The 56,567-nt window shown below is 55.7% G+C and carries 52 protein-coding genes, 1 other RNA gene and 1 pseudogene (2 of these 54 only partly in view); 24 read left to right on the top strand and 30 right to left on the bottom strand.

Features of this window, described 5'->3' with window-relative positions:
- Positions 1-1,379, bottom strand: the 5' portion of a protein-coding gene (locus ACJTMZ_RS16760) for a DUF1996 domain-containing protein (protein ID WP_252010527.1). The gene continues 28 nt to the left of window position 1, outside the view; 1,379 of the gene's 1,407 nt are visible here — the first part of the coding sequence; the start codon lies at positions 1,377-1,379; its stop codon lies beyond the left edge, outside the window.
- Positions 1,380-1,523: 144 nt separating this feature from the next.
- Positions 1,524-1,691: a hypothetical protein gene (locus ACJTMZ_RS16755; RefSeq protein WP_032619795.1), complete on the bottom strand. Its 168-nt coding sequence runs from the start codon at positions 1,689-1,691 to the stop codon at positions 1,524-1,526.
- A 245-nt stretch (positions 1,692-1,936) separates the two neighbouring features.
- Here ACJTMZ_RS16755 and ACJTMZ_RS16750 point away from each other — a divergent pair, with 245 nt between their 5' ends.
- From ACJTMZ_RS16750 to ACJTMZ_RS16735, 4 genes are read left to right on the top strand one after another with little or no spacing between them, the layout of a single operon-like run.
- Positions 1,937-2,767 (top strand): ABC transporter substrate-binding protein, encoded by an 831-nt coding sequence (locus tag ACJTMZ_RS16750; protein WP_015570697.1) that lies wholly within the window; start codon positions 1,937-1,939, stop codon positions 2,765-2,767.
- A gap of 1 nt (position 2,768) precedes the next feature.
- Positions 2,769-3,584: an amino acid ABC transporter ATP-binding protein gene (locus ACJTMZ_RS16745; RefSeq protein ID WP_015570698.1), complete on the top strand. Its 816-nt coding sequence runs from the start codon at positions 2,769-2,771 to the stop codon at positions 3,582-3,584.
- Positions 3,584-4,330: an amino acid ABC transporter permease gene (locus ACJTMZ_RS16740; RefSeq protein WP_015570699.1), complete on the top strand. Its 747-nt coding sequence runs from the start codon at positions 3,584-3,586 to the stop codon at positions 4,328-4,330. The genes ACJTMZ_RS16745 and ACJTMZ_RS16740 overlap by 1 nt, the downstream gene beginning before the upstream one ends.
- Entirely contained in the window at positions 4,314-5,000 is a 687-nt protein-coding gene (locus ACJTMZ_RS16735) for an amino acid ABC transporter permease (RefSeq protein WP_015570700.1), read from the top strand. The genes ACJTMZ_RS16740 and ACJTMZ_RS16735 overlap by 17 nt, the downstream gene beginning before the upstream one ends.
- On the opposite strand, the gene fumD is transcribed toward ACJTMZ_RS16735, so the two are convergent.
- From fumD to ACJTMZ_RS16715, 4 genes are all read right to left on the bottom strand, one after another.
- Positions 4,981-5,190, bottom strand: a complete 210-nt coding sequence (gene fumD / locus ACJTMZ_RS16730) for a fumarate hydratase FumD (protein WP_003857676.1) — start codon at positions 5,188-5,190, stop codon at positions 4,981-4,983. The two genes, ACJTMZ_RS16735 and fumD, sit on opposite strands and share 20 nt — an antisense overlap.
- 108 nt (positions 5,191-5,298) lie before the next feature.
- Positions 5,299-6,111 carry a MetQ/NlpA family ABC transporter substrate-binding protein gene (locus ACJTMZ_RS16725; RefSeq protein ID WP_003857677.1) on the bottom strand — a complete coding sequence of 271 codons (813 nt, stop codon included), beginning with the start codon at positions 6,109-6,111 and terminating at the stop codon, positions 5,299-5,301.
- Between the two features lie 23 nt (positions 6,112-6,134).
- On the bottom strand, positions 6,135-6,803 hold the full coding sequence (locus tag ACJTMZ_RS16720; protein ID WP_017384621.1) for a methionine ABC transporter permease: 669 nt from the start codon (positions 6,801-6,803) through the stop codon (positions 6,135-6,137).
- Entirely contained in the window at positions 6,796-7,818 is a 1,023-nt protein-coding gene (locus tag ACJTMZ_RS16715) for a methionine ABC transporter ATP-binding protein (RefSeq protein ID WP_017384622.1), read from the bottom strand. The genes ACJTMZ_RS16720 and ACJTMZ_RS16715 overlap by 8 nt, the downstream gene beginning before the upstream one ends.
- Positions 7,819-8,217: 399 nt before the next feature.
- On the opposite strand from ACJTMZ_RS16715, the gene ACJTMZ_RS16710 reads away from it, so the two are divergent.
- The 4 genes from ACJTMZ_RS16710 to lpp all read left to right on the top strand — a co-directional run bounded on the left by ACJTMZ_RS16710 (position 8,218) and on the right by lpp (position 13,093).
- On the top strand, positions 8,218-9,588 hold the full coding sequence (locus tag ACJTMZ_RS16710) for a cystathionine beta-synthase (protein ID WP_017693563.1): 1,371 nt from the start codon (positions 8,218-8,220) through the stop codon (positions 9,586-9,588).
- A 12-nt stretch (positions 9,589-9,600) separates the two neighbouring features.
- A complete protein-coding gene (locus ACJTMZ_RS16705) occupies positions 9,601-10,746 on the top strand; it encodes an aminotransferase class I/II-fold pyridoxal phosphate-dependent enzyme (RefSeq protein ID WP_252010526.1) in 1,146 nt (381 codons plus the stop codon).
- Between the two features lie 376 nt (positions 10,747-11,122).
- The gene (gene pykF / locus ACJTMZ_RS16700) at positions 11,123-12,544 is read left to right on the top strand and encodes a pyruvate kinase PykF (RefSeq protein ID WP_015570703.1); all 1,422 of its coding nucleotides are present in this window, start codon (positions 11,123-11,125) and stop codon (positions 12,542-12,544) included.
- A gap of 312 nt (positions 12,545-12,856) precedes the next feature.
- Positions 12,857-13,093, top strand: coding sequence for a murein lipoprotein Lpp (gene lpp / locus ACJTMZ_RS16695; RefSeq protein WP_001082307.1), 237 nt, complete (start codon positions 12,857-12,859; stop codon positions 13,091-13,093).
- A 60-nt stretch (positions 13,094-13,153) separates the two neighbouring features.
- On the opposite strand, the gene ACJTMZ_RS16690 is transcribed toward lpp, so the two are convergent.
- The 9 genes from ACJTMZ_RS16690 to ACJTMZ_RS16650 form a co-directional block, all read right to left on the bottom strand.
- Entirely contained in the window at positions 13,154-14,167 is a 1,014-nt protein-coding gene (locus ACJTMZ_RS16690; RefSeq protein ID WP_017693565.1) for a L,D-transpeptidase family protein, read from the bottom strand.
- Between the two features lie 97 nt (positions 14,168-14,264).
- Positions 14,265-14,681, bottom strand: coding sequence for a cysteine desulfuration protein SufE (gene sufE, locus ACJTMZ_RS16685; RefSeq protein ID WP_015570705.1), 417 nt, complete (start codon positions 14,679-14,681; stop codon positions 14,265-14,267).
- Positions 14,682-14,695: 14 nt separating this feature from the next.
- Positions 14,696-15,916: a cysteine desulfurase SufS gene (gene sufS, locus ACJTMZ_RS16680; RefSeq protein ID WP_032619799.1), complete on the bottom strand. Its 1,221-nt coding sequence runs from the start codon at positions 15,914-15,916 to the stop codon at positions 14,696-14,698.
- On the bottom strand, positions 15,913-17,184 hold the full coding sequence (gene sufD / locus ACJTMZ_RS16675) for a Fe-S cluster assembly protein SufD (protein WP_015570707.1): 1,272 nt from the start codon (positions 17,182-17,184) through the stop codon (positions 15,913-15,915). Before sufD ends, sufS begins: the two co-directional genes overlap by 4 nt.
- Entirely contained in the window at positions 17,159-17,905 is a 747-nt protein-coding gene (sufC, locus tag ACJTMZ_RS16670) for a Fe-S cluster assembly ATPase SufC (protein WP_003857736.1), read from the bottom strand. Before sufC ends, sufD begins: the two co-directional genes overlap by 26 nt.
- A gap of 9 nt (positions 17,906-17,914) precedes the next feature.
- Entirely contained in the window at positions 17,915-19,405 is a 1,491-nt protein-coding gene (gene sufB, locus ACJTMZ_RS16665; protein WP_408626947.1) for a Fe-S cluster assembly protein SufB, read from the bottom strand.
- A gap of 8 nt (positions 19,406-19,413) precedes the next feature.
- Entirely contained in the window at positions 19,414-19,782 is a 369-nt protein-coding gene (sufA, locus tag ACJTMZ_RS16660) for a Fe-S cluster assembly scaffold SufA (RefSeq protein ID WP_003857741.1), read from the bottom strand.
- 321 nt (positions 19,783-20,103) lie between these two features.
- Positions 20,104-20,832 (bottom strand): MerR family transcriptional regulator, encoded by a 729-nt coding sequence (locus ACJTMZ_RS16655; RefSeq protein ID WP_015570709.1) that lies wholly within the window; start codon positions 20,830-20,832, stop codon positions 20,104-20,106.
- A gap of 188 nt (positions 20,833-21,020) precedes the next feature.
- On the bottom strand, positions 21,021-22,241 hold the full coding sequence (locus ACJTMZ_RS16650) for a diguanylate phosphodiesterase (RefSeq protein WP_015570710.1): 1,221 nt from the start codon (positions 22,239-22,241) through the stop codon (positions 21,021-21,023).
- Positions 22,242-22,580: 339 nt separating this feature from the next.
- On the opposite strand from ACJTMZ_RS16650, the gene ycgZ reads away from it, so the two are divergent.
- From ycgZ to fdhF, 4 genes are all read left to right on the top strand, one after another.
- The gene (gene ycgZ / locus ACJTMZ_RS16645) at positions 22,581-22,820 is read left to right on the top strand and encodes a regulatory protein YcgZ (protein WP_017384632.1); all 240 of its coding nucleotides are present in this window, start codon (positions 22,581-22,583) and stop codon (positions 22,818-22,820) included.
- 4 nt (positions 22,821-22,824) lie between these two features.
- Positions 22,825-23,145 (top strand): hypothetical protein, encoded by a 321-nt coding sequence (locus ACJTMZ_RS16640; protein ID WP_015570712.1) that lies wholly within the window; start codon positions 22,825-22,827, stop codon positions 23,143-23,145.
- 29 nt (positions 23,146-23,174) lie between these two features.
- Positions 23,175-23,453 carry a biofilm/acid-resistance regulator YmgB/AriR gene (locus ACJTMZ_RS16635; protein ID WP_003857748.1) on the top strand — a complete coding sequence of 93 codons (279 nt, stop codon included), beginning with the start codon at positions 23,175-23,177 and terminating at the stop codon, positions 23,451-23,453.
- Positions 23,454-23,641: 188 nt separating this feature from the next.
- The gene (fdhF, locus tag ACJTMZ_RS16630) at positions 23,642-25,792 is read left to right on the top strand and encodes a formate dehydrogenase subunit alpha (RefSeq protein WP_023296363.1); all 2,151 of its coding nucleotides are present in this window, start codon (positions 23,642-23,644) and stop codon (positions 25,790-25,792) included.
- A 52-nt stretch (positions 25,793-25,844) separates the two neighbouring features.
- Here fdhF and ACJTMZ_RS16625 read toward each other — a convergent pair whose 3' ends face one another.
- The 6 genes and pseudogenes from ACJTMZ_RS16625 to ACJTMZ_RS16600 all read right to left on the bottom strand — a co-directional run bounded on the left by ACJTMZ_RS16625 (position 25,845) and on the right by ACJTMZ_RS16600 (position 31,848).
- Positions 25,845-26,498, bottom strand: a complete 654-nt coding sequence (locus tag ACJTMZ_RS16625; RefSeq protein ID WP_015570713.1) for a LuxR C-terminal-related transcriptional regulator — start codon at positions 26,496-26,498, stop codon at positions 25,845-25,847.
- A gap of 41 nt (positions 26,499-26,539) precedes the next feature.
- Positions 26,540-27,052, bottom strand: coding sequence for a fimbrial protein (locus ACJTMZ_RS16620; protein WP_047365641.1), 513 nt, complete (start codon positions 27,050-27,052; stop codon positions 26,540-26,542).
- An 11-nt stretch (positions 27,053-27,063) separates the two neighbouring features.
- Complete coding sequence (locus tag ACJTMZ_RS16615; RefSeq protein WP_015570714.1) at positions 27,064-28,011, bottom strand: fimbrial protein; 948 nt, start codon at positions 28,009-28,011, stop codon at positions 27,064-27,066.
- Position 28,012: 1 nt separating this feature from the next.
- Positions 28,013-30,556 (bottom strand): fimbria/pilus outer membrane usher protein, encoded by a 2,544-nt coding sequence (locus tag ACJTMZ_RS16610; protein WP_408626946.1) that lies wholly within the window; start codon positions 30,554-30,556, stop codon positions 28,013-28,015.
- 27 nt (positions 30,557-30,583) lie between these two features.
- Positions 30,584-31,261, bottom strand: a pseudogene (locus tag ACJTMZ_RS16605) (molecular chaperone).
- Positions 31,262-31,317: 56 nt separating this feature from the next.
- Positions 31,318-31,848 (bottom strand): fimbrial protein, encoded by a 531-nt coding sequence (locus ACJTMZ_RS16600; RefSeq protein ID WP_015570717.1) that lies wholly within the window; start codon positions 31,846-31,848, stop codon positions 31,318-31,320.
- 354 nt (positions 31,849-32,202) lie between these two features.
- Here ACJTMZ_RS16600 and ACJTMZ_RS16595 point away from each other — a divergent pair, with 354 nt between their 5' ends.
- Both ACJTMZ_RS16595 and ACJTMZ_RS16590 read left to right on the top strand, forming a co-directional pair.
- A complete protein-coding gene (locus ACJTMZ_RS16595) occupies positions 32,203-32,862 on the top strand; it encodes a winged helix-turn-helix transcriptional regulator (protein ID WP_015570718.1) in 660 nt (219 codons plus the stop codon).
- Positions 32,863-32,939: 77 nt separating this feature from the next.
- Positions 32,940-33,569, top strand: a complete 630-nt coding sequence (locus tag ACJTMZ_RS16590; protein ID WP_015570719.1) for a helix-turn-helix domain-containing protein — start codon at positions 32,940-32,942, stop codon at positions 33,567-33,569.
- A gap of 46 nt (positions 33,570-33,615) precedes the next feature.
- Here the strand turns inward: ACJTMZ_RS16590 and ACJTMZ_RS16585 are convergent, their stop codons facing one another.
- The 3 genes from ACJTMZ_RS16585 to ACJTMZ_RS16575 all read right to left on the bottom strand — a co-directional run bounded on the left by ACJTMZ_RS16585 (position 33,616) and on the right by ACJTMZ_RS16575 (position 37,359).
- A complete protein-coding gene (locus ACJTMZ_RS16585) occupies positions 33,616-33,810 on the bottom strand; it encodes a YdiH family protein (protein WP_003857766.1) in 195 nt (64 codons plus the stop codon).
- 85 nt (positions 33,811-33,895) lie between these two features.
- A complete protein-coding gene (gene menI, locus ACJTMZ_RS16580) occupies positions 33,896-34,306 on the bottom strand; it encodes a 1,4-dihydroxy-2-naphthoyl-CoA hydrolase (protein ID WP_015570720.1) in 411 nt (136 codons plus the stop codon).
- Entirely contained in the window at positions 34,303-37,359 is a 3,057-nt protein-coding gene (locus ACJTMZ_RS16575) for an FAD-binding and (Fe-S)-binding domain-containing protein (protein WP_032103720.1), read from the bottom strand. Before ACJTMZ_RS16575 ends, menI begins: the two co-directional genes overlap by 4 nt.
- Positions 37,360-37,558: 199 nt before the next feature.
- On the opposite strand from ACJTMZ_RS16575, the gene ydiK reads away from it, so the two are divergent.
- Both ydiK and rprA read left to right on the top strand, forming a co-directional pair.
- The gene (gene ydiK, locus ACJTMZ_RS16570; protein ID WP_015570721.1) at positions 37,559-38,674 is read left to right on the top strand and encodes an AI-2E family transporter YdiK; all 1,116 of its coding nucleotides are present in this window, start codon (positions 37,559-37,561) and stop codon (positions 38,672-38,674) included.
- A 208-nt stretch (positions 38,675-38,882) separates the two neighbouring features.
- Positions 38,883-38,990: antisense sRNA RprA (gene rprA / locus ACJTMZ_RS16565), an RNA gene on the top strand.
- Between the two features lie 5 nt (positions 38,991-38,995).
- On the opposite strand, the gene ACJTMZ_RS16560 is transcribed toward rprA, so the two are convergent.
- From ACJTMZ_RS16560 to ppsA, 3 genes are all read right to left on the bottom strand, one after another.
- Positions 38,996-41,371, bottom strand: a complete 2,376-nt coding sequence (locus tag ACJTMZ_RS16560) for a glycoside hydrolase family 3 N-terminal domain-containing protein (protein ID WP_163294436.1) — start codon at positions 41,369-41,371, stop codon at positions 38,996-38,998.
- 3 nt (positions 41,372-41,374) lie between these two features.
- Positions 41,375-42,775, bottom strand: coding sequence for an MFS transporter (locus tag ACJTMZ_RS16555; protein WP_032648070.1), 1,401 nt, complete (start codon positions 42,773-42,775; stop codon positions 41,375-41,377).
- A 234-nt stretch (positions 42,776-43,009) separates the two neighbouring features.
- Entirely contained in the window at positions 43,010-45,388 is a 2,379-nt protein-coding gene (ppsA, locus tag ACJTMZ_RS16550; protein WP_023296353.1) for a phosphoenolpyruvate synthase, read from the bottom strand.
- 335 nt (positions 45,389-45,723) lie between these two features.
- Here ppsA and ppsR point away from each other — a divergent pair, with 335 nt between their 5' ends.
- From ppsR to ACJTMZ_RS16510, 8 genes are all read left to right on the top strand, one after another.
- A complete protein-coding gene (gene ppsR / locus ACJTMZ_RS16545) occupies positions 45,724-46,557 on the top strand; it encodes a posphoenolpyruvate synthetase regulatory kinase/phosphorylase PpsR (protein ID WP_017384644.1) in 834 nt (277 codons plus the stop codon).
- A 150-nt stretch (positions 46,558-46,707) separates the two neighbouring features.
- The gene (gene aroH / locus ACJTMZ_RS16540; RefSeq protein ID WP_032670070.1) at positions 46,708-47,754 is read left to right on the top strand and encodes a 3-deoxy-7-phosphoheptulonate synthase AroH; all 1,047 of its coding nucleotides are present in this window, start codon (positions 46,708-46,710) and stop codon (positions 47,752-47,754) included.
- Positions 47,755-47,963: 209 nt separating this feature from the next.
- A complete protein-coding gene (gene hemP / locus ACJTMZ_RS16535; protein WP_015570723.1) occupies positions 47,964-48,152 on the top strand; it encodes a hemin uptake protein HemP in 189 nt (62 codons plus the stop codon).
- A gap of 76 nt (positions 48,153-48,228) precedes the next feature.
- The gene (locus ACJTMZ_RS16530) at positions 48,229-50,211 is read left to right on the top strand and encodes a TonB-dependent hemoglobin/transferrin/lactoferrin family receptor (protein ID WP_017693583.1); all 1,983 of its coding nucleotides are present in this window, start codon (positions 48,229-48,231) and stop codon (positions 50,209-50,211) included.
- A 35-nt stretch (positions 50,212-50,246) separates the two neighbouring features.
- Positions 50,247-51,275, top strand: coding sequence for a hematinate-forming heme oxygenase ChuS (gene chuS / locus ACJTMZ_RS16525; RefSeq protein ID WP_023296351.1), 1,029 nt, complete (start codon positions 50,247-50,249; stop codon positions 51,273-51,275).
- Positions 51,272-52,090 (top strand): hemin ABC transporter substrate-binding protein, encoded by an 819-nt coding sequence (locus tag ACJTMZ_RS16520; protein ID WP_032670073.1) that lies wholly within the window; start codon positions 51,272-51,274, stop codon positions 52,088-52,090. The genes chuS and ACJTMZ_RS16520 overlap by 4 nt, the downstream gene beginning before the upstream one ends.
- The gene (locus ACJTMZ_RS16515; RefSeq protein ID WP_032104822.1) at positions 52,090-53,082 is read left to right on the top strand and encodes an iron ABC transporter permease; all 993 of its coding nucleotides are present in this window, start codon (positions 52,090-52,092) and stop codon (positions 53,080-53,082) included. Before ACJTMZ_RS16520 ends, ACJTMZ_RS16515 begins: the two co-directional genes overlap by 1 nt.
- Positions 53,075-53,854: a heme ABC transporter ATP-binding protein gene (locus ACJTMZ_RS16510; RefSeq protein ID WP_015570728.1), complete on the top strand. Its 780-nt coding sequence runs from the start codon at positions 53,075-53,077 to the stop codon at positions 53,852-53,854. Before ACJTMZ_RS16515 ends, ACJTMZ_RS16510 begins: the two co-directional genes overlap by 8 nt.
- On the opposite strand, the gene selO is transcribed toward ACJTMZ_RS16510, so the two are convergent.
- From selO to ACJTMZ_RS16495, 3 genes are all read right to left on the bottom strand, one after another.
- On the bottom strand, positions 53,851-55,293 hold the full coding sequence (gene selO / locus ACJTMZ_RS16505; protein ID WP_408626945.1) for a protein adenylyltransferase SelO: 1,443 nt from the start codon (positions 55,291-55,293) through the stop codon (positions 53,851-53,853). The genes ACJTMZ_RS16510 and selO overlap by 4 nt on opposite strands.
- Positions 55,294-55,354: 61 nt before the next feature.
- On the bottom strand, positions 55,355-56,068 hold the full coding sequence (locus tag ACJTMZ_RS16500) for an EAL domain-containing protein (RefSeq protein ID WP_023303526.1): 714 nt from the start codon (positions 56,066-56,068) through the stop codon (positions 55,355-55,357).
- A gap of 292 nt (positions 56,069-56,360) precedes the next feature.
- Positions 56,361-56,567: the 3' portion of an NlpC/P60 family protein gene (locus ACJTMZ_RS16495; protein WP_015570730.1), read on the bottom strand. 258 nt of this gene lie beyond the right edge of the window; the window shows 207 of its 465 coding nt (coding positions 259-465); its start codon lies beyond the right edge, outside the window; its stop codon occupies positions 56,361-56,363.

Here is a 56,567-nt window from a genome sequence, read left to right as displayed (position 1 = left end):
GTCAGCATCAGGATCAGGCTTTGGGGAGATGACCCCGTCTCAAACTGATAGTGATTTCCCTGACGATCGCCGCCGATATACCACGAAATGTCGGTTTTCCCTTCTGCCAGCGCCTTGCGCACCGCTTTATCCACGTCCACCATCCGGTATTCGCGGGAGTGGTTCAGGTACAGCACCGCATCCGAGCGATAGTTGCAGGACGGTCGTGACTGCCAGCTCACGGTGGCCGGTTCCCAGTCGTTACTCGCCGGATAGAAGAAGATTTGATCCGCGCCGTCAGTTTCCACTTTCCCGCCATAAATTCTCACGCGGTATTTAAACTGGGCAGGATCCTGTCCGACAGGCAGCGGAGGGATGTTGAACTTCACCAGCGACAATGTTTCGCTGTTTTTCGTGCGTCCACCGTTCTTCCAGTTATCCTGCACCAGTAAGACCTGGGGATCGGGCTGTGAAAGTGCCGGTTCCATGCTGCTGAGCCAGACGTTAGCCTTCGCTTTTGAATAACCATACGGCACGGCGGTGCCGCAATCCATTCCCCGGTTCATGCACAGGTCGGTCATAAATCGCGCGGCATCTTCCGTCCAGCCGTTCATGAAGTCAGCATGCGCCGTATACAGGCTCCCCCACCGCTCTTCACGCTCACTGCCATGCATGATGGGGTCGAGGGAAAGCTGGACTTTGCTGATATCCAGAGAGCTAATTGTCGGAAGCACGTACGCAATATTCATGTTCACCGTCGGGATCTTCACCGGGAAGGCGGACGGACACTGTCCTTTCGTATCGTAGGTGGCGTTAGCCAGGCCGTGGGCGGGCTTCAGGTTGACCCCGTCCCAGCAGTTCGGGAACTGAATGCCGATATTAAACTGCACGGCATCCTTCGCCTTGCGTAAGCCGCAGACTTCACCCGTTCTGGTGGTGTAGCCCTTGCCATTGGCGCATAAAAAGGTGATATGCGTATTTGGCGCGGTGCCATGATGATCGCCCGCCAGCAGCGACAGCCCCGGCGGAAACGAATGAAGCGGCCAGGCGTCAACGTTCGATGCCTGATAATAGGTTTTTTGATAGGCGGGTTTGACCACCGTTCCGTCCGGCAATTTTAGCGACGGAGCCCAGTAGGCCGAGCTGTCTGCTTTGTTATCGCAGGTGGTCTTTTCCTGGGTACGCAGAGATTCACGGCTGGAGTAAGCATCCGCGTGCACGTTACCAAAAAAATCGTGCAGCATAGCCTCATTGGGCATGCCGAACATCATAATGGCATCATCGCCGAGGGTGTGGGAATAACTGCATACAACATGCGCCTGTGGACCAGCGTGTACCGCCTGCATGGTAAGCAGAAGTGCAGAGGCAGAAAGCGCGGGGGTTAATACTGTCCGTTTCATTATTATCTCCATCTGTGAAAGGAGATAGTGGTAACAAAACGGCCATCATTTACCGAGGATTTGCCTGGGTATTTTTCCCTTCATCCTCGCTTTACAGACACCACGCACAGCTCATTCCAGTACATTTCGCGCGTCCGGCGCAGTTCAGCGTGACGTTTTATCATGGAACCACTCCGGGTCGATGTTGGCTACGTCCACGCCATACAGGCTGGCGACAGGTAGTATTGACTCAAGAACACGTTGCGCGCTGTTCTCCGCATTCATTGGTCGGGGCGCAAATAACCGCCGTAACGTGCTTATCCATTTTTTCATCGTCATTACCCTTCTCGCTTAACCTGTCCTCAGTTAAACACCCAAATTGCGCCCGGGGGAAATATCAAAATCCACTGTCGATGTGCAGGATCTGCAAATAGCGCCCCGCCGTCTGCTCTCTTCTTTAACACCTTGTTCACTCATGCTTTTTTTCTCATAGCAAAGAACGATTTCTTATTTGGCGATAGCTTTCCCTTATGGGAGCGTAACGGGGTAAAACAAAAACAACGGGATGGCGTATGACTATGGCTGCAAAAATGAAAGGGTTTAAAAAACGGGCGCAGGTTCTGGGATTAGTGGCAGCCTGGGGCCTGGTTTCAGCGCAGGCGCAGGCCGATCGGCTGGCGGATATCAAGGCAGCAGGCGTGGTGAAAGTGGCCACGTTTGATGCCAATCCACCCTTTGGCTCGATTGATGCCAAAACGCATGAGATAGTGGGTTACGACGTGGACTTCGCCAAAGCGCTGGCGAAATCGCTTGGCGTAAAGCTTGAACTGGTCGCCACCAATCCGGCTAACCGTATACCGCTGCTACAGTCCGGAAAAGCGGATCTCATCGTGGCGGATATCACCATCACTCCGGAACGCGCACAGGTCATTGATTTCTCGACGCCTTACTTTGTCACCGGCCAGCAGTTCCTGGTTCCGGCAAAATCACCGGACAAGCTTGATGACTATAGCCGGGCACGCATTGGCGCCGTAAAAGGTACGACGGGTGAACAGGCGCTGCACCAGCGTTTTCCGCAGTCCCGCGTCCTCTCTTATGATGATATTCCGCTGGCGCTGACGGCACTGCGCAATGGCAACGTGCAGGCCATTACCCAGGACAGCACCATTCTGGCCGGTCTGCTGGCGCAGGCGCCGGATAAAGCCGACTTCAAAATCCTGCCCGACCTGCTCAGTAAAGAAGAGATTGGCGTGGGGGTGAAAAAGGGTGAAACGGCGCTGCTGAGAGCCGTTAACGATGAGCTGGTAACCCTGGAGAAAAACGGCCAGGCGGCAAAAATCTATGACGTCTGGTTCGGTCCAGACACCCCAGCTCCACAGCCTCGTAACTTTAAAATAGAAGCCCGGTAATATGCTCTCAGGTTTATTTTCACGCTCCGCGGCCAATGCCGCGGATTTTTCACGTCTGGAACAGGCCAGCGTTGAGTTTCGCCATGTGGACAAACGCTACGGCGACCATCCGGTTTTAACCGACATTAACCTCACCATCATGCCGGGTGAAGTGGTTGCCATTCTCGGCCCTTCGGGTTCCGGAAAATCGACCCTGATTCGGCTTATCAACCAGCTTGAGAGCCTGAGCGGCGGGGAGATTCTGATCGACCACAAGCCGACCGGACAGCTTTCCGGCAGCAGGCTACGTCAGTTACGCAGCCGCGTCGGGTTTGTGTTCCAGCAGTTCAATCTCTATGCCCACCTTACCGCCAGTCAGAACATCACCCTGGCACTGGAGCACGTTCACGGCTGGAAACCCCTGCCCGCCCAGGAGCGCGCGCTGGCGCTGCTGGAGAAGGTCGGCATGCTGGAGAAGGCGCACCGCTTCCCCGCTGAACTTTCCGGCGGACAGCAGCAGCGCGTGGCGATTGCCCGTGCTCTGGCCTCGTCGCCGCAAATCATTCTCTTTGACGAGCCGACGTCGGCACTCGACCCGGAAATGATTGGCGAAGTGCTGTTTGTGATGAAAACCCTCGCCCACAGCGGGATCACCATGATTGTCGTTACCCATGAGATGCAGTTCGCCCGGGAAATTGCCGATCGAATCGTCTTTATCGACGGCGGAAAAATTCTGGAAACCGCGCCCCCGGCGCAATTTTTCAATCAACCGTCGCATCCCCGTGCGAGGCGTTTCCTGCAAAAAGTGCTGGATCCGCTGCATCAGGAGCAACTGTAATGCCCGCTCTGGACTGGCAGGGGGTGCTGGCCGGACAGCCCCTGCACTGGATCCTCTCCGGATTTCTCACCACTCTGTGGGTGACGCTGGCGGGGATTATGCTGGCCAGCCTGCTCGCCTTGTTCTTTATGCTTTTGCGGCTTTCCGGGGGACGTTTCGGGACATTGATCGTCAGCGGCTGGGTATCGCTGTTTCGCAATACGCCGCTGCTGGTACAGCTGCTGTTCTGGTATTTCGCCGCCTGGAACGGGTTGCCGCAGGGGCTGCGTGACGCGGTGAACGCAGACCACAGTTGGTCCATTTTACCCGGTGACGTCTGGTGGTTTACGCCAGAGTTTTTATGCTCCGCCTGGGGGTTAGGCGTCTTTACCTCGGCGTTTTTAATTGAAGAAGTGGAATCGGGGCTGCGTTCCGTACCTGCCGGGCAACGGGAGGCGGCGCTCGCTCAGGGATTTTCCTCATGGCGTCTGTTTCGCTACATTCTTCTGCCTCAGGGGCTCGCTAACGCGTGGCAGCCGGTCGTCGGCCAGTACCTTAACCTGATGAAGCTCTCCTCGCTCGCGAGCGGGATTGGCTTCGCCGAACTGACCTACCAGGTCCGCCAGATAGAAAGTTACAACGCCCATGCACTGGAAGCCTTCACCGTCGGTACGGTGCTCTACTTGCTTACCGGGATGGTGACGGGAAGCGTGCTGGTGCGCCTCGGCCCCCATTCAGGGAGGAAATATCATGATCCCCGGATTTAACGTTATTGTCGAAAACCTGGATTATCTGCTTTGGGGACGTGCGGCTGCGGGAGAACCCGGCGGCGTACTGCTCTCACTGCTGATGGCCGCAGGCGCCGCCGCGCTTGCCCTGCCCGGCGGGATTGTGCTGGCTTGCGTCGCCTGGCGCTATCCCGGCGTGGTGCGCAGTGCGCTGTTTGCGTGGGCAGAGTTGATTCGCGGGATCCCCCTGATCTTCGTGATATTCTGGATGTGGTATCTGCTGCCACTGATAACCGGCAGGGATCTCCCGGGCGCGACGACCGTCACGCTGGCGCTGGCCTGGTTTACCGCGGCTGCGGTGATGCATTCGGTGTTAGCCGGACTGAGAGCCCTGCCGTCGGGCCAGAATGAGGCCGCGCTTTCTCAAGGGTTCAGTACGCAGCAAACGCTGTGGCGCGTGCTGCTGCCGCAGGCGCTGAGAAATATTCTGCCGTCGCTGGTGGGGATTTTTATCAGCCTGCTGAAGGATACGTCGCTGGCGTTTATCGTGAACGTTCCTGAACTGACCACGGTGGCGGGACAGATCAACAACCGGGTGCAAATTTACCCGGCGGCCATTTTTATCTTCACGGGTGTGATCTATTACCTGCTCTGCTGCTCGCTTGAGCTGCTCGCGAAGCGCTGGCGAGTTAGCCGGCCAGCGCTTTAACCACCGTTTCCATCGCTTTGGTGGTCAACTCACTGCGCTTAACGCGCTGGTTCGCCAGCGCGGTACGCAGAACGCCCGCAATGACAATATGTTTCGGCTCCTGCCCTAAATCACGCATTTCGAGAACGACCTTGCCTACCACCCGACACATCTCCTGGTACAGCGCTTCGTCTTTGGTCACATTGCCCATTGCCATCACTCCGTTGCCCTAAACCGTCAGCTTAAATCATTCGTCGGCTGGATACAAAAAAGAAGCCCGGCGTGTAGTTCGCCGGGCTTCGTCTGGAAAATCAGGAGATTAGTTGTTTACCGGGATGACTGCGCCTTTGTATTTGGTGCGGATCCAGTCCTGAATCTCTTTGGAGTGCAGCACGTTCACCAGCGCGACGATATCCTTCTTCTTCTCGTCACCGCGATGAACGGTAATGATGTTGGCGTACGGGTTATTCTCACCGCTTTCTACCGCAATGGGATCGTGGACCGGATCCAGACCGGCATCAATTGCGTAGTTGGCGTTGATCACCACCGCAGCACCTTCGTCGTTGTTGTACATCTGCGGCAGCAGAGACGCTTCCACGTTAGGGGTAAATTGCAGCTTTTTCGGGTTCTCCACGATATCGCTGATGCGCGCGGTCACTTTATCGATGCCTGGCTTCAGCTTGATCACGCCCTCTTTTTCGAAGATGGAGAGAATACGCCCTTCCTCGGAAACCGCATCACGCATGATGATTTTGCCGCCTTCCGGCAGATCCTTCAGCGATTTGTATTTTTTCGAATAGATCCCGATCGGCTCAATGTGGATTGCGCCCGCACTGACAAAATCATAATCCTTATCGCCCGCGTGATCTTTCAGCACGCTGTTCAGGTAAGGGATGTGCTGGAAATAGTTGGCGTCAATGTCATGCCCCGCCAGCGCCGTGTTTGGCAGAATGTAGTCCTGGAACGGTTTAATCTCCAGATCGATACCCTGCTTCGCCAGAATCGGCTTAGCCTGCTCCAGAATTTCCGCGTGCGGGGTGTTGGACGCCCCCACGGTGAGCGTGTCCGCCCAGGAGGCAAAGCTCAGGGCACTCAGGGTTGCGGCGGCGATCAGTGTCAGTGTCTTTTTCATGATGTGGTTCCTGTGTGTATTTATTAGCGTTTATCTAACAGTGAAGTAATGGCATCGCCGCAGAACTGGATAATGAACACGATGATCAGAATGGTCACCGTTGCCACCAGCGTGACGTCACCATGGTTGCGCTGGAATCCTTCCAGATAAGCCAGATTTCCCAAACCGCCGGCACCTATCACCCCTGCCATTGCGCTGTAGCTCACCAGCGCAATCAGCGTCACCGTCATACCTGAAACCAGTGCGGGTGAAGATTCCGGCAATAAAACCCGAAACACTAACGTGCTCAGCCGCGCGCCCATCGAACGCGTGGCCTCAATGACTCCTTTGTCTACTTCTCGCAAGGCAATCTCGACCAGACGGGCGTAGAACGGCGCCGCGCCCACAATCAGGGCGGGCAGCGCAGCGTTAGCGCCGAGAATGGTCCCCACAACGGTCTTGGTGAACGGGATCAGCAGAACGATGAGAATGATGAACGGAATCGAGCGGAACACGTTCACCACAATCGACATCACGCTGTAGACCGTGCGGTTGTGGAATAACCCGCCGCGGGCGGTTAAAAACAGCGCCAGACCAAGCGCGATCCCCAGGACAAACGTCGCCACGCCGGAAAGCGCGGTCATGTAAAGCGTCTCCTGGGTTGCAGCCCAAAGCTGATCCCACTTCAGGTGCGGAAAGAGTTCTTCAGCCATGCTTGATTACCTCGCCTTCAATATCGCTTTGCTTCAGGTCGGCGAGGATATTGTTCAGTTGTTCGTCCGATGCCACCACGTGCACCCAGAGCTGCCCGAAAACACCGTGGGCGGTTTGCGTCATTTTGCCGTGCAGGATGTTAAACGGCAGGCCGTAGCGCAGGGTCAGTTCACCGACGATCGGCCTGTGCGTGCTGTGCCCGGTGAAGGTCAGCCTGATCACCGTGCCTTCCAGATCGTTTGCCAGTTCGGTATTGAAGGTCTCTTCCTCCGCGTACTGGCTCACCTGGCGGACAAACTGCCGGGTGATCGGCTGCTGCGGATGCGTAAACACGCTCAGCACGTCCCCCTCTTCCACCACCTTGCCGTTTTCCATCACCGCCACGCGGTCGCAGATTTTGCGCACCACGTGCATCTCATGCGTAATGAGTACGATGGTCAGGTTAAAGCGACGGTTAATGTCCAGGAGCAGATCGAGGATCTGATCGGTGGTCTGCGGATCCAGCGCCGAGGTGGCTTCGTCACACAGCAGTACGTCCGGATGATTGGCCAGCGCGCGGGCAATGCCCACACGTTGTTTTTGCCCGCCGCTCAGCTGGGATGGGTAGGCATTCTCGCGCCCCTTCAGGCCGACCAGCTCCACCAGCTCGGCAACGCGAGCCTGAATTTGCGCTTTTGGCACACCGGCAATTTGCATTGAAAAGGCGATATTTTCCTTCACCGTGCGCGACCAGAGCAGGTTAAAGTGCTGGAACACCATGCTGATTTTCAGGCGTGCCTGACGCAGCGCTTCTCCCTTCGCGGCGGAGATATCCTGACCGTTAATGGTGACGCTGCCGGCGCTGGGCTTTTCCAGACCGTTCAGCAGACGGATCAGCGTACTTTTCCCGGCCCCGCTGTAACCGATGATCCCGTAAATCTGTCCCTGCTCTATCGTCAGGTTGACGTTATCTACGGCTGTCAGCGCCTGTTTCCCGTTGTCAAAAACCTTCGAAATATTGCTGAGTACAATCATTCTTATTCGTTATCCGTTTCGCATATAGCGGTTTAGCAGTATGGATGTCCAAAAGATAGTAAACAGCCGTTATCAGCTTTTAAATGACCAAAAAAGAATTTCTTATAATGCTCAGGAATAAGCAGCGAACTGGCGGGTGAAAAGCATTTAGATGAATATCAGCAATAATTATCTGCCATTTGCATATCAGGTCTTACTCACCCGACGAAATCGGCTAATTTTGCAGCACTTTATGCGGATATAGCCATCCTCACATCCGGACAACTTTACGTCTTGCTGTCTTTCCATCTGAAAACACAAGGATTATTCCTTTCCGTTCTAAAACTCAGTGAAAGGTTCTTTATTGAGAAAATTTCATGGTTCTATCATCCGGTCATCACCTCTTCACAGGACATGACCATGACGCTTTACCACTCCGTCACCGAACTGATTGGCCGTACGCCGCTCATCCAGCTGCACAAGCTGGACACCGGCCCCTGCTCGCTGTTTCTGAAGCTGGAAAACCAGAATCCCGGCGGCTCGATTAAAGACCGCGTCGCGTTGTCGATGATTAATGAAGCCGAGCGTACGGGCCAGCTACGGCCCGGCGGCACCATTATTGAAGCCACGGCGGGGAACACCGGCCTGGGGCTGGCGTTGATTGCGGCGCAGAAGGGCTACTCGCTGATCCTGGTGGTGCCGGACAAAATGAGCCGCGAGAAGATTTTCCACCTGCGCGCGTTAGGGGCGCAGGTCGTGCTGACCCGTTCAGATGTGAATAAAGGGCATCCGGCCTACTACCAGGATTATGCCCGGCGGCTGGCGAACGAACTGCCAGGCGCGTTTTATATTGATCAGTTCAATAACGCGGCCAATCCGCTGGCGCACCGCACCACTACCGCACCGGAACTGTTTGAACAGCTTGACGGCCAGATCGATGCCATCGTCGTCGGCGTGGGGTCCGGCGGTACGCTGGGCGGCTTACAGGCGTGGTTTGCAGAACATTCGCCGCAGACGGAATTTGTGCTTGCCGATCCGGCCGGGTCGGTGCTGGCGGACCAGGTTGAGACCGGACGCCATCACGATGCCGGATCGTGGCTGGTTGAGGGCATTGGCGAAGACTTTATCCCTCCGCTGGCGCACATCGAAGGGGTTAACCGCGCCTGGCGCATTACCGATGGCGAGGCGTTCACCACCGCCCGCGATCTGCTAAAAACGGAAGGGATCCTGGCGGGCTCTTCCACCGGCACGCTGCTGGCGGCGGCGCTGAAATATTGCCAGGCGCAGACTACGCCAAAACGTGTGGTCACCTTCGCCTGCGACAGCGGCAATAAATACCTCTCGAAGATGTTCAACGACGACTGGATGCGCCAGCAGGGGCTGATTTCGCGTCCGCAGGCAGGCGATCTCTCGGACTATATTGCCCTGCGCCACGATGAAGGCGCGACGGTGACTGCCGCCCCGGACGACACGCTTTCCACCGTGCTGGCCCGCATGCGCCTGTACGACATCTCCCAGCTGCCGGTGCTCGATAACGACAAGGTCGTCGGCATCATCGACGAGTGGGACCTGCTGCGACACATCGGGGGAGATGCCGATCGCTTCTCTCTCCCCGTGACGGCGGCCATGACGCGTCAGGTCGAATATCTGGATAAGCAGGCCCCGGAGAGCGCCCTGTACGCCATCTTTGACCGTGGCCTGGTGGCGATTATTTATGACGAAGATCGCTTTCTGGGTCTAATCACACGCAGTGATGTACTCACCGCCTGGCGTAACCGCCTGACAAAATAAAAGGAGCAAAAGATGAAAAACCTGGCCACCCTCAGCGTTCACAGCGGTGAGTATCACGACCCGCACGGCGCCGTGATGCCGCCAATTTACGCCACGTCGACGTTTGCGCAACCGGCACCGGGTGAACATACCGGCTACGAATACTCCCGGAGCGGCAATCCAACCCGCCACGCGCTGGAGACCGCCATCGCCGAACTGGAAGGCGGCACGCGCGGGTACGCTTTCGCGTCAGGGCTGGCAGCCATTTCCACCGTGCTCGAACTGCTGGATAAAGACAGCCATATCGTCGCCATTGACGACGTGTATGGCGGTACGTATCGCCTGATCGAAAACGTGCGCAAGCGCAGCACTGGGTTACAGGTGAGCTGGGTTAAGCCGGACGATGTAGCCGGGCTTGAGGCCGCCATTCGCCCGGACACGCGCATGATCTGGGTGGAAACGCCAACGAACCCGCTGCTGAAACTGGCCGACCTGGAGGCCATCGCGGACATTGCCCGGCGCCATAATGCGATCAGCGTGGCGGATAATACCTTCGCCTCCCCGGTCATTCACCGGCCGCTGGAGGCGGGGTTCGATATAGTGGTCCACTCCGCCACTAAATATCTCAACGGTCATTCAGACGTGGTTGCCGGGCTGGCTGTTGTCGGGGCAAATAAGGATCTCGCGGAGCGTCTGGGCTATCTGCAAAACGCGGTTGGCGGCGTTCTGGATCCGTTCAGCAGTTTCCTGACGCTGCGGGGGATTCGCACCCTCTCACTGCGCGTTGAGAAGCACAGCGCCAACGCACTGGCAATTGCGCAATGGCTGGAGCAGCATCCTCAGGTAGACCGCGTGTTCTATCCCGGGCTGGCGTCACATCCCCAGTATGCGCTGGCCCGCAGACAAATGGCGCTGGCGGGCGGCATGATCTCCGTTGTGATTAAAGGCGATGCGCAACGCGCGACAGAGGTGATCCGTCACCTAAAGCTCTTTACCCTGGCGGAAAGTCTGGGCGGTGTGGAGAGCCTGGTGAGCCAGCCCTACAGCATGACCCACGCCTCCATACCACTGGCGCAGCGTCTTGCAAACGGCATTGTGCCGCAGCTTATCCGCCTGTCGGTGGGGATTGAGGATGCGAAGGATCTGATCGCCGACCTTCAGCAGGCGCTGGAAAAGTGAGCAAAAAACGGCGGGCGTTGCGCCTGCCGTCATAAGATGACATTAGACCTTAACGCCTTGATAACAAACTTATGTGAATCTGCACAGATTGTTTTGAAACGCTGTTTCCATTTTCCTTTTTACTGTAAATCAGCGTATAATGCGCGCCAAATCCCTGGTGAATGGTTTCAGCGCTTGGAATACAAAAAACAACGTACAACTTCTCCTCTCCTTCGTTGGGCTGGCACTCAGGCACACTTTCTTCTGCACGCTCATTTGATGTCACCTATTCTTAGTGCGTGTCATATACTCTTTCGCAACACAGGTTTGACTCCGCGGCGGTGCGCCCCCGGAGCGAGATTTCCATATCCTTCCCAACTTAAAGACTAAGACTGTCATGAAAAAGACGAAAATTGTTTGTACTATCGGCCCGAAAACCGAATCCGAAGAGATGCTGAGCAAAATGCTGGATGCCGGCATGAACGTGATGCGTCTGAACTTCTCCCACGGCGACTATGCTGAACACGGTCAGCGTATCCAGAACTTGCGCAACGTGATGAGCAAGACCGGGAAAAAAGCTGCAATCCTGCTCGACACCAAAGGTCCTGAAATCCGCACCATCAAACTGGAAGGCGGTAACGACGTTTCCCTGAAAGCGGGCCAGACCTTCACCTTCACCACCGACAAATCCGTTGTGGGTAACAACGAAATTGTTGCCGTGACCTACGAAGGCTTCACCAGCGATCTGTCCGTTGGCAACACCGTACTGGTGGATGACGGCCTGATCGGCATGGAAGTGACCGCGATCGAAGGTAACAAGGTTATCTGTAAAGTGCTGAACAACGGCGACCTGGGCGAAAACAAAGGCGTTAACCTGCCGGGTGTGTCCATTGCGCTGCCAGCGCTGGCTGAAAAAGACAAACAAGACCTGATCTTCGGCTGCGAACAAGGCGTGGACTTCGTTGCTGCCTCCTTTATCCGTAAACGTTCTGACGTGGTTGAGATCCGTGAGCACCTGAAAGCGCACGGCGGCGAGAATATCCAGATTATCTCCAAGATCGAAAACCAGGAAGGCCTGAACAACTTCGACGAAATCCTCGAAGCGTCTGACGGTATCATGGTAGCGCGTGGCGACCTGGGCGTTGAAATCCCGGTTGAAGAAGTGATCTTCGCGCAGAAGATGATGATCGAGAAATGTGTTCGCGCGCGTAAAGTGGTTATCACCGCAACGCAGATGCTGGACTCCATGATCAAAAACCCACGCCCTACCCGCGCTGAAGCAGGCGACGTGGCGAACGCCATCCTCGACGGTACCGATGCCGTTATGCTGTCTGGCGAATCTGCAAAAGGGAAATACCCTCTGGAAGCGGTCGGCATCATGGCGACCATCTGTGAGCGTACCGACCGCGTGATGAAAAGCCGTCTGGATTACAACAACGACAGCCGTAAACTGCGCATCACCGAAGCCGTGTGCCGTGGTGCGGTAGAAACCGCCGAGAAACTGGAAGCCCCACTGATTGTCGTGGCGACCCAGGGCGGTAAATCTGCGCGTGCCGTGCGTAAATACTTCCCGGATGCGACCATTCTGGCGCTGACCACCAACGAAACCACCGCACGTCAGCTGGTGCTGAGCAAAGGCGTGATCCCACACCTGGTGAAAGAGATTGCCTCTACCGATGATTTCTATCGTCTGGGTAAAGAAGTGGCGCTGGAACTGGTTGATTGTGGCCTGGCCCAGAAAGGCGACGTGGTGGTTATGGTTTCTGGCGCGCTGGTTCCAAGCGGCACCACCAACACGGCATCTGTCCACGTGCTGTAATATTTCACGAACAAATTATTGTTTTGTTAAAAAGCGTCCTTCGGGGCGCTTTTTTTATTCCCGCCTTTAACCAGAACTATTCAAAAAGCAAATCGGGTTTTTCTATTTAATCGCGATTTATCTAAGATGAATCCGATGAAAAATGCCTTTTTTAACATAGCTTTTTCGTCAAAATTGCCGATTTCGTTGCTTCTTTGAGCGAACGATCAAAAATAGGCGTAATCCCATCAAAAAAATATTCTCAACCCAAAAAACTTTGTGTAATACTTGTAACGCTACATGGAGATTAACTCAATCTAGAGGGTATTAATAATGAATCGTACTAAACTGGTACTGGGCGCGGTAATCCTGGGTTCTACTCTGCTGGCAGGTTGCTCCAGCAACGCTAAAATCGATCAGCTGTCTTCTGACGTTCAGACTCTGAACGCTAAAGTTGACCAGCTGAGCAACGACGTGAACGCAATGCGTTCCGACGTTCAGGCTGCTAAAGACGACGCAGCTCGCGCTAACCAGCGTCTGGACAACCAGGCTACTAAATACCGTAAGTAATAGTACCTGTTAATAAAATGGCGCACATTGTGCGCCATTTTTTTTGCCTTCGTCAAACCTCTACTGAAGCGCTTTCTCTCCCTCACCTTCCGCCACCGCCGCTGAGACACGACTGTTCTGCACCGACAGGACAGAATTGCTGGCTGACGAACCATTGCCTGCTGAAACGGCCACCGGGATCCCCGCTCTGCGCGCCAGGGCTTTATCGATAAGCGTTTTATCGCTACCTGACTCCGCTGCAAAGGCGGTAAACGCCGCCGAGTGCGTGAACGGCACCGTCTGTGGGTTTTCGCCCTCAGCCTGCGCCAGCGGCCTGTGCACCTCGATATAACGTTTGCCGTCCGGCTCGACGGAGAACTTCACCGGCTCATTGATGATCTGCACCCGCGTGCCGACGCGCACTTGCTCAAACAACGCTTTGATATCCGGCGCATTCATTCGCATACAACCCGAGCTGACCCGCAGCCCTACGCTGTCCGGCGCGCTGGTGCCGTGAATAAGATATTCCCCATTCCCGATGCCCAGACGCAGCGCAAAGCGCCCCAGCGGGTTATTTGGCCCTGCGGGTACCACAGGCGGCAGTTTAATGCCCTGGGCCAGTGAGCGCGCTCTGATGCCCGCTGTGGGGGTCCAGGTAGGGTTAGGGATTTTCTGACTCACACGGGTGGTGCTGACCGGTGTTTCCAGCCCAAGCTGACCAATACCCAGCGGATAGACCTGCACGATATTTTCGCCTGGCGGATAGAAGTAAAGACGCAGCTCCGCCAGATTCACCACAATGCCCTCGCGCTCGGTGTCTGGCAGTAGCATCTGGGAAGGGATGGTAATGACCGTTCCTGGCGCAGGGTTCACCGGTGCAATGGTATTATTGGTTTCAAGGATGAGCTGTGCGGCGGTATTAAACCGACGAGCGATAGACTGAAGTTTATTGTCACCTTCCTGAATGGTGTATGTCTGGTTTTGCCCAATCAGGCGGCTGCCTGCGGGCGGTAAAGGATAATCAACCGCCCTGGCTGAATTAACAGCACTGAGCGAACCAAGGAGTAATAGAGTTATTAGAGACGCGCGCTTCATGCTGAGATTCCTTATTCACTGACCAAACGTCAGAAAGCTGAAAAACCAGCGAGGTGGAAACCACCCCGCGAAACAGAATGAATGCTGTTCTGTCAGTTTAGCTAAGGATTGCGGCTTTGGCGCGTATGGCGCGGATCATCGCTTCCAGCCCCTGGGATCGGGACGGGGTGAGGTGTTGGGTTAAGGCCATTTTTTCAAACCACGGGCGAACGTCAAAGGCGACAATATCCTGCGCCGACATCTGATGATAAAGAATAAATACGACGGCAATAAGCCCCTTCACAATGGCGGCATCGCTGTCACCCTGTAATTGAATTACGCCTTCGTCCGTCTGCTGCATCAGGATCCAGACCTGGCTCTGGCAGCCCTGAATGATGTTGTCCGGGTTATGCGCCTCTTCGCTGAGCGGCGGCAGGCGCTGACCCAGCTCGATGATATAAAGGTATTTCTCTTCCCAGTTTGCGCAACGCCCAAAGTTGCGCAGCAATTTATCTCTGTCCGGCAAATCTGCCATCTCTCGCCTCTCCGTTAGCCAAGCAGCTGGTGAATACGTTTTAGTCCCGCCACCAGTCTGTCGACCTCTTCCGTTGTGTTGTACATCACCAGCGATGCGCGGCACATAGCCGGTACCTGATAATACGCCATCAGCGGCATCGCGCAGTGATGCCCGGTACGCACGGCGACGCCGTAATTATCAAGGAAACTGCCCACATCATAGGCGTGATGCTTGCCGAGGTTGAAGGCTATCACACCCAGACGGTCAGCAGGGCCATATAAGGTCAGTTCCGGGACGCTGGCCAGCTCCTGCAAGGCATAATGCATCAGCTGCTGTTCGTACTCCTGAATCGCCGCCAGCCCCGTTTCAGTGACGTAGCTAATGGCCGCGCCCAGCCCGATGATCCCGCCCGTGTTGGGCGTACCCGCCTCGAAGCGCCAGGGCGCACGGGCGTAGGTTGTGCCGTCCGTCAGGCTGACGGTGGCGATCATTGACCCGCCCCCTTCCCACGGCGGCATGGCCTGGAGAATGTCCTCTTTCACATACAACACGCCGATGCCCGTCGGGCCATACAGCTTGTGCCCGGAGAAGACGTAGAAATCGCAGTCCAGGGCCTGAACGTCAACCGCATGATGCATCACCGCCTGGGCGCCATCAATCAACACTTTCGCACCAACCTGATGGGCTTTGTCGACGATCAGCGCCACCGGATTTTCCGTCCCCAGCACGTTTGAAACGTGGGTCACCGCCACCAGCCGCGTTCTGTCGTCCAGCAGGGCGTCCAGCTTTTCCAGCTGGAGCGTGCCGTCTTCATTCAGGGGGATCACCCGCAGTTGCGCCCCCACACGCTCACAGAGCATCTGCCAGGGCACGATGTTGGCGTGGTGCTCCATCTGGGTGATGATGATGTTATCCCCCGCGTGCACCTGCGCATTGCCCCAGCTGTTAGCCACCAGGTTGATCCCTTCGGTGGTGCCGCGCACGAATACCAGCTCTTCCGGCGAACGCGCGTTGAGGAAGGCAGCAACCTGCGTGCGCACGTTTTCCATGCGCTGGGTCGCCTCGGCGCTCAGGGTGTGGATCCCGCGATGTACCGCCGCATAACCGTGGCGGTAAAACTCGGCTTCCGCATCCACCACCTGATTTGGTTTTTGCGCGCTGGCCGCACTGTCGAGATAGGCCAGCGGCAGACCGTTCACTTCACGGGTCAGTACCGGAAAATCTGCCCGGACTTTCTCTACGGGAAATGTCATGCTTCGCCTCCAGGCAGCCGCTGACCGATACGGGCCAGCACCTGCTGTTTAAGTCCGCCATCGGGCAGCGCTTCCGTCAGCTCAGCCGCAAAGGCGTAAATAATCATCTTTTGCGCGGCCTGCTGGTCTATCCCGCGCGAGCGCAGGTAGAACATCTGCTCATCGTCAATACGCCCGACCGTCGCGCCGTGGCTGCATTTCACGTCGTCCGCATAGATTTCTAGCTGTGGTTTGGTGTCCACCTCTGCCAGACGTCCCAGCAAGAGGTTGTTGTTGGTCATCTGCCCGTCAGTTTTGATGGCGTGCTGCGCCACGTTGATCAGGCCGTTAAACACCGCACGTCCTTTGTCGCTGACGATGGTTTTGTGCAGCTGACGGCTGTTGCAGTAGCCTTTGTTATGCTCAAGCCAGGTGCGCGTGTCGCACACTTCTGACTTCACCGGCATCGCCAGGCTGTTAATACGCAGCGTAGTGTTTTCACCGTTCAGCTGGGTGCTGGTATTGTGGCGCAGCACCGCGCCGCCAAGCAGGAAGCTATGGCTGTACGCCGCGGCATCCTGGCCCAGCAGAATATCGTTGTGGGCGAAGTGGTGACTTAGCGGATTCTCAAACGCCAGCTTGATGTGGTGCAGCTGGGCATTGGCCGCCACGTTCATCGTCAGACGCGAACCGGTAAAATGACGGGTGTCGTTAAGGCTGACGTAATGCTCGATCACCGTCGCCTCCGCCCCTTCTGCCAGCTCAAGATGGTGGCGATAGTGGGCGGTGTTAATCTCATCACCCTCAACGCCCTGGGTAATATGCATCAGCAGCAGCGGTTTCGCCGGACGCTGGTTACGCTTAACGCGAATATGGGTGACAGATTGCGACAGGCTCTCTGTCAGGTGCAGGAAGACTTCAGGCTGAACGGGCGCGTTCAGCGACTGACGTTCATCGTTAATGACGATATCGAACCCGCTCTCCTGCACGCTGTCGCTCAGCTCCGCACGGAACAGACCGTCGACAAACACCAGACGCACGGCATCCACGCTCAGCGCCAGCATGTCGCGCTGATCGGGGCTGACCTGCGCCAGACGGGTGACAAACTCGCCGTTCAGCAGGCCATCCAGCGGGGTATATTTCCAGTTCTCATGTTTACGCGTCGGTAAACCGAGACGCAGCATCTGCTGGAGATGGTGCTGAGCCTGTTCAGAGCGCGCTCCACCCTGCGCTTCAAACAGCCGGTGCCACTGCTGAAGTGCATTACTGCTGTTCGGTAAGCCAGCCATAACCCTGCTCCTCCAGTTGTTTAACCAGCGTAAAGTCACCGGATTTCACAATGCGTCCCTGGTAAAGCACATGGACATAGTCCGGTTTGATGTAGTCAAGTATTCGCTGGTAGTGAGTCACGATGATAAATGAGCGGTTGCCGTCACGCAGGGAGTTCACCCCGTCGGCAACGATCTTCAGGGCATCGATATCCAGCCCTGAATCGGTCTCATCGAGAATGCACAGCGCCGGTTCCAGAACCGCCATTTGCAGAATATCGTTACGTTTCTTCTCACCGCCGGAGAAACCCACGTTTACCGAGCGGGTCAACAGATCTTCCGGCATTTTCAGCAGCTTGATCTTCTCTTCCATCAGATCCTGGAAGTCAAAGCGATCCAGCGCCTCAAGGCCGCGATACTTGCGCACCGCGTTCAGCGCGGTTTGCAGGAAGAACTGGTTGCTGACGCCCGGAATTTCCACCGGATACTGGAAGGCCATAAAGATGCCCTCGCCGGCACGCTCTTCCGGCGACATCTCCAGCAGATCTTTGCCGTTAAACTCAACGGAGCCGCTGGTAACTTCATAATCTTCGCGTCCTGCCAGCGTCGCTGAAAGCGTACTTTTCCCGGAGCCGTTTGGCCCCATGATGGCGTGAACTTCACCCGGTTTGACGTCAAAATTGAGGCCACGCAGGATCTCTTTCTCTTCCACGCTAACCTGTAAATCTTTAATGCTTAACATGTGCTTTCCTTAACCGACGCTGTGTTCAAGACTAATGGCGAGGAGTTTCTGGGCTTCAACGGCAAATTCCAGCGGCAGTTCAGAGAACACGTCCTTACAGAAGCCGTTAACGATCATTGAAATCGCATCTTCTTCACTGATCCCGCGTTGCAGGCAGTAGAAAAGCTGATCTTCACCAATACGTGACGTAGTTGCCTCATGCTCAAGCTGGGCGCTGTTATTGCGGCATTCGACATACGGGAAGGTATGCGCCCCGCAGTCCGCGCCAATCAGCATGGAGTCACACTGGGTGAAGTTACGCGCGTTGGTTGCCGTCGGCATGATTTTCACCAGCCCGCGATAGCTGTTCTGGCTGTGACCGGCAGAGATCCCTTTGGAGATGATGGTCGATTTGGTGTTTTTACCGATGTGGATCATCTTGGTGCCGGTATCGGCCTGCTGATGACCGCTGGTCAGCGCCACGGAGTAAAACTCACCGATGGAGTTGTCGCCGCGCAGAATACAGCTCGGGTATTTCCAGGTAATGGCGGAGCCGGTTTCTGACTGCGTCCAGGACATTTTGCTGTTTTCGCCTTCGCACAGCGCGCGTTTGGTGACGAAGTTCAGAATACCACCGGTGTTGCCGTCGCCCGGGAACCAGTTCTGTACCGTAGAGTACTTCACTTCCGCATCTTTATGGATGATCACCTCCACCACCGCCGCGTGCAGCTGGTAGCTGTCACGCACAGGAGCGGAGCACCCTTCGATATAGCTGACGTAGCTGCCTTCATCGGCCACCAGGATGGTGCGTTCAAACTGACCGGTTTTTTCCGCGTTGATGCGGAAATAGGTCGAGAGCTCCATCGGGCAGCGCACGCCTTTCGGCACGTAGATAAAGGTGCCGTCTGACGCCACCGCCGCATTCAGTGCCGCGAAGAAGTTATCGTTACTCGGCACCACGGTACCAATATACTTTTTCACCAGCTCGGGGTGATCGTGAATGGCTTCACCAAAGGAACAGAAAATGATCCCCTGCTCCGCCAGTTTTTCACGGTAGGTGGTTGCCACCGAGACGGAGTCAAAAATGGCGTCTACCGCCACCTCTTTGCCTTCGCGCACGGGCACGCCGAGCTGATTAAACGCTTCTTCAACTTCTTTGCTCAGGAAACTGTTCTCCGCGCCGGTTTGCTGAACCGCGCCGGGTTGCGAGGCACAGGTATCATCACAGCTGCCGCAGGAGGGCGCGGAGTAGTAGCTATAATCCTGATAGTTCAGCTTATCGTAATGCGCTTTCAGCCAGTGGGGTTCTTCCATCTCCAGCCACGCGCGGAATGCGCTCAGACGAAACTCCAGCATCCACTCCGGCTCGTTACGTTTCGCCGAAATGGCGCGCACGACCTCTTCGTTGATGCCTTTCGCCAGCTCATCGGTTTGCAGCTGCGTGAAGAAACCCTCTTTATAGTTGAGGTGTCCGCCGCTCCAGGTGTTTACATTACTCGTTGCTTCAGTATTACGAGACATAGTACCGCCTATACCCCAAAGCTTTCGCCGCAGCCGCATTCGTTCTGGGCTTTCGGGTTATGAAATTTGAATAACTGGTTTAAACCTTCCCGAACGTAGTCGACTTCGGTTCCATCGATAAACGGCATCGCCTGTAGCGCGACGTATAACTTTGCACCGTCAGTTTCAAAGACCAGATCGTCCTTTTCAGGTTCGGTTACGGTATCCAGCACGTAGCCAAATCCCGCGCAGCCAGTCTGCTTAACGCCTAAGCGTACGCCGAGGATGTCGGGATTTTTTGCCACCAGCTCATGAATATGAGCCGCCGCCGCGGGCGTCAGCGTTAAGCCACGCCAGGCAAAATCGGCCGGATTGAAGGTTTCTGAATGCAGTTCCATAGGTCCACCTCATCTGATAAGCCACCAGGGCATAACACCATGTTAGTGATAACGATTATCACTTCAACCCCCTGCGAGCAGGGGCTTTGGGCTAAACCGCCCTTTTTGGCTACTTTCATTAAGCATAGACCCTGTGACGGGATGCGGATGGGAGGGTTAGATTTGTTCAATGCATTGATAAATAATGCATTTCATAAGAAAGACGGTAAGGTGGCGGGCAATGATAAAAATTGTATTGGAAATACCTATTTTTGAGATAGCTATCTTCCAATAAGAAAGCTGACTCGAAAAGACAAAAAGGCCCTGACGGACCCCTTAACATCAGTGATGGAACGAAACGGCGAAACCCTGTTCACGCCAGTGGTCGAGCTGCTCCTGTTGACGAGGCGTAGGCGCTTTACCGGTCCAGACGAAGATTTTTTGCCCGGGGAAGAGTTCAGGACGTGGAGAATCAATCGGCTCAGCCAGCACGTCGATATGCCAGCCTTTGTAGGCAAGACGGGCCGCTTCCAGCCACAAATGCGTACGGTCGTCGCACTCCCACCCAATCAGCAGCGCATCCTTACCTGCTTTTTTTCGCGACTCACCCAGGCTTGCAACGGCAAACTCAATCAGGACACCGTCCAGCAGGCTCGCCATGTGACGCACCGTATTCTGGTCCTGGTTCATTCGCTGCCGCACAGGGGTGATGATGTTATCTATCAGAACATCCATCGCATGGTCACGGCGGAACTCGCCGATTTTGGCGCGCAGTTTTGCCGGACTGGCATAGCGCAGAACGGTTAACATCTCTTCCTGAAACGATGCCCAGTTTCCCTGAGTCATCACTTCTGTATTTTCAAGAAGCGCTTTTACTTTACCGACCGAAACACCCGTTTTCATCAGGCGTTTGATCTCTTCGATACGCAGGATATCTTCATCGTCAAACTGACGATGACCCCCTTCGCTTCGCTGCGGCTTCAACAATCCATAACGGCGCTGCCAGGCACGCAGCGTAACGGGGTTGATACCGCATCGTTCGGCCACTTCGCCGATACTGTAATAGGCCATTAACTCCCTCACGCACAATACTTCCATACCTAACCAAACCAACCTTATCAGATTGTACAAATCATTTGTATAACTAACTCCTCGTTCTGAGACAAGTGAATGGCTCAACGAACCACTCACTCGTTAATGTATTGTTGTATAAATTTAGCCGTACGTACAGGTCACTTTTAAGAGTTACGTACAGGTTTTTATAAATCGTACTTTTTCTCGGGCCAGGCAATCGCCGGTATGCCCCCCAGGCGCGGGCTGGCGAAAAGGTGTCCCTGGAACTGAGAAATCCCGGCAGATTCCAGCCACATCCACTCTTCAGCCAGCTCTACGCCTACCGCACAGAACAGAATTTCCAGGGAGGCGCAGCATTTAATAATTGACTGAATGATCGCCTGACGAGGGCCGCTCTTGTGCACGTTGGCAATCAAGTCACGGTTAATCTTGATTCTGTCCGGCTGAAACTGGGCCAGCAGTTGCAGACCGGCGAATCCCGCGCCAAAGTGATCGATGGCCACGCTGATCCCGGCGCTTTTAAGCTGTCTGACCGCGCTGGTGAACTCTTCGAAGCGCGAGATCGCCTCGCTCTCGGTGAACTCGACCACAATTTGCTCCGGCACAAAACCGTTCGCCTCAATTGCCGTCAGTAAAAAATCGACGGCGCCAGGAACATTGACCAGCGTCATCGGCAGCAGATTAATGGACAACGTTTGAGTCTGTAGGCCCAGCGCGCTGGCCATCGACAAAGCCACCTGTTTACTCTTCAGATCCGATTCGTACAGCGCCTCACGCGACAGGTTGGCAAAATAGCTTTCCGGGGACTCACCGGACGGCGTGCGGATCAGGGCTTCCCAGGAAACTACCTGCTGCATAAACGGATCGACGATAGGTTGAAATGCGAAACTACAGTCCGCGCCCTTTGCCACTACTGTCGGCTGGGAGGATAACGGCGTATTTTCGGTGACAAACTCCCAGGCGTCAGCCGGAGGCAGCTCAAAGTAGTTGGCTTTTTCAGTGGCCTCAACGAAGGTGCGGAAAAATTGCAGGGCGCGATCGTTATAGGTCAGCTGATAGCGCGTTGTGCCTTTATCGAGTACCTGTTGCAGCACTTCGTCGGTATCGTACTGACGAAGGTCAAAGAGCTCCATACCCACGTTGCCAAAACGTCTTGAAGGCCCGTGATCGCTTAACAATTCGACCACGTTGTGATGCCGTGGGTCACGGCAGATGAGCTCATAGATCTCCTTAACGTTATCAGCGGGCCCTTCAAGTAACTGAAAAAAGTGTGTGCCGTTAAACAGCAAAATCCCCGTCACATCGAACTGGCGATTTCTACAATTTGCAGCAGCGACCATGTCTTCCAGCGCTTTCACTGGAACGTCCTCGCAGATATGACTGCGGTAAATGATGGTTGTGAGCATGCTAATCCTGAAGATTGAGGGGGTGACCACGAAAACACGTGGGGAAAACTCTGTTATAGCACATTAATTGCCCAACAAATAATTTACATCTCAACGATTTACACGGCTTTTTTGCGTCATTTACGGGCTTGTACAACTCTGCGACGCCGCTTCGGATTGTACAATATATCTTGTGAATACCGCAGTAAATCGTATAAGAATAAGTAACTGATAAATAATGATTTTATAAAATATATTATAAAATGTTTAAAAAATTGTACATTTTAAATGTACAGATTTGAAAATTATGTATACCTTAAATGTAACGTTACTGATTACGAAAATTTACAGGAGCGAAACATGCAGCAGAACGGACACCTCGCAGACTCGGCAACAGCGATTGCGCAGTATTTCGAAAAAGCCGCGCTTCCAACCCAACAGGAAACATTGGGTCAGGTTGTTGTTGAAATCCTTAGCGACGGGCGAAATCTGAATCGCAAATCGCTCTGCACAAAACTGTTGAGTCGCCTTGAAAAGGCCAATGGCCCGGAAGAGGAACATCATTATCACATGCTTCTTGGCCTGCTCTTCGAACGTTAATGTCATGAACAGCAGTGATGCGGACAGACTGATCGACAAGCTTATTGGAGAAGCCGCTCTTTCACTTTTGAAGGAGCGCGGTCCCGTGACGACCGAGGGATTGGTTCAGCGTCTGCGTAACATGCAAGCATATGAAACGGATCCCCAGCGGCGGGAGACATTAGCGCGAGTGATAGCTGACATCAGCTCTGGCACGGTCGCTTTTAAAGGTCGCAGAACCGCACAAGGACGAATACAGAGAGAGGGATCTCTCAAAAATAACCGAGACAATGTAGTGCCGTTATTTGGAAATGGAAAACCGTCCGATCCTAAAAAGATACATTGACTACAACTTTACAGCTACGGTGAGAACAAATGAGACAAAATATTCAGCTTCAACCCGAATACCACTCCGCCTTTTTAGATAGCGCGTTGTCGGAGTATTTCCGTCACGCAGGCGATCGCTTTGCTGAAGAGTCTGCCATTTTTTCGACTGCGGTTCGTTGTGTTCTTGCTTCCGAAGGTCATTTGACCAACAAAGCGATCATTCTCTGGCTAATCCAGACGCTGGAATCCACCGACGATGTCGTTAAGGCGGATGTGATCCGCAAGACGCTGGAAATTGTCGTCGGTTACACCATGGACGATCTTTAACGCCTCCCCCATCCCTACGGATAGCGTGTCATCGTCAATTCTGACGAACAGACTGACGATGACACACCCTCTCTCCACAAACGCCCTGTTAATCAAGAACGCTGAATGTGGCATGGATCCTGCTTAGTCCGCTAAGGGACTGGGCTTTCCAGTAAACATTGCTTCATTTCTTAACAGGTCTGTTATTGATGAAAAAAATCGCCAGCGTCTGCCCCTACTGCGGTGCAGGCTGCAAACTAAACCTCGTCGTTAAAAATAACCGGATTATCCGTGCCGAAGCCGCTGATGGCGTAACCAATCAAGGCACGCTTTGCCTGAAAGGTTTCTACGGCTGGGACTTTCTTAACGACACACGGCTGCTTACCCCCCGTCTGACGCAGCCCATGATCCGCTACAGCAAAGGCGAGGCCTTTACCCCTGTTACCTGGGAAGAGGCCATTCGTTATACCGCTCACAGGCTTAAAAGCATCAAAGAACAGTATGGCCCTCGGTCCATTATGACCACGGGTTCCTCACGGGGAACGGGCAATGAGACCAACTATGTGATGCAAAAATTTGCCCGTGCGGTGCTGAATACTAACAACGTCGACTGCTGCGCCCGCGTCTGTCACGGTCCGTCCGTTGCCGGTTTACAGGAGACCCTCGGCAACGGCGCCATGAGCAATTCCATTAACGATATTGAAAACTCAAAATGCCTGCTGGTATTCGGCTATAACTGCGCCGACTCTCACCCCATCGTCGCCCGACGCGTGCTTAAAGCACGTGAAAATGGCGCTAAAATCATCGTCTGCGATCCGCGTCATATTGAAACGGCACGCATTGCCGATCTTCATCTTCAGCTAAAAAATGGCAGTAACATGGCGCTGGTCAATGCCTTTGGCTATGTCCTGCTGGAAGAGGAACTGTACGACAAAAACTACGTTGCCCGCTTTACAGAAGGGCTTGAGGCGTACCGGCTGACGGTAAAAGATTACGCCCCCGAGCAGGTTGAACATCTGACGGGGATCCGCGCGCGGGATGTTCGTCAGGCAATGCGCATGTTCGCAGCGGCGCCTTCAGCAACGGTGATGTGGGGAATGGGCGTCACGCAGTTTGGTCAGGCGGTCGATGTGGTGAAAGGTCTCTCCAGCCTGGCGCTGCTGACCGGCAACCTGGGCCGCCCTGCCGTCGGCGTGGGTCCGGTTCGCGGGCAAAATAACGTTCAGGGTGCCTGCGATATGGGCGTTCTGCCCAATATGTTCCCCGGCTACCAGGACGTCACTGACCCGGCGGTCAGACTGAAATTTGCCGATGCGTGGAAAATCAATGTCAACCGGATGGACGATCGCGTCGGGACGCGTATCACCGAAGTGCCACATCTCGCGCTGGAAGGAAAGATCAAAGCGTATTACATCATGGGGGAAGATCCGCTTCAGACAGAAGCCGATCTGGGACTGGTCCGCCGCGGCTTTGAGGCGCTCGATTTTGTGGTGGTTCAGGACATCTTTATGACCAAAACGGCAGAGGTGGCTGACGTGCTGCTCCCTGCCACCTCATGGGGAGAGCACGCCGGCGTGTTCACCTGTGCCGATCGCGGCTTCCAGCGTTTCGGCAAAGCCATTGAGGCCAGCGGCAACGTGAAGCGCGACTGGGAGATCATCAGCCTGCTGGCCACGGAGATGGGTTATCCCATGCATTACGAGGATAACCAGCAGATCTGGGACGAAATGCGCGAGCTGTGCCCCCTCTTCTACGGCGTGACCTACGAAAAAATGGGCGAGATGGGTCATGTGCAGTGGCCCTGTCCCACCCTCGATCATCCCGGCACTCCCTACCTGTACAAGGATAATCAGTTCGACACCCCCACTGGCAAAGGCCAGTTATTTGCCGCCCCCTGGCGCGCCCCGGCGGAGATACCGGATGCGGATTACCCGCTGGTACTGTGCACGGTGCGCGAAGTGGGTCACTACTCCTGTCGCTCAATGACCGGGAACTGCGCGGCGCTGCAAAGCCTGGCCGACGAGCCGGGCCGGGTGCAGATCAACCCGGCCGACGCGGATGAACGGGGGATTGCCGAGGGCCAACTGGTCTGGGTACGTTCACGCCGGGGTAAAGTGATCACGCGCGCCAGCATCAGCGAGCGCATCAATGCGGGAGCAATCTATATGACCTACCAGTGGTGGATTGGCGCCTGTAATGAGCTGACGCAGGATAATCTCGACCCGATCTCCAGAACGCCGGAAACGAAGTATTGCGCCGTGCAGCTGGAGGCGATCGAGGACCAGCGCTGGGCGGAGGATTTTGCGGCTTCCGCGTACCAGACCATGAAGACGCGTTTGATCGCTGCGGTTAACGTTTAAATGCATTGCCGGGTGGCGGCTATCGCTGCCCGGCCCGCTATCCGCTGCTGTTTTACGTTATCTGTTGTGCATAATTATTTTCCAGGTAATCGCGAAGCAGGTTCGGACGGCTCTTTTTCTCCATCAGCCTTCTCAACAGTACGATCAGCTCGTAATCGCTTCGCAGATTAAATTTCTGCATCATCATATATTTATGGGTAAAGACCGTTTTTTCGCTCATCTTCAACGCGTTCGCGGTCTGCACCACCGACAGCCCCCGGTAAAAATTGACCATGATACGAATCTGTTGCCGGGATAAACCTTTATGCTGGCAGTCGAAACAGGTCTTTTTATTCAACGTGTAACCTGGTAATTGCGTCCTGAACCACGCGATAAACAGAACGCCGCTAATACGGTCAAGCGACGCCCGGCGCGGAAGAAAAATAATGTCCTGAAAGCAGGAAGGCAGCGCCGAAAAGCGCAGCTCATCGTCGACGAGACCTATCACAATTCCTTTTTGCCGGGCCAGTAACTCCGGAAAACAGGTCAGCGTTTCCCCCTGACATAATGAAAGAACAATAATATCGGCCTGGCTGACGTTTTCATTGGTCAGCGCCAGGTGAAATGTGATGGAGCGATGAAAGTTATGCTTAAAAAAATCGTCGAAAAAGCTCTGTAGCCCAGCCTGAAAAAACAGATCCGTTTCCTGAATCAGAATATTTAACATAGTTCACACCAACGTCTTTAATAAAGGCTTGTCACCGGCATTCAGTTGTACTGCATCGTCATTACCACAACTGCCCTGATGCTTCCCGGCGTGGCGCCTCCCGGCATGGATTTTACCGAGGCCAGCATAGCCATTGTCGCGGTTCTGTCCACGGCAATGGTCTGGGTCATACTGGTGCCTGTTCCTTTAAGCGCGCCGGTTTGGGCATCGCGCATGGCTATCGCCACATGCGTGGCCGAACCGCTGTTCATGAAATAGTCCGCTCCCGCCTCGGGATCGGGGCTGCCGGTGAAAGCGACGGTCACACTCTGCGTTCCCGTTGGGCACTGGGTAAACAGCAGACTGAAAGGCACCGGATCCGATGTTGAGCCCGGCGTCGCCATATTGGTTGCCTGAATATTGCCCAGGTTGACATCGAGGCTGTTACTGCCGCCATTAAATATGCACGGCGACGCAACGATATTTCCCGTCACACCGATGTTGACGCTATCAGCGGAGCATACCTTCCCGCTGAGTAAGGCAAGTAAAAGCAGTGTCCTGCATCTTATTTTCATCTTCTTACCTGCTACTGGTAGGTCAAATTAAGGGTGGCGGAGGCATTCGCTGAACCTGACTCCACGCGGGTTAACGTCTGGTAATACCGGGCCGTTAATGGCAACGTCTCTTGCCCCCCGGCAGACTGCCGCAAGAATAGTCGGCTGTTCATCACCAGCGGTGCACCGTTATAGATAAGCTGCACTCCCACCCCTTTCGCAGTGCCGGCATTTCCCTGCCCGGTTAAGGCCATCACGCTGGTATTGGCGCTGTCCGGGTTCTGTATTCCACTGAGCGAGACCGTAATATTGGTTCCGGCGGCGCAGGTCAGGCCCAGGTTTTGCGTGTTCTGTGCTCCCGCTGGCGTGGTGCCCACCGTGGAGCCGAACGCCGAGGCGGGAATATCCCCTATCGGAAACGTCAGCTGGGCCGTATTCACCGTGCACGCCAGAGCATTGATGGTGCCGGAGGTGAGCTGCGTGGTCAGACCGTCACGGTAGAGGCCATCGCTTCCCTGAAGCGTCACGACGCCGATCGTCCCGGGGGTTAATACCCCCGATGAGACCGGGCCCGTCACCACCAGCTCAATCCTCCCGCCGTACCAGTCCACATAGGAGGTCTGCGCATTGTAGGAAAATGTATTGCTCGGGTTTTCAAAATAGCCGTTGGAAGAAAAGCGTATCCCTATCCCGCTGACGTTCGTGTTGTAAACATGGTTGCCGTAGCTGCTCAACGTGGCGCCGTTGTAGCGCAGGCTGAATCCCAGCATCAGCGGATTCGTACACCCGGTAAGATAGGAGCCTGTGGCTGACGCCGCGCCAGAAAATACCACCGTGCCGACAGGCGCATCGCGCTGCACGTTGATCGTCCCCACGGACAGGGTGGAAAGCTGCGGGGTGATGGTGGTGCAGGTACCGGCACGAGCCATATTTGCCGCCGCGAGCAAACAGAGCAGCAGCATCGCGTTAAGACATTTCATGTTAGCGTTCCTGACGGCAGGTGGCGCGCATATCAGCGATCCCACCGTACGTTGAGTGATTCGGCAGCGTGAAATCAGCGCGGCATTGCTGACTGGATTGACTTCCCCATGTAGCGACTAACGTTCCCTGCTCGCGCATCCCGGTTAAATAGACCTGACCGCGATCGCCGACAATAAAACTGCCGCTGTCATCACCTACAAGGGTGACCACCGCCCCAAACGGAACGGCGCGGTCGTTGTCGATCAAGGTCATCAGCACCCGGCGACCTGACTTCGGCAGATAATCGGCTCTCACCACCGCTCCCCGCGTCGGCGTCACCGTGCGAGTGTTGATCTCCAGCTCGACATCGTCCGGCATCGTTTCCGGGTCGAGGGTGAGATCGTTTTTCCGGTAGACAGAAAGGTTGCTCACGACCGTATATCCGCGAAAATCTGTCCGTACACCGGGCTGATTGCGGATATCCACGTCGTGGGCGCCAGGAGCTTTGATTAAGACGCTGGTCTCCCCCAGCGGCTGGGAAAGCGTGATGCCATCAGCATGGGCGAGAATGCCGCCTTGCAGCCCGTAATTCAGGCGTTCACTGTTTTTGTCATAACCATAACCTGCCGTGACTTCGCCATAGGTGCCTTTGTAGTCCGCGTTAACATTGCCGGTATAGCCCACACCCTCTGTTCCGTATCCCTGCTGTACGTTCCAGCTCAGGGCACGGTTCTCGAGCGCTACCCCGTTCAGGCCGACGTTATGCGTCGTCCCGTTATTCCCGCTGGCGTTCATGCCATAGTTAGCCCATGTCTGCGGCAAAAATTTATCCAGCGGAATGCTGACGTTGAACGCCAGAAGCTGGTCATGGTCAGCTTTTTTTTGGCTGTCGCGGGTTTCTGACGCTGAGCGGACATTTTTGCTGTAAGTCCATGTCAGGCCATAGCTGATGTTGTGCCAGTAGTTGCTATAGCCGACGCTCCACGAAGCCATCGACTTACCGTCATTCCAGTAATCTTCCCGCGCCGCACTGAGGGTAAGCGCGCCCAGGTTGTCCCCCAGCGTCTGGCTCATCGTCAGCTCGGCACGGTTACGTCGCCTGTCATGAAGCGCGCTGCTGTCGCCGTAAGAATCGAGGACGTCCTGCATCCCGTAATAGCCGCGGGTCGAGTAGCGATACCCGGCAATCGAAAAGTTGGTCCCGGTATTGATAAAATTCTTGCTGTATCGGGCCCGCCACGACTGACCGTTTGTTTTCGCGGCATGCTCCGGCGTTGACCAGCCTTGAGTGACGTCTGCGGATACAGCCCCGAGATCGCCCATATTCTTGCCCACCCCCAGAGCCGCCGACTGGTACTTATCTGCCCCCTGGACGCCGCCATAGAGCGTAATACCGTGAGGGAGGCCGTAAATTCCGGTCAATTGCCCGAAGGGGGTTTTCTCCACGCTACGGTTATACGAGCGATACTGCCCGGCGGTAAGGGCATATTTCAGGCGCCCCTCCCGTTGCAGGACCGGCAGCGAAGCGTACGGCAGGGTGAAATGTTGCTCACTACCATCAGCTTCGACGATCGTGACATCAAGATCGCCCGCGCCGCCGGTGGGATACATATCCGCGATCTCAAACGCGCCCGGTGCCACATAGCTTTGGTAGATTTGATAGCCATTCTGACGCACCACGACCTGCGCGTTAGTTCGCGCAATACCGCGCACCACCGGCGCATAGCCTTTCAGGGAATCCGGCAGCATATCGTCGTCGGACGCCAGCTGGACGCCGCGAAACGGCATGCTGTCAAAGACATCGGCAGGCGCGGAACTGTCTCCGAGCGTAAGCTGGGCTTGCAGGGGAATAATCGCGCGCTGCATCAAGGTATAGACGTTGTCCCACTTATCCTGGCCGGACGCATCGCGGGACCAGGTGGTGTAGTTGCGTAACCGCCAGGGACCGACGTTGATCCCCGGCCGCAGGTTTGCATACTGGCTGTCGCTGCGGGTGCCTGCCCCGCTTCTTGCCCGGCTGTTTGCCCCGCTCAGGCTGTAGTTGAGCATGGCCGCGGTAATGCCTTCATCCCACATATCCGGCGGAACGTAACCTCTCGCTGGCAGGTCTATAGCCGCCTGTGGAATGCTAATCGCCAGACGCTGGGCGCCAAACTGGAAATCCGCGCTGGCCTGTGGGATCGCCCTGAGATCGGCGCATTCACCTTCCCCGGCGGCAAGCTGTGGGAAAAGCGCCGTTTTCACGCCCCACGCTTTTAACTGCCCGATACTCAGGCAAGGCTGCAACGTTTCACTGCCGTTAGCATCCTTCACTGCCATAAAACGAATATCCCGCGTTTCCAGCAGCCGATCGTCAAGAATAATATCAACGTGGTATGTCCCGGGCGCCTGCGAGCCGGATTCAAAGGCAGATAAATCCGCTTTTCCCATTCCGGGATTATCCAGCTCTACCAGTTCCGTATTAAACGTCTCACTGGCATACAGTGTGGGAGAGACACCAGCAAGCGCGAGGGCAATAAATATTGCCAGGCGCGCAGGCTGCATTGCATTCAATGCCGTTGTCATGACGAACACCTGATTAACGCGTAAGGATCACAAACTGGCCCGGTGTAATTCGCCAGGGCTGCCATAATCGTTAATGACTTTAAACGTCAGCGTATTGCCACTGGTTCCGTTCGGTAACGGAAAACGGGCTGTGCCTGAAGGCATCACGTACGTGACATCGTCAAGCTTCTTATTACCCAACGTAATTTCATTGAAATTGATAACGTACGGCGTAGGGTTATTAACCTGAAGGGTATTTCCCGCACGACGCCAGGTTAATTTATTGGCTTGCTCCTCGGGGGTAGACGCACGAAGAGTCTCTGGTCGATAAATTAATTTGATGCGCGTTTTGACGGCAATTTGCAGCGAGTTCATCTGCTTTGAGGCTGAAGGAATAGCTTTAATGTTCAGCCAGAATAAACTCTCCCGCCCCTGAGGCAGTGAGCCGGTCATGACAATACGCTCAAGGTTTTTTTGCCCGCCGTCCAGCCGATACAGTGGTGGCGTAATAATAAAAGGCGCTTTACCCGATTATTCATCCTGAACATCTATCCACGACTGGATTAAATAAGGAACGTTATCAGGATTAGTAATACCTATTGACGCCTCTTTTTTAGTCCCATCAAAAATAATACGGGTGCCGCCAATAATTACTCCTGCACTGACGGATGTTAACGTCAGCGGTAACAGCGCCATAGCCAGGCCCGTTGTCGTGATAAAACGCATTTTAATACCTCATAAAACAAGGGGCCGGGCGGCCCCCTGCTGATTACTGCAATGACTTAGTTGTATACCACTGAGAAGTTTGCGACCGAGTTAGCCGGGCCCGCGGTCACGGATGCCGCGGTGGAGATATACTGCGCGTAGAAGTTCAGCGTATTATCAGCCGTACTGCTGAGCGGGTAAATATAGCTGTTGCTGCCGTGCAGCGGCAGATCGGCTTTATCTGCCGTCATCAGGTTAATCGCCACCCCGGTGGCCGCCCCCGCCACGGACGTATCAATCGCCAGCAGGCTAGCGTTGGTTAAATCCGGCGTGCCGTCAAAACGGACTTTTGCATTGGTGACCGTTACCGGACAGTTTTTCAAAATAATATTGAATTGCGTCGCAGCCGTTCTCGCCCCGGTTGTCGGGAATTCCGTTTTATAATAATCGCCTAATACCACCACCTGATTCTGGGATGCCACATCAACGTCGCAGGCAGAATCCAGAATATTCCCGTTAAAATTAACGGTACCGGCCGCTGCGAATGCATTGGTCATGGTGAGTACAGAACCTGCCGCTAACATTGCCATCATCAATTTTGTATTCATAATTTTATATCCCGTATTACTTTATTTATTACCGACATTCAGTTGCAGAAACAAAAGACCTTCCGACGAGTCAAAATTTATACAACTCTTTTTCCGCATACAATCAATTTTGAGGTCTAGCTGTAGACCCTCTTTTAACAATTACAAAACATATTCACTCGGAAACACCTTAAGAATAATGGCCAAAGTCTACTTTTAGACCTGAATAAAAAAGGTTTCAATTTCAATTAATTAAGACTCAAAAAAAAGCGAGTCTATAATTAGACTCGCCGCAAACATTCCCTGATCTGCTGGTTTTTAAGATAATTCTTTATGCCGATCAAAAAATGATCGCATCAGTCAGTGAGGTTTCACATGAATACCCGTTTCGCGCCTGAGTCAGATATTGATAAGTCAACAGTGCTCGGCGCTAAGCCTTTTAAGCACATTGAAAAAATAATCGATAATGTTTTGCCGCATGCGGAGAGAAGCATTATTGCCAGAGGAGAAATTATCCATTATTGCTCCGGCGATACCCGTCAATGCTTTTTACTGTTGCATGGCAGCGTGGCGTTACACCGTCGCGGGGACGGTATCGTCTTAAATTCTGAATCCGCGCCATTTATACTCGGCGTGAGCAGCCAGTTATCGTCTGAACACCTGTACGTCAGAGCGCTGGAAACCTCAGAGGTGGCCAGCGTTTCGCTGGCGTGTTTCAATCATGTTGTCGCACAACAGAATTTATGGGAGCACTTCTCAAACCTGCTGATCTACACCGCATCGCGCGTCTACGAACATTGTGCCCAGATATCGCAAATGTCGGCTTATGACATTATCCGCTTTCAACTGGTTGAGTTGATGCAGGAGCCGGAAGCCATAAGACAAAACATTACCGCCGCGGCCTATATCAAAAGCCGCACCTATCTTTCACGCAGCGGCATTATGCGGATCCTCGCGGAGTTGCGGACGGGGAAATACATCACCATGGAGCGTGGCGTACTAGTAGAGATCCATCACTTACCCCGTAAGTACTGAGGCTGTATTTATCTCTGGAGAAGGTGGAAAAGAAGAGCGACACTATAGAGAGTACAGTCTCTTTCCAGGTTAACGCTATGTCTTCTGACAAACCATCGCATCGCGGCTCTCCCTATGCTCAGGAACTGATTTCTCATTTACAGCCGCACTGCGCCACGCATAAAACCGATCCCGGCGAGCAACTTGATCTCCAGGTTGAAGGGCAGAGCATGTGTTATTTAATTCTTGACGGCACGGTCGCCATATACAGAAGAAGCGACGACATGATGCTTTCAACGGCGCGCAGTCCCGCCCTGTTTGGCCTCGCTAACCTGACGGACATTTATTTTAATGACTACCTCCGAACGGTAACGCCTTGCCTGATTGGTGTGCTCACGACCGATCGGGTGGCTGAAATTATCAAAGAGAAGGCGCTGTGGGGGCTGCTTTCTAATCATCTGATGTTTGTCTATAACCGCCTCTATCACAACGTCATGCCGAAAGGCGCGCCAACCGCGTACGAGATGATTCGCCAGCAGCTCGTGCTGCTGATGCAGGAAGATGACAGCTACCGACGCAGCGTGACGGCGGAAAGGTATATCAGGGATAAAACCCATCTTTCCCGCAGTGGCGTAATGCGGATCCTGGCTGATCTGAAAACGGGTGGGTTCATCGAAATGGAAGAAGGCCGGCTGATTAAAATTAACAAACTGCCTGCCAGATACTGAATGTCAGACACAAAAAAGGCCGCGCTTGCGGCCTTTTCTTCACTGCTTAATGGACGTGAACGCCCAACCGCCAGGCAAAGTAGATCTCTTCTTTCAGTTCGTTTGAAGAGAGCGCCAGCAAATCCGTAAATTCCAGCTCAAGCTGTTTCAGCTTTTTCAGGTACTGGGCGGGAGACAGATTGCTTTTATCGCGACGTAAATATTCAATTGCCAGCTGTGTTGGGGTTATTTCAGTATCCATGATGTCCTCGCTTATGTTCAAAACGTGACCAGTATATCACAATCAGGCGGCTAATTTTTGACCAAAAACAAGACATCCGAAAACTTTACACAACGGCCGTCGTCAGCCTGGATGAACAACACAGGCGATCCTGCTCGTCCAGGATATCAATCTGCCACACCTGATGACGGCTTCCGGCATGCAGCGCCCGGCAGACGCCGCGCACGCGCCCGCTGCGAACGGAGCGAATGTGGTTGGCATTGACCTCCAGACCCACCACCTTCTGCTCTCCTTCCGTACACAGGTAGCCCGCCACCGACCCCAGCGTTTCGGCCAGCACGACGGACGCGCCGCCGTGCAGCAGGCCAAACGGTTGATGAGTACGGCTGTCTACCGGCATCGTCGCTTCCAGTTCGTTGTCGCCAATGCGCGTGAACTGGATATCCAGCAAACCGACCATGTTCTCCGCGCCCATGGCATTTAAGGCCTCCAGCGTGACCGCACGTTTCCAGATCATCCGATAATCTCCAGTAAAGCCTGCAATGGATGGCGGACGCCGTTACCTTCCACCCGTTTCACCTGGCTGCGGCAGGAGTAGCCCGTCGCCAGACAGCGGTTGCGTGGCAGGCGCTGCATCGCCTGATGCCACGACAGCTCGTAAATGCCGAGCGAATTAGCGTGGTTTTTGACTTCATGGCCGTAGGTTCCGGCCATACCGCAGCAGCCCACGTTAACGCTTTCCAGCTTCGCGCCAAACCGGGCAAAGATAGAAGCCCACTGGGCAGGCGCCGTCGGCAGCGCCGTCACTTCGGTGCAGTGCCCAAACAGATACCAGGCTTCTCCACTCACCTCCTGAGTGGGCGTTTGCGTCAGCACCGCAGGCAGCCACTCGTGCACCAGTAAGACCTGAAAATCACCGCGCTTATCGCCGAGCGTCTGCTTATATTCATCCCGGTAACAGAGCACCAGCGCCGGATCGACGCCCACCATCGGCATACCGAGCTGCGCCACGCGATTCAGAAAATCTGAAGTTTTCTGCGCGGTTTTCGCAAAGCGGGTGAGGAAACCTTTTATGTGCTGCGCCTTGCCGTTCGGCGAGAACGGCAGCACCACCGGCTGGTAGCCGATTTTCTCGGCCAGTCGGACAAAATCGGCCACCACCTGCGCATCGTAATAGCTGGTAAACGGATCCTGCACTACCAGCACCACCTTCGCTTTCTGCTCAGGGCTTAATGCTTCCAGTTGTTCCAGGGTCATGTTCGCCGAGCGGTGCCCCACCAGCCGACGCTGGAGCGATGGCACCGACAGCAGCGGCAGATCCACCATGCCGATATGTTTTTCTGACAGTTTGCGCACCAGCGGCTGGTTGATAAAGAAGTTAAAGGTTTTTGGCGCACGGGCCATCAGCGGCGCGTAACTCTCCACCGTCGCCACCAGATGATCGCGCATCGGGCGCAGATAACGCGTGTGGTACAGCTGGAGGAAGCGGGAACGGAATTCCGGTACGTCAATTTTAATCGGGCACTGGGTTGAACACGCCTTGCACGCCAGGCAGCCGGACATCGCCTCTTTCACCTCATGCGAGAAATCGTATTCACCTTTGTTCGCATGCCAGCTGTTGCGGGTGCGTTCGATAAGCCCGCGCAGGCTGGCGCGTTTTTCCGGCAGCTCCTGTTCCAGCTTGAGCGGGTCAACGCCGCGGTCGGCCAGCAGGCGCAGCCATTCGCGCACCAGCGTGGCACGCCCTTTCGGGGAATGAATGCGGTTGCTGGTGATTTTCATCGACGGACACATCGGGCTTTTCACATCGAAGTTGAAGCACAGCCCGTTGCCGTTGCACTCCATCGCGCCGCGCCAGGAAGCGCGTACCGCAATCGGAATTTGTCGGTCATAGGTGCCGCGCTTGACGGCGTCCACCTGCAACATCGGCGCATCGATGCCCTCCGGCGGGCAGATTTTTCCCGGGTTGAGGCGGTTATCGGGATCAAAAGCGGCTTTCACCTTACGCAGCTCGGCGTAAAGTTGTTCGCCAAAAAACGCCGGGCTGTACTCGGCGCGGAATCCTTTGCCGTGCTCGCCCCATAACAAGCCGCCGTATTTGGCCGTGAGGGCCACGACCTGGTCGGAGATCTCCTTCATCAGGATCTCCTGCTGCGGGTCGCACATGTCCAGCGCCGGGCGCACGTGCAGCACACCCGCGTCCACGTGCCCGAACATGCCATAGCTCAGACCATGGCTGTCGAGCAGCGCGCGAAACTCCACAATATAATCAGCAAGGTGCTCCGGCGGCACGCAGGTATCTTCCGCAAACGGAATAGGCTTCGCCGCCCCTTTCGCGTTGCCGAGCAGCCCCACCGCTTTTTTACGCATCGCGTAGATTCGCTCGATGCCGGAGAGATCGTTACACAGCTGCCAGCCAATGACGCCGCCTTCCCCCTGGGCAATCAGCTCGTCCAGACGCTGGCAGAGCGTGCTTACCTGGCTCTCAATCAGCTCTGCGTCATCCCCGGCGAACTCGACGATGTTCAGGCCGAGCATCTCTTTATCCGGCACGTCGGTAATCAGTTCGCTCACCGAATGCCAGACGATATCTTCCCGGGCCAGGTTCAGAACTTTTGAATCGACGGTTTCCACCGACAGCGCCCGCGCCTCCACCATAAACGGTGCATTACGCAGCGCAGAGTCAAAGGAGTTGTATTTGACATTCACCAGACGGCGCACCTTTGGCAACCGGGTGATATCCAGACGCGCTTCGGTGATGAAGGCCAGCGTCCCTTCTGACCCGGTCAGTACGCGGGTAAGATCGAACTGGCTCAGATCGTCATTAAAGACATGGCGCAGATCGTAGCCCGTCAGGAAGCGGTTAAGCTTCGGGAATTTGTTGAGGATCAGTTCGCGATTTTCGCGGCAGCGCTCCAGCACGGTACGATAAATCCGTCCGCTGGTGGTGCTCTCTTTTGCCAGCGTTTCGGCCAGCTCGATCGGCATCGGTTGGGTATCGAGGATATCGCCCCCCAGCAGCACCGCCCGCACACCCATAACGTGATCGGAGGTTTTGCCGTAGACCAGCGAGCCCTGCCCCGAGGCATCGGTGTTGATCATCCCGCCAATGGTCGCGCGGTTACTGGTGGAAAGCTCTGGCGCAAAAAAATAGCCGTAAGGTTTCAAAAACTGATTCAGCTGATCTTTGATCACCCCCGCTTCCACTCGCACCCACCCCTCTTCAGGGTTGATCTCAATGATGCGGTTCATATAGCGGGACATATCAATGATGATGCCCTGGTTCAGCGCCTGCCCGTTGGTACCCGTCCCGCCGCCGCGTGGGGTAAAGACCAGGGTGCTGAAACGCTCCTGCGACGCCAGACGGGCGATGAGCGCCACATCGGCGGTAGAGCGCGGGAAAACGACGGCATCGGGAAGAAGCTGGTAAATACTGTTATCGGTCGCCATCGTCAGCCTGTCGGCATAATCGGTGGCGGTGTCACCTGTAAAACCCTGTTGCTCCAGTGCCTGCAAAAAATTAAGCACCAGCTGAACGACGCCCGGTGCCTGAGAAATCTGTGGGATCATTGCTGTCGACCCTAATGAGAATAGTGTGAAATCGTTTGCGTTGTGTCTGGAAAGTTTTATCACATTTTTTTCTTATGTGCTTCGTAGAATTACGGGCAAAATCCGCCTGTCAAAAATCGCTGAAATCACTAATGATTAGAGAGATGCGGTTTATATTCCCATCAGCCTTGCTGGTGTTCATTTAAGGAAAGTTTCGTTTATGGTCAATCTTCGTCAGCCCAGGGATGTCGCGCAGATACTGCTGTCGGTGCTGTTCTTAGCCATTATGATTATTGCGTGTCTGTGGATTGTTCGTCCTTTCGTGCTCGGATTTGCCTGGGCCGCGACCGTCGTCGTCGCCACCTGGCCTTTACTCTTACGTTTGCAGAAACTGCTGTTTGGTCGCCGCGGCCTGGCCGTGCTGGTGATGACGCTGCTGTTGTTCCTGCTGTTTATTATTCCCATTGCACTGCTGGTTAACAGCCTGGTTGACAGTAGCGGCCCGGTTATTCGCGCGGTCACCAGCGGTGATATGACGCTGCCGGATCTCGCGTGGCTGAACAGCATTCCTGTTGTGGGCGCAAAACTGTACAGCGGCTGGCACAGCCTGCTGGAGATGGGCGGTAGCGCGCTGATGGCCAAAGTGCGTCCGTACATCGGCACAACCACCACCTGGTTTGTGGGGCAGGCTGCGCACATTGGTCGCTTCATGATGCACTGTACGTTGATGCTGGTCTTCAGCGCCCTGCTGTACTGGCGCGGCGAGCAGGTTGCGCTGGGGGTACGTCATTTCGCCACCCGACTGGCAGGTAAACGCGGCGATGCGGCCGTGCTGCTGGCAGCCCAGGCCGTCCGCGCGGTAGCGCTCGGCGTGGTGGTCACAGCGCTGGTGCAGGCTGTACTTGGCGGAATCGGGCTGGCAATTTCCGGCGTACCTTATGCCACCATTTTCACCGTCGTCATGCTGATGACCTGTCTGGCTCAGCTCGGTCCGCTGCTGGTGCTGGTTCCCTGCATTATCTGGCTTTACTGGACGGGGGACACGACCTGGGGCACGGTGCTACTGGTCTGGAGTTGCGTGGTGGGCACCATGGATAACGTGATCCGTCCCCTCCTCATCCGCATGGGCGCTGACCTGCCGCTGATTCTGATCCTGTCCGGGGTGATAGGGGGGTTAATTGCCTTCGGCATGATTGGCCTGTTCATCGGTCCGGTGCTGCTTGCGGTAACCTGGCGTCTCTTCTCCGCCTGGGTGCATGAAGTGCCGCCGCCGGGAACCGACCCTGACGTCATCTTAAGCGAACTTGAAGAACTGGAAGATAAGAACGCGCAGTAAGAACGTAGGCCGGGTGGCGCTAACGCTTACCCGGCTACACTCTCCACAGCAATACTTAAACGTTGCTAAACTATTTATTCTCTGTGCACTGGTCAGACCCGCCTTTTCCTGCCTAAAACCGTCATTCTCTTCAAGAAATCTTTACCTGCCTTTAACTATTGAGACGAATCCGATCGACTCAAAATCCTGGCATGCCTACTATTAAGACACGGTTATAAATCAACACCTTGATTTATAAGCATGGAAATCCCCTGAGTGAAACAACGAATTGCTGTGTGTAGTCTTTGCCCATCTCCCACGATGGGCTTTTTTTTATCCTTTTTACGCCCGTGTAATGTCACAGCGGCTGAGCATGCGCCATTCCCCCGCCAGCTCCCGCGTCTCCCCGGTTACCAGCACGTTCACCACCTCGCGTATATCCGCCGAGGACGCGCCAACCTGTAGCTCAAATTCCCCTGGCTCGACAATCCGCTTCCCGTCCCGGCGGGTGAAATTAAACATCTCCACCGGCAGGGTAAAGGTCAGCGTGGCGGTTTCTCCCGGTGAAAGCGTAACGCGCTGGAACGCTTTCAGCTCCTGAAGCGGACGCACCTGCGTGGCGACCTTATCGCGTACGTACACCTGTACCACTTCGCTGCCGCTGCGCTCGCCGGTGTTGGTGATATCGACGCTTAACGCCACCTCTCCGTCGATCGGGACGCGGCTTTCCGCCAGGCGGGCCGCGCCCCAGCGAAACTGCGTCCAGCCGAGACCGTAACCGAACGGGTAAAGTGCGCCGAAATGGAACGCAAACGGCGTGCCGCCGCTTTTCAGCTTGTGGTTATAGTAGTACGGCATCGCCCCGGCGTTTTTCGGCACGCTCACTACCAGCCTGCCCTGCGGCTCCGCGCGGCCGGTTAAGACATCGGCAATCGCCCAGCCCCCTTCCTGCCCCGGCGCCCAGGCCATCATCAGCGCGGCCACCTTCTCTTCCAGCCCCTGAAGGTTATAAGGACGCCCACCCGTCATGACGACAATCACTGGCTTACCGGTTGCCACCAGCGCCTCCAGCAGCTGTTGCTGCACGCCCGGCAGATCCAGCGAATCGGTATCCGAACCTTCCCCCACGGTGCCGCTCTGGAATAGCCCGGCGAGGTCGCCCACGCAGGCCACCACCACGTCACTCTCTTTTGCCGCGCTCACGGCGTCGGGGATCAAATCCGTGCGTTGTGAAACCGGCGATTGCTGCATCGGCTTACCGCCGCTGTCGCCCGGGAACACCGGTGCGCCCGCCATCCGTTTTTCGATAATGTGGCACCCTTTGGCGTAACGTACCTGTGATGCGCCAAGGTACTGTTCCAGCGCCGCGCGCGGGGTAGTCACCTGCGAGGTCTCTTCAACCATATCGCTGATAATCAGGTGAACCGGGAAGCTGTAGCCGCTCAGTAACGCCAGTGGATCGTCCGCCGTCGGCCCCACTACCGCTACACGGGGTTTTCCGCCGAGGGGCAAAATGCCGTTATTTTCCAGCAGCGTGATCGATTTTGTTGCCACCTCGCGCGCCACCTGCCGGGTCGCCTCATTCTGCAAATCGATACCGTCTTCGTCGGCGTACGGTTTTTCAAACAGCCCGAGACGGAATTTTTCACTTAGCACGCGCGCCACAATCTCATCCACTTTCGCCATTGAGATGAGCCCACGCTCTACCGCTTCCGCCAGATGACGCGCGCAGTCATCCTTCGGCAATTCCACGTCCAGCCCGGCGTTAAACGCCAGCGCCGCCGATTGTGCTGGATCGTGAGAAATCCCGTGGTGCTGGTGCAGCAGGCTGACGCCGCCGTAATCCGCCACGATAATGCCGTCGAAGCCCCACTGTTCACGCAGCACGGTGGTGAGCAGAAAATGGTCGCTGTGCCCTGGCTGATTATCAATGTCGTGATAGGCTGGCATCACCGAACCGGCGTTGGCCAGCTTTACCGCCATCTCAAACGGCAGCAGGAAGGTATCGTTTAGCTCGCTGAAACCGAGATGGACCGGCGCATGATTGCGCGCCCCTTCGCTGAAGGAGTGGCCGACGTAATGTTTCAGGGTCGCCAGCAGATCGCGCTTATCGCCCTGCAACCCCTTCACGTACGCCGTCGCCATCACCCCTACCAGCCACGGATCTTCCCCAAAGGTCTCTTCCGTCCGTCCCCAGCGCACATCGCGCGAGACATCCAGCACCGGGGCCAGCCCCTGCTGGCACCCGACGGATCGGGCCTCTTTGCCAATCTGCTCCGCCGCGCGCTGCACCAGCGCCGGGTCCCAGGTAGAACCGTAGTTCAGCGACGACGGGAACAGCGTTGCATCTTTGCACAGCAGCCCTACCAGACACTCTTCATGAAACAGCGCCGGAATGCCGAGCCGGGTCTCCTCCATCATCATGCGTTGCAGGCGGTTGGCGGCACGCACGCCGGTTTTTGCATCAACAATGTGCGTGCCGAGCGGGCGGGTGATCTGCCCGACGCCCAGCTTCAGCCTTTCGCTGAGGGACGCCTGTTCACTCACGCCGGCGAATTCATCGCTCAGATCGCTGCGCTCGCGGTGGTTGCCGTGTTCATCAAGGATCAGCCAGTACGCGTGCATCTGGGCAAATTTCTCTTCCGGCGTCATACGCGCCAGTAAATCAGCGACACGCTCGTGTACGGAACGTCCCGCGTCCTTGTAGATCGCAGTCATGGTTTACTCCTGTAGTGCGGATTGGGTTGCCGGACTGAGCTGCCCCGTATCGTTTCGACTATCGCGTTTGCTGGCCAGCTCGCGGGCGATGCTGTCCACCAGTCGGCTGTTAAGTTTGTAGATGGCAAGGAGCGCCACCATGCAGAGGAACAGCGCGCAGGGGATCAGGGTAAACAGGGCATTGATGGTTGCAAGAACGTGAGGCGCCTGGTTTGCCTGACCGGGAGCGTAATCCACCATGCCAAGCACCCAACCGACCACCGCCCCACCCAGCGCCAGCCCAAACTTGATGGCAAACAGGGCGGTAGAAAAGACCAGCCCGTCCAGGCGGCGGCCGCTACGGTGTTCTTCGTAGTCCACCACATCGGAGAACATGGTCCATTGCAGCGGCGTGGTCAGGTTCTGAATAAAACTAAACACAATATTCAGACCGAATATCAGCCACACCTGCGAAGGCGGAATGAAGAAAATCAGCGCGCCAAAAATAACGAAAGAAATAATGGTCCACTGATAGGCACGCACCCGGTCAAATTTCCCCAGCAGACGTTCAGATAATAATGCGCCGCTTAAGGAGGCCACCATGCCGGAAACAATAAAGGCAAAAACCAGTTCCGGACGTAACAGAACATAGTTAACGTAATACATGGTCGCAGAGCCACGCGTCACGACGGCGGTTAACAGTAAAATATTAAACAGAAAAACAATTCGCCACTGGCTATTGGCGGCCAGCAGTTTTAAATCCGTCAGCATCGAGCCGGAGGTGTCATTGCGCGGCGAGTAACGCTCCCGGGTCATAAAGAAGCAGCAGAAGAATAAAACAATACCCAGCAGCCCCATCAGGCTCATGGCATAGAAATAGCCTTTTTGCACATTCCCCTGGCCTAATAATGAGACCAGCGGCAGCGCGATGACCGTTACAATCAACCCGCCGATAAACGACAGGCCAAAGCGCCAGGATTGCAGCGAGTGGCGTTCGCGCGGGTCGAGCGTCAGCGCGCCGGGCATGGCGCAGTAAGGGACGTTAATCGCGGAATAGATCAGGCTCAGGATGGCATAGGTTACGCAGGCATAGACAATTTTTGCCGTCGCCCCGGCATCCGGTACGTAGAAGGTAATCAGGCAGCTCACGCCAAACGGAATGGCAAACCAGAGCAGCCAGGGACGAAAACGACCGTGGCGGGTCTGAGTGCGGTCCACCAGCGCGCCAATGCACGGGTCGACAAACGCATCGACCACGCGCACCACTAAAAACATGGTGCCCATAATGGCCGCAGGCAAACCGAATACGTCCGTATAGAAATAAGCGAGAAATAACGTTGCCGTTTGCCAGACCAGCGCGCTGGCCATATCGCCGAGGCCGTAACCTATTTTATCTTTGGTACGTAATACAGAGGAGATTGTCATTGTTATTTGCCTTTTTATCAGGTTAAAACGTATTTCAACCAGTCGCGCATCATCCCGACGGATGTACGCGGTAAGGCTCAAGTATTAGCAACGCCCTGCCCGCTAGCAATTGTCTAAATTAACAGATAAATTATGATATTTGGTTTTTTGCTTTATTTGTGATGGTGAGCATATTCGCAGGAAAATAAAAAAGGCGAGGACAGATATCCTCGCCTTTTTCAGGTTGTGCAGGTTTTACTTGTTCAGCTCTGCCAGGCTCAGCCAGGTCTGCACCACGGTGTCCGGGTTCAGGGAGAGGCTATCAATCCCCTCATCCATCAGCCAGGCCGCAAAGTCTTCATGGTCAGAAGGACCCTGGCCGCAAATCCCGACATATTTACCCTGTTTCTTCGCCGCGCGGATGGCCATGGAGAGCAGCGCTTTCACCGCCTCGTTACGCTCATCGAACAGCTCAGAGACGACGCCGGAGTCGCGGTCCAGGCCGAGCGCCAGCTGCGTCATGTCATTCGAGCCAATGGAGAAGCCGTCGAAGTGTTCCAGGAACTGCTCGGCCAGCAGGGCGTTGGACGGAATTTCACACATCATGATGATCTTCAGCCCGTTCTCGCCGCGCTTCAGCCCCTGACGCGCCAGCTCATCAACCACCGCCTTCGCCTGATCCACGGTACGGACGAACGGGATCATGATTTCCACGTTGGTCAGACCCATATCATTGCGCACGCGTTTTACCGCCTCGCACTCCAGCGCGAAGCAGTCGCGGAAGCTTTCCGACACGTAACGTCCGGCGCCGCGGAAGCCCAGCATCGGGTTCTCTTCTTCCGGCTCGTAGCGTTCGCCGCCCACCAGGTTGGCGTATTCGTTGGACTTAAAGTCCGACAGACGCACGATCACGCGTTTCGGGTAGAAGGCCGCGCCGAGCGTGGCGATCCCTTCCGTCAGACGACCCACATAGAACTCTCTCGGCGAGTCGTAACCCTTCATCATCTCGCGGATTTCGTTTTGCAGTTTTGCGTCCTGGTCGTCGAACTCCAGCAGCGCACGCGGATGCACCCCGATCATACGGTTAATAATAAATTCCAGACGCGCCAGGCCCACGCCTTCGTTCGGCAGGCAGGCGAAGTCAAACGCGCGGTCCGGGTTGCCGACGTTCATCATGATCTTCAGCGGCAGGTCCGGCATGGTATCCACGCTGGAGCTTTTCACGCTGAAGTCGAGGATATCGGCATACACGTAACCGGTATCGCCTTCAGCGCAGGAGACCGTCACCTTCTGGTCGTCCTTCATGCGTTCGGTCGCGTCACCGCAGCCGACTACCGCCGGGATCCCCAGCTCACGGGCGATAATAGCCGCGTGACAGGTACGGCCGCCGCGGTTGGTGACGATGGCAGCCGCTTTTTTCATGATCGGTTCCCAGTCCGGGTCGGTCATGTCGGTTACCAGCACGTCGCCAGGCTGAATGCGGTTCATCTCGCTGATGTCGTGGATCACTTTCACCGGACCGGCACCGATGCGGTGACCAATTGCGCGGCCTTCCGCGACAATTTTGCCCTGCGCGTGCAGGGTGTAGCGCTCCATGACTTGACCACGTGAACGGACGGTTTCCGGACGCGCCTGCACGATAAACAGCTTGCCGGTGTGTCCGTCTTTCGCCCACTCGATGTCCATTGGACGGCCATAGTGTTTTTCAATCTGCACCGCCTGCTTCGCCAGCTCTTCCACTTCGGCGTCGGTCAGTGAGAAGCGATCCCGCTGCTCCTGCGGCACATCTTCAATGGTGACCTGTTTGCCATGCTCCTGCGTCGGAGCATAGATCATGCGGATTTTTTTCGAGCCCATGGTGCGACGTACCACTGCCGGACGGTTAGCCGCCAGCGTAGGCTTGTGAACGTAGAATTCGTCAGGGTTTACCGCCCCCTGCACCACCATCTCGCCCAGACCCCACGCGGAGGTGATAAACACCACCTGGTCGAAGCCGGATTCAGTGTCGATAGAGAACATCACGCCGGAAGAGCCTACGTCGGAACGCACCATGCGCTGCACGCCGGCGGAAAGCGCGACGCCGCGGTGGTCATAGCCCTGATGGACGCGATAGGAGATGGCGCGGTCGTTGAACAGGGAAGCAAACACATGCTTCACCGCCACCAGTACCGCCTCGTAACCCTGGACGTTGAGGAAGGTTTCCTGCTGCCCGGCGAAAGAGGCATCCGGCATATCTTCCGCGGTGGCGGAAGAGCGCACGGCAAAGGAGGCCTGCGCGTCGTCAGCGGAGAGCTGGTTGTAGGCGTCATGGATGGCTTTTTCCAGTTCCGGCTGGAAAGGTGTGTCGATGATCCACTGGCGGATTTGCGCGCCGGCTTTGGCAAGCTCGGTGACATCATCAATATCCGTTTTATCCAGCAGGTCGTAAATGCGCTGGTTTACACCGCTCTGGTCTAAAAACAGGTTAAACGCATCGGCGGTTGTGGCAAACCCGTTAGGTACGGAGACACCCATACCGGACAGATTTGTAATCATTTCACCCAGGGAGGCATTTTTGCCCCCAACTCTGTCTACATCATTCATGCCGAGTTGGTTATACCAAAGCACCAGCGGTGACGAGCCATTGTTGGACATCGAAACAATCCTTTTGTGATATTTGATCGGAGTAAGAAACACCTGACTACGTATTTATACTGGCATATTTATTTCCGCTAAAAAAACGGTGAATCGTGTAAGCAATTTAAATTTTCAACTTTTCGGACAGTTTCCCGGCACTCGCTAACCCGATGATTCCTATAGATTCCGGCAAAAACCATAGAAATAAAGCCGCTATTCGGAAAATGAAATCCACTTTTCAGGAAAATCAAAAACACCATTTCATTTTAAATTCAGATAAGTTCTTTGCTGTGAAATTAACTTTTTTAATTTATGCTTTCAGGCAATTACGTACGCTATTCAGGGTGGATAAAATGGATAATGCTGTCGATCGCCACGTTTTTTATATTTCTGATGGGACGGCGATTACCGCCGAGGTGCTGGGACACGCGGTGATGTCGCAGTTTCCGGTATCGATAAACAGCATCACGTTGCCGTTCGTGGAAAATGAGAGCCGGGCCAAAGCGGTCAAGGACCAGATCGACGCCATTTACCAGCAGACCGGCGTTCGTCCGCTGGTGTTCTATTCCATTGTGATCCCTGAGATCCGCAATATCATTTTGCAAAGCGAGGGCTTCTGTCAGGACATCGTGCAGGCGCTGGTTGCTCCCTTGCAAAGCGAGCTGAAGCTCGACCCGACGCCGATCGCCCACCGTACCCACGGGTTGAACCCCGGTAACCTGACCAAATACGATGCGCGTATTGCCGCCATTGACTACACCCTGGCGCACGACGACGGGATCTCCCTGCGCAATCTCGACCAGGCGCAGGTGATTTTGCTCGGCGTGTCGCGCTGCGGTAAAACCCCCACCAGCCTTTACCTGGCCATGCAGTTTGGCATTCGCGCCGCCAACTACCCCTTTATTGCCGATGATATGGATAACCTGGTGCTGCCCGCCGCGCTCAAGCCGCTCCAGCATAAGCTGTTTGGGCTGACCATCAACCCGGAACGACTGGCAGCGATCCGCGAAGAACGTCGCGAGAACAGCCGCTACGCCTCGATGCGCCAGTGCCGAATGGAAGTCTCCGAAGTCGAAGCGCTGTACCGGAAAAATCAAATTCCCTGGCTGAACAGTACCAACTATTCAGTAGAAGAAATTGCCACCAAAATCCTTGATATCATGGGGCTGAATCGCCGCATGTACTAATATGCTAGTACATTATTCCGGTTTCAGTTATTATCATGCCATCCTCGGGGCGACGTGCCCCGAACTTGAAATCAGCAGGGATTGGTTTAAGGTGATGCCCATCACTTCCCGGTAGTCTGCCGATGAAGCAAAAAATTTCTGAGACATTCCATGAATAAAACCGACGAACTGCGCACCGCGCGCATTGATAGCCTGGTCACACCGGCTGAACTGGCCCGGCTGCATCCCGTATCCGCCGAGGTGGCGGACCATGTGACGGCCTCCCGTCGCCGCATCGAAAAAATTCTCAATGGTGAAGACAAACGTCTTCTGGTGGTGATTGGCCCCTGCTCCATTCACGACCTCGACGCGGCAATGGATTATGCACAACGCCTTCAGACGCTGCGCGGCACGTATCAGGATCGCCTGGAGATCGTGATGCGTACCTACTTTGAAAAGCCCCGTACCGTCGTGGGCTGGAAAGGATTGATTTCCGATCCCGATCTGAACGGTAGCTACCGGGTGAATCACGGTATTACGCTGGCGCGCAAGCTGCTGTTACAGGTTAACGAACTGGGCGTGCCAACTGCCACCGAATTTCTGGATATGGTGACCGGACAGTTTATTGCCGACCTCATTAGCTGGGGCGCGATTGGCGCACGTACCACCGAAAGCCAGATCCACCGTGAAATGGCGTCGGCGCTCTCCTGTCCGGTGGGCTTCAAAAACGGAACGGACGGCAATACCCGAATTGCCGTAGATGCCATCCGCGCGTCACGCGCCAGCCATATGTTCCTCTCCCCGGATAAAAACGGCCAGATGACCATCTACCAGACCAGCGGCAACCCGTTCGGACATATCATTATGCGTGGCGGTAAAAAACCGAATTACCATGCAGAAGATATTGCCGCCGCCTGCGAAACGCTGGCGGAATTTGACCTGCCGGAGCATCTGGTGGTGGATTTCAGCCACGGCAACTGTCAGAAACAGCACCGCCGCCAGCTGGATGTCTGCGAGGAAGTTTGCCAGCAGATCCGCAGCGGCTCGACCGCCATTGCAGGAATTATGGCGGAGAGTTTTATCAAAGAAGGCACGCAGAAAATCGTCGCCGGACAGCAAATGGTCTACGGCCAGTCAATCACCGACCCGTGCCTGAGCTGGGAAGACAGCGAGCTGCTGCTGGAGATGCTGGCTTCAGCCGTGGACACACGCTTTTAAAATCCTGCCGGGTGACGCTACGCTTACCCGGCCTACGGTACGTGCCCTTCTCCCTCTCCCCGTGGGAGAGGGTCGGGGTGAGGGCATCAGACCGCACCTCTCCCCCAAATTTGATCCCGTCACACAATTTTCACAAAAACGCTTGCCGTGAATTTGCAGTTTATTGATAATGATTATCATTGTTACATTGATTGTTATTTATAAACATTATGTCACCGACCGATAACAGCGCGGCAACGCCAACAAAAACACACACAGCGCCGTCCCCTGCTCCCACCGATCGCCGAATCGACAGCAAAAGCCTGTTGGGTGAGGAGGGACGGGTCATTATCGAGCATGACGGCCAGCACTACCTGCTGCGCCAGACCAATGCCGGAAAACTGATCCTGACTAAATAAACCAGACAACACATTCGCCAGCCACCCAGGTGATCCCCAGGCAGCCAGCGCTTTTCAATTCTTATGGAGAGTTGCTATGCCACACCTGCAATCCGCGTCTTTACGCCCGTCTCTTCTGGCGCTGGCGATTGTCAGCACCCTGCCGGGCGTTACGTTTGCCGCCGCAGACGAGATCACCGTCACCGCCACCGGCAATGCCCGCAGCGCCTTTGAAGCCCCCATGATGGTGAGCGTGATTGACGCCACCGCGCCGGAAAACCAGACCGCCAGCTCCGCCGCCGACCTGCTGCGCAAGGTGCCCGGTCTGACGCTGGACGGCACCGGGCGCACCAACGGTCAGGACGTTAACCTCCGGGGCTATGACCGCCGTGGCGTGCTGATACTGGTGGATGGCGTGCGCCAGGGCACTGATACCGGACACCTGAACAGCACGTTCCTCGATCCGGCGCTGATCAAACGTATTGAAGTAGTACGTGGTCCTTCCGCCTTGCTGTACGGCAGCGGCGCGCTGGGCGGCGTAATTTCGTATGACACCGTCGACGCCAGCGATCTGCTGGATGCAGGTAAAAACAGCGGCTATCGCGTATTTGCTACCGGTGCAACGGGCGATCATAGCATCGGGATGGGTGCCAGCGCCTATGGCCGCACCGATACCCTGGACGGTCTGGTCTCCTGGTCCAGCCGCGATCGCGGCGACATTCGCCAGAGTGACGGCGCGAGGGCGCCAAACGACGAATCCATCAACAATATGCTGGCGAAAGGCAGCTGGAAAATCGATCCGGCGCAGACGCTGAGTGGCTCCCTGCGCTACTACAACAACGACGCGCAGGAGCCGAAAAATCCGCAGACCACGGATGCCAGCAGCAGTAACCCGATGACCGATCGTTCCACCATTCAGCGCGATGCCCAGCTTGGCTACCGCATTGCGCCAGCCGGAAACGACTGGCTGAACGCCGATGCGAAAATTTACTGGTCCGAAGCGCGGATCAACGCCCAGAACATCGACGCCAGCGGCGAGTTCCGTAAGCAGACTACCAAAGGCGGCAAAGTGGAAAACCGCACCCGCCTGTTCAGCGACTCCTTCGCCTCGCACCTGCTGACCTACGGGGGGGAATACTATCGTCAGGAGCAACACCCTGGCGGCGCGACCACCGGCTTCCCGGACGCGAAAATCGACTTCAGCTCCGGCTGGTTGCAGGATGAGATCACCCTGCGCGACCTGCCGGTAACGCTTCTCGGCGGGACGCGTTACGACAACTACCGCGGCAGCAGCGACGGTTACGACGACGTGGATGCGGATAAGTGGTCATCACGCGCCGGGTTAACCGTGAGTCCAGCCGACTGGCTGATGCTGTTCGGCTCTTACGCCCAGGCCTTCCGTGCGCCAACGATGGGCGAGATGTATAACGACTCGAAGCACTTCTCTATCGGCAGCTTCTACACCAACTACTGGGTGCCGAACCCGAACCTGCGTCCGGAAACTAACGAAACCCAGGAGTTCGGTTTTGGGCTACGTTTTGACGATCTGCTGCTCGCCAACGACGCGCTGGAGTTCAAAGCCAGCTACTTCGACACCAAAGCGAAAGATTACATCTCCACTACCGTCGATTTTGCGGCGGCCACCACCATGTCCTATAACGTACCAAATGCCAAAATCTGGGGCTGGGACATGATGGCGACCTACGCGACCAGTCTGTTCAACCTGGACGTGGCCTACAACCGCACGCGCGGGAAAGATACCGACACGGGCGAATACATCTCCAGCATCAACCCGGACACCGTCACCAGCAAGCTGGATATCCCCGTGGCGCAAAGCGGCTTCTCCGTGGGCTGGATCGGCACCTTCGTCGAACGTTCAACGCACATCAGCAGCAGCTACAGCGAGCAGCCTGGCTACGCAGTGAATGATTTCTACGTCAGCTATAAAGGTCAGCAGCAGTTCAAAGGCATCACCACCACCCTCGTGCTGGGGAACGCCTTCGACAAAGCCTACTGGTCACCACAAGGCATCCCGCAGGATGGCCGCAACGGCAAGATCTTCGTCAGTTATCAATGGTAATTCCCTTCGGGGCAACGATTCAGAAGGATAAGATTATGGGTCACTACACACGCTGGCTTGAGCTTAAAGAAGAACATCCGGGTAAGTACGCCCGTGATATCGCCGGATTAATGCACATCAGCGAAGCAGAGCTGGCATTTGCGCGCGTTGGACACGACGCCTGGCGGCTGCGCGGTGAAATCCGTGAGATTCTGGCAGCGCTGGAGTCGGTGGGGGAAACCAAATGCATCTGCCGTAACGAATACGCCGTTCACGAACAGGTCGGGGCGTTTACTAACCAGCACCTCGGCGGCCACGCCGGGCTGGTGCTGAATCCGCGCGCGCTGGATCTGCGTTTGTTCCTCAACCAGTGGGCGAGCGCGTTTCACATAAGTGAAACGACCTCCCGCGGCGAACGTCAGAGCATTCAGTTCTTCGATCATCAGGGCGACGCTTTACTGAAGGTCTACACCACGGATCACACCGACGTTGCCGCCTGGGGCGACGTGCTGACCCGTTTTATCATTGCCGATAACCCCACTCTGGCACTGAAGGCTGTCGATGCCCCTGCGCATTCCGACGGTGCTGATGCAGGCTCGGTGGAGAAAGAGTGGCGCGCCATGACCGATGTGCATCAGTTCTTTAGCTTACTAAAGCGCCATAACCTGAGCCGCCAGCAGGCGTTTCGTCTGGTGAGTGACGATCTGGCCTGTAAGGTGGATAACAGCGCGCTGGCACAGCTGCTGGAGACGGCGCGACAGGACGGAAACGAAATCATGATCTTCGTCGGCAACCGCGGCTGCGTGCAGATCTTCACCGGTGTGGTGGAAAAACTGACGCCCATGAAGGGCTGGCTGAACATCTTCAACCCAACCTTTACCCTGCATCTGCTGGAGGAGACTATCGCCGAGACGTGGGTAACGCGTAAGCCTACGGCGGACGGACACGTTACCAGCCTGGAGCTGTTTGCTGCGGACGGCACTCAGATCGCCCAGCTCTACGGGCAGCGTACCGAAGGCGAGCCTGAGCAGAGCCAGTGGCGCCGCCAGATTGACGCCCTGACGCCAGAAGGGCTGGCCGCATGAAACACTGGTTCGCCCTGCTCTGCGCCCTGCCGCTGGTCGCCGTCGCCGCGCCGGAGAGAATTGTCGCCCTCGGCGGCGACGTGACGGAGATCGTCTACGCCCTCGGCGCGGAGTCTTCTCTGGTTGCGCGCGACAGTACCAGCCAGTGGCCGCAGGCGACAAACGCGCTGCCTGACGTGGGGTATCTTCGCCAGCTGAATGCGGAGGGGATTTTGTCCGTACGCCCGACGCTGGTGCTGGCAAGCGACCAGGCGCAGCCCTCTCTGGCGCTGAAACAGGTTGAACAGAGCCACGTCCGGGTGGTTACCGTTCCCGGCACGCCTGACCTGCGCGCGATTGACGAAAAAGTACGGGTGATAGCTCAGGCGACGCATCATGAGGCGCAAGGGGAAACCCTGCGCAACTCGCTGCGTCAGGCGCTGGCGGCACTGCCCTCAACACCGCTCAACAAGCGGGTGCTGTTTATCCTCAGCCACGGCGGAATGACCGCAATGGCGGCCGGGCAACAGACCGGCGCGGATGCGGCAATACGCGCCGCCGGGTTGCAGAACGCCATGCAGGGCTTTACCCGCTATCAGCCGCTTTCCCAGGAGGGGGTGATGGCCAGCCAGCCGGATCTGGTGGTGATTTCGCAGGACGGTCTTAACGCGCTGGGCGGCGAAGAAAATCTGTGGAAACTGCCCGGTCTGGCGCAAACGCCAGCGGGACGAAGCAAGCAGATGCTGGCTATTGATGATATGGCCCTGCTGGGCTTCAGCGTCCGCACGCCGAAAGCCATACAACAGCTGCGTGCCAGAGCGGAGCAACTGCCCTGATGTCCCGGCGCATCACGTTATCGTTATGGCTTCTGGCGGGGTTGCTTACCGTCATGACGTTCATGGCCACCGGTTTTGGGGCGTTACGCCTGCCGGTGAACGTGCTGTGGAGCGGCAGCGATGAGACGCTACGCCAGATCTGGCTTACCATCCGTCTGCCCCGCGTACTGCTGGCGCTGGTGATTGGCGGATCGCTGGCGCTCGCCGGCTGCGTCATGCAGGGGCTGTTCCGCAATCCACTGGCCGACCCGGGCCTGCTCGGGATCAGCAGCGGTGCGGCGCTGGCCGTCGCCCTGTGGGTGGTGCTCCCGCTCTCGCTGCCCGCGCTGGTGATGCTTTACGCCCCTATGCTGGCGGCATTTTTTGGGGCGCTGGCAGCCACTGGCGTGATCTTCCTGCTCAGCAAGCAGCGTGACCCCTCTCTGTCACGTCTGTTGCTGGTGGGTATCGCCATCAATGCCCTATGCGGTGCGGCAGTGGGTGTGCTTTCGTGGGTCAGCAATGACGCCCAGCTGCGTCAGCTTTCACTCTGGGGAATGGGAAGTCTTGGTCAGGCACAGTGGTCAACGCTGCTCGCCGTGACCTCGCTGATGGTGCCTGCCGTTCTGGCGATCTGGCGTTGTGCCAGCGCATTAAATTTACTGCAACTGGGTGAGGAGGAAGCGCATTACCTTGGCGTGGACGTTGCCCTTGTACAGCGAATATTACTGTTATGCAGCGCCCTGCTGGTCGCTGCGGCTGTCGCCGTCAGCGGCGTGATTGGCTTTGTCGGACTCGTGGTGCCGCACCTGATGCGCATGTGGCTGGGCGCCGATCACCGGGCAACCCTCCCCGGCACGGTACTCGCGGGCGCATTACTGCTGCTGGTGGCGGATACGGTCGCGCGCACCCTGGTCGCTCCGGCAGAAATGCCGGTCGGCCTGCTCACCAGTATCCTTGGCGCTCCCTGGTTCTTATGGCTCATTTTTCGTCGTGGAGAACAGCATGGCTGAACGTTATACGGCTGAAAATCTTACTTTTACCCGGTCTGGCCGCACGCTGACAGATAACGTTTCGCTGTCACTGTCGCAGGGAGAGCTGGTTACATTGATCGGCCCCAACGGCGCGGGGAAATCCACGCTGCTGCGGCTGCTGACCGGCTACCTGAAACCCGACAGCGGCGGCTGTTCGCTGGCGGGAAAAGCGCTGGATGAATGGCATCCGCAGACGCTGTCCCGCTATCGGGCAGTGATGCGCCAGCAGTCTCAGCCTGGATTTGACTGGCAGGTGGAGGAGATCGTTGGAATGGGGCGTGCGCCCTGGACGCGTCACCCGGAACCGTCGATTGTGCGTGAGGTGTTGCAGCTGACCGGTTGCCTGCCGCTGGCCGGCAGGCGTTATCATGCCCTCTCCGGCGGCGAGCAGCAGCGCGTCCAGCTCGCCCGCGCGCTGGCGCAGCTGTGGCGTGACGGAACGCCGCGCGGCTGGCTGTTTCTCGACGAACCCACTTCAGCGCTGGATCTCTACCACCAGCAGCATCTGCTGCGCCTGTTGAAATCGCTGACCCGTCAGGGCCATCTTCACGCCTGCGTGGTGCTGCACGATCTCAATCTTGCCGCATTATGGTCGGACCGGATCCTGCTGTTACACAACGGCAGGATTGTTTCTCAGGGCATACCGGAGACGGTTTTGCAGGCCGACGCGCTGGCACACTGGTACGGTGCGCAGGTGCACGTCGGCAGACATCCGGCGCACGCCGCACCGCAGGTTTTTCTCGCCCCTTAGCTTGAGCAGCTCACTTCCAGCCGCTTGCCCCAGTCCGGCGGGCGGCTGACATAGTCATCGTCCCGATCGGCAAACGGCGTGCGCAGGGCGATATGCAGCCGATGCAGCTCGGTATAATCCCCCTGCTCTGCCTGCTCAATGGCCCGCTGCGCCAGCCAGTTGCGCAACACCATCGCCGGGTTAACCGCCTTCATCCGCGTCTGGCGGGTATCGTCATCAATTTGTTCCTGCTGTAAACGCGTCCGGTAAACGGCAAACCAGTCATCAAACGCCTGACGATCGATGAACTCGTCGCGCAGCGGTGACGCGGCGCTCTGCTGCGCGGTCTGGCTCAGCATACGGAAGGTTCGGGTATAGTCGCTGCCTTCACGCACCATGATGGCAAACAGCCCATTCAACAGCGCGTTATCGCCTTTTTCCTGCGTCATCAGCCCCAGCTTGTTGCGCATTAACACACCATATTCCCGCAGCATGATCTCCTGATAGCTGTCCAGCGCATCGTTCAGGGCATCGACGTCGATAAACGGCGACAGGCTTTGCGCAAGCCGCTGAAGGTTCCACAGCCCCACCGCAGGCTGGTTGTCGAAACGGTAACGCCCCTGATAGTCCGAATGGTTACAGATGTAACCCGGCTGATAGTCATCAAGGAAGCCGTACGGACCGTAGTCAAACGTCAGCCCTAACAGGGACATGTTGTCGGTATTCATCACCCCGTGGGCAAAGCCGACGGCCTGCCAGCGGGCAATCATTGCGGCAGTGCGCGCGACAATATCACGGAACCAGAGAACATAGCGGTCCGGCTCGTTTTGCAGGTGCGGCCAGTGACGGCGAAGGGCGTAATCGGCAAGCTGGCGGACCTTATCCGGCTCGCGGCGATAGTAGAAGTGTTCAAAATGACCGAAACGCAGATGGCTTTCCGCCACGCGGATCAGCATCGCCCCCTGCTCCATCGTTTCCCGGGCCACCGGCGTGTCGCTGGTGACAATGGACAGCGCGCGTGAGGTGGGGATCCCCAGGGCATGCATCGCCTCGGAAGCCAGACCTTCACGGATGGTTGAACGCAGCATCGCGCGGCCATCCCCCATGCGTGAGTACGGGGTTAGCCCTGCCCCTTTCAGGTGCCAGTCGAGCGTTTCGCCATTCGGCAGAAGCTGTTCACCCAGCAGGATGCCGCGGCCATCGCCGAGCTGTCCCGCCCAGACGCCAAACTGATGTCCGCTGTAGACCTGAGCCAGCGGCTTCATGCCCGGGAGCAGCGTTTCGCCGCCCCAGACGCCGGCGCCTTTTTCTGGCTGAAAAAGCGTCGAAGGGATGCCAAGCGAATCCGCTAATGCATCGTTATGCCAGATAAGACGCGCGTTCTGTAATGGCGTTGGCTTAAGCGCGGTGTAAAAGCCGGGTAATTCATCGTGCCAGTGAGCAGTAAAAGACAGGGTCATAAGTCCTCCTGCTTTAAGTGTAGAGGGTTTCCCTGGACGTAAACACGGGCGAAGAAAGGGGTTATTGCTGAACGAGAGTCGTGACCCGCTCTGCCGGGACGGCAGGCCACAGGCTTCCCTGCATTGCACCAAAATTGAAGGGCAGCACGCGTTGTAAGATGCCGTGATCGTCAATTCCCGAGACCATGACCGACTGACAATGCGGCGCGATCTGCCAGAGAATAGCGCGCATAAAAGGCTCAAACGAGAGTGCCGACGCGCGCTGCTGGATAAAGTTTTTATCCAGAATCACCCGTTTGAACAGACCATCATAAACCGGTTTAAGGGAAGATGCCCCTGCACCAAAGTTAGCCAGTACTAAGGGGAAATGGATCGCCATTCTTGCCAGACAGGGATCGTCTTTCCCGTTATTTAAACCTGGATAGTTCTCATTAACAGTAAACTCAAGAAACGGATAACGCTCGAGGATTGAAACAGCGTTCTCATTAGTTAATAAAAACTCAACAATTGCAGGTGTAATATTGATCCATGCAATTAACTGATGCTGAATAAAAAATAGCTTACAGGTATCGAGTAATTGCAGTTTCTCCTGAAACAGCGCTAATTCATCTTCCTGAGAAAGATGTGGGATAACCAGTTCAGTCGGGATCCGTACGTCCGCACCCACGCCAGTAAAGTTAACCAAAATCTCTAAACCTTTAAGCAAACCTGCACTATCACGCGCCGGAAGGAGTAAAAGTTCAGACTGGTAAGCATTATCTAGCGTAATAATCATCGCGCTTGTCCTGCATTAAAGATGAGAGAGAACATCCTGGAGCAATTGCAGGCACAATTCCACTGTCTTGATTTTAATAAGATTAATTTCATTCTTTCCGTATTAATTTTCAGATTTTTCCCTGAATCTAAATTAATTTTATCCTGGTTATTGAATAATAGCCAGTTTTAGATAAAACAGGCACATGCGGACATAAATAATTGGGCAAAAATTTAACTTTAATCAACCCGCAAGAAAAGCCTGACGTCTATTTTCACCGCCAGGCCCTCCGCACTGCATTTTTATGCAGCGGTTAAATACGTCTGGCCTGCCAGAAGTTTTTACGCCAGTAAACATTATCCAGAGAGGAGCGCATCACGCCACGGCTGGTCGAGGCATGAATGAACTGATTATCGGTATCATAGATGCCGACATGAAGGCCGCTTTCACCGGAGCCCGTTTTAAAAAAGACCAGATCGCCGGGCAGGAGCTCGTCTTTATCAATTTCAGTGCCGATTTT

This window comes from Enterobacter sp. DN (assembly GCF_046054285.1).
Classification (GTDB): Bacteria; Pseudomonadota; Gammaproteobacteria; order Enterobacterales; family Enterobacteriaceae; genus Enterobacter; species Enterobacter hormaechei_C.
This window is presented reverse-complemented; position numbering and strand designations above follow the sequence as displayed.

Bases quoted from the DNA above. Each gene is read 5' to 3' on its own strand.
- ACJTMZ_RS16515 (WP_032104822.1), top strand. From the start codon at position 52,090: ATGTCCCGGCGCATCACGTTATCGTTATGGCTTCTGGCGGGGTTGCTT.
- pykF (WP_015570703.1), top strand. From the start codon at position 11,123: ATGAAAAAGACGAAAATTGTTTGTACTATCGGCCCGAAAACCGAATCC.
- ACJTMZ_RS16710 (WP_017693563.1), top strand. From the start codon at position 8,218: ATGACGCTTTACCACTCCGTCACCGAACTGATTGGCCGTACGCCGCTC.
- ydiK (WP_015570721.1), top strand. From the start codon at position 37,559: ATGGTCAATCTTCGTCAGCCCAGGGATGTCGCGCAGATACTGCTGTCG.
- sufC (WP_003857736.1), bottom strand. From the start codon at position 17,905: ATGTTAAGCATTAAAGATTTACAGGTTAGCGTGGAAGAGAAAGAGATC.
- ACJTMZ_RS16720 (WP_017384621.1), bottom strand. From the start codon at position 6,803: ATGGCTGAAGAACTCTTTCCGCACCTGAAGTGGGATCAGCTTTGGGCT.
- ACJTMZ_RS16625 (WP_015570713.1), bottom strand. From the start codon at position 26,498: ATGTTAAATATTCTGATTCAGGAAACGGATCTGTTTTTTCAGGCTGGG.
- ACJTMZ_RS16715 (WP_017384622.1), bottom strand. From the start codon at position 7,818: ATGATTGTACTCAGCAATATTTCGAAGGTTTTTGACAACGGGAAACAG.
- ACJTMZ_RS16755 (WP_032619795.1), bottom strand. From the start codon at position 1,691: ATGAAAAAATGGATAAGCACGTTACGGCGGTTATTTGCGCCCCGACCA.
- ycgZ (WP_017384632.1), top strand. From the start codon at position 22,581: ATGCAGCAGAACGGACACCTCGCAGACTCGGCAACAGCGATTGCGCAG.
- lpp (WP_001082307.1), top strand. From the start codon at position 12,857: ATGAATCGTACTAAACTGGTACTGGGCGCGGTAATCCTGGGTTCTACT.
- fdhF (WP_023296363.1), top strand. From the start codon at position 23,642: ATGAAAAAAATCGCCAGCGTCTGCCCCTACTGCGGTGCAGGCTGCAAA.
- ppsR (WP_017384644.1), top strand. From the start codon at position 45,724: ATGGATAATGCTGTCGATCGCCACGTTTTTTATATTTCTGATGGGACG.
- sufE (WP_015570705.1), bottom strand. From the start codon at position 14,681: ATGGCAGATTTGCCGGACAGAGATAAATTGCTGCGCAACTTTGGGCGT.
- sufD (WP_015570707.1), bottom strand. From the start codon at position 17,184: ATGGCTGGCTTACCGAACAGCAGTAATGCACTTCAGCAGTGGCACCGG.
- ACJTMZ_RS16590 (WP_015570719.1), top strand. From the start codon at position 32,940: ATGTCTTCTGACAAACCATCGCATCGCGGCTCTCCCTATGCTCAGGAA.
- ACJTMZ_RS16600 (WP_015570717.1), bottom strand. From the start codon at position 31,848: ATGAATACAAAATTGATGATGGCAATGTTAGCGGCAGGTTCTGTACTC.
- ACJTMZ_RS16635 (WP_003857748.1), top strand. From the start codon at position 23,175: ATGAGACAAAATATTCAGCTTCAACCCGAATACCACTCCGCCTTTTTA.
- ACJTMZ_RS16560 (WP_163294436.1), bottom strand. From the start codon at position 41,371: ATGACTGCGATCTACAAGGACGCGGGACGTTCCGTACACGAGCGTGTC.
- menI (WP_015570720.1), bottom strand. From the start codon at position 34,306: ATGATCTGGAAACGTGCGGTCACGCTGGAGGCCTTAAATGCCATGGGC.
- aroH (WP_032670070.1), top strand. From the start codon at position 46,708: ATGAATAAAACCGACGAACTGCGCACCGCGCGCATTGATAGCCTGGTC.
- ACJTMZ_RS16740 (WP_015570699.1), top strand. From the start codon at position 3,584: ATGCCCGCTCTGGACTGGCAGGGGGTGCTGGCCGGACAGCCCCTGCAC.
- ACJTMZ_RS16750 (WP_015570697.1), top strand. From the start codon at position 1,937: ATGGCTGCAAAAATGAAAGGGTTTAAAAAACGGGCGCAGGTTCTGGGA.
- sufB (WP_408626947.1), bottom strand. From the start codon at position 19,405: ATGTCTCGTAATACTGAAGCAACGAGTAATGTAAACACCTGGAGCGGC.
- hemP (WP_015570723.1), top strand. From the start codon at position 47,964: ATGTCACCGACCGATAACAGCGCGGCAACGCCAACAAAAACACACACA.
- ACJTMZ_RS16500 (WP_023303526.1), bottom strand. From the start codon at position 56,068: ATGATTATTACGCTAGATAATGCTTACCAGTCTGAACTTTTACTCCTT.
- ACJTMZ_RS16510 (WP_015570728.1), top strand. From the start codon at position 53,075: ATGGCTGAACGTTATACGGCTGAAAATCTTACTTTTACCCGGTCTGGC.
- ACJTMZ_RS16555 (WP_032648070.1), bottom strand. From the start codon at position 42,775: ATGACAATCTCCTCTGTATTACGTACCAAAGATAAAATAGGTTACGGC.
- ACJTMZ_RS16705 (WP_252010526.1), top strand. From the start codon at position 9,601: ATGAAAAACCTGGCCACCCTCAGCGTTCACAGCGGTGAGTATCACGAC.
- ACJTMZ_RS16725 (WP_003857677.1), bottom strand. From the start codon at position 6,111: ATGAAAAAGACACTGACACTGATCGCCGCCGCAACCCTGAGTGCCCTG.
- ACJTMZ_RS16620 (WP_047365641.1), bottom strand. From the start codon at position 27,052: ATGAAAATAAGATGCAGGACACTGCTTTTACTTGCCTTACTCAGCGGG.
- ACJTMZ_RS16615 (WP_015570714.1), bottom strand. From the start codon at position 28,011: ATGAAATGTCTTAACGCGATGCTGCTGCTCTGTTTGCTCGCGGCGGCA.
- ACJTMZ_RS16520 (WP_032670073.1), top strand. From the start codon at position 51,272: ATGAAACACTGGTTCGCCCTGCTCTGCGCCCTGCCGCTGGTCGCCGTC.
- ACJTMZ_RS16690 (WP_017693565.1), bottom strand. From the start codon at position 14,167: ATGAAGCGCGCGTCTCTAATAACTCTATTACTCCTTGGTTCGCTCAGT.
- ACJTMZ_RS16650 (WP_015570710.1), bottom strand. From the start codon at position 22,241: ATGCTCACAACCATCATTTACCGCAGTCATATCTGCGAGGACGTTCCA.
- ACJTMZ_RS16530 (WP_017693583.1), top strand. From the start codon at position 48,229: ATGCCACACCTGCAATCCGCGTCTTTACGCCCGTCTCTTCTGGCGCTG.
- ACJTMZ_RS16575 (WP_032103720.1), bottom strand. From the start codon at position 37,359: ATGATCCCACAGATTTCTCAGGCACCGGGCGTCGTTCAGCTGGTGCTT.
- ACJTMZ_RS16585 (WP_003857766.1), bottom strand. From the start codon at position 33,810: ATGGATACTGAAATAACCCCAACACAGCTGGCAATTGAATATTTACGT.
- chuS (WP_023296351.1), top strand. From the start codon at position 50,247: ATGGGTCACTACACACGCTGGCTTGAGCTTAAAGAAGAACATCCGGGT.
- fumD (WP_003857676.1), bottom strand. From the start codon at position 5,190: ATGGGCAATGTGACCAAAGACGAAGCGCTGTACCAGGAGATGTGTCGG.
- ACJTMZ_RS16745 (WP_015570698.1), top strand. From the start codon at position 2,769: ATGCTCTCAGGTTTATTTTCACGCTCCGCGGCCAATGCCGCGGATTTT.
- ACJTMZ_RS16655 (WP_015570709.1), bottom strand. From the start codon at position 20,832: ATGGCCTATTACAGTATCGGCGAAGTGGCCGAACGATGCGGTATCAAC.
- selO (WP_408626945.1), bottom strand. From the start codon at position 55,293: ATGACCCTGTCTTTTACTGCTCACTGGCACGATGAATTACCCGGCTTT.
- sufS (WP_032619799.1), bottom strand. From the start codon at position 15,916: ATGACATTTCCCGTAGAGAAAGTCCGGGCAGATTTTCCGGTACTGACC.
- ACJTMZ_RS16595 (WP_015570718.1), top strand. From the start codon at position 32,203: ATGAATACCCGTTTCGCGCCTGAGTCAGATATTGATAAGTCAACAGTG.
- ppsA (WP_023296353.1), bottom strand. From the start codon at position 45,388: ATGTCCAACAATGGCTCGTCACCGCTGGTGCTTTGGTATAACCAACTC.
- ACJTMZ_RS16610 (WP_408626946.1), bottom strand. From the start codon at position 30,556: ATGACAACGGCATTGAATGCAATGCAGCCTGCGCGCCTGGCAATATTT.
- ACJTMZ_RS16735 (WP_015570700.1), top strand. From the start codon at position 4,314: ATGATCCCCGGATTTAACGTTATTGTCGAAAACCTGGATTATCTGCTT.
- ACJTMZ_RS16640 (WP_015570712.1), top strand. From the start codon at position 22,825: ATGAACAGCAGTGATGCGGACAGACTGATCGACAAGCTTATTGGAGAA.
- sufA (WP_003857741.1), bottom strand. From the start codon at position 19,782: ATGGAACTGCATTCAGAAACCTTCAATCCGGCCGATTTTGCCTGGCGT.